Genomic DNA, 57,671 nt, shown 5'->3' with positions numbered 1-57,671 from the left:
TACCTGTCCTCACTCTCTTGGCTGTAATTACTATTTCCTATCATTACCTGGTAGCCATTCTGGCTGGCGATATCCTCAATTCCCTTAACAATTTGGTTTGAGAAACTGTTGGTAATATCACCAATCAAGACACCAATTAATTTTGTTCGTTTGGAGTTTAAGCTACGCGCAACAATGCTCGGTTTGTAATTTGTTTCATGAATAACTTTTTCAATCTTTTCACGTGTCTCTCGGGACATTTTTTCATATTTCCCGTTTAGGTAAAATGACACGGTTGTTTTCGAGGTCTGAGCCATTTCCGCAATGTCTTTTATGGTCAGTTTCTTCTCCAATCTAAAACACCTCCTACTAATACTTAGTATAACATATTTACTGTTCAAAAAGCCTATTTCTAGCACTGCAAGCGAATCATTCTCTCATTTATTTTATCATATACTAGACATTTTCCACGCATTTTTGTTCCGTCAACGAGGCACAATTTTTCACCTATACAAATATCCTCGCTTAACAACAGAATCAGCTTATCTGTTTCGTCATTTTTCACTTCAAAAGCCAGAGCATTTTCTACTTCATGACCATCTGTCTGGTAGACAGAATGACGGGTGATTTCAAAACTTTCATGCGCAATGATGGTATAATCCAGCATCTGATTCTCAAAGAATTGGTGTTTCGTGAGTTTGCTACTTTTTTCAAGCTCATTGTATTTAGGAGAAATAATGGTATCTTCCAAATCAAAATCAACTTCACTCCATAGTTTCAACTGATTGATTTTCCCATCTTGATAGGTCACATCCTTGTCAAGGATAAACTGAGTCAACGACTCATGCTGACCTTGACACCTGATGTCATCTACCAAGAGCCACACATCCTCTGCCAACATGAGGATTTTTCTCCTGTGAAGATAAGGCAAATCAGGTTCTGCTGACCAATAAGCCCCCTCAATATAATGCACTCCCTCCCTTTCTTTATGGTGACAAAACAGGGAGTGAGGATAGTATTCATATTCCCAGGATCCCGTGATTCTTTCCGGAGCTTTCCCATCTACAATGCAGGTTGAATGACTCCAAGCACTCTTTAAGAGATAACGTTCATCTATCTCCCGATAAGAATAACGCCCAGCATCTATGAAAATCGGTTGACCTTGATACTGTAAGCAAAAACTATTCTCGTCACTATGGCTATGGGCACTTCCTAGCGGACCGTTTTTGAAAAATAGATAACGATGTTCATCCTTAATGCAGACATGTCCAGAGTCTTCAAAAATCATGGACTTAGGCTGCCAAGCTCTCTTTTCAAATCCCTGCAGTCGCTTGACCTTTTCTCGCCCCAGGAACAAGAGGCTAAGCAAATCGACTTTAACATCCAGACCGTTAAGAAGGTCTTCCTTGTTCAAAACCACAGCAGACAAGCTCAAAATTTCTGTCGTTTCTGTAGAATCACTATCACCAAAAGCTAAGGTCCGTCCATCTAGACCTGTCATCATCTGAATGTAAGTTGCCATCTTTTCCAGCAGCTCTTGAAAGCTATCTTGCAAGTCTGGAAGCAAGAGACACAAGTCCAGCAAGGCTTTATAAACCTCTACATGATAGAGAATCGACTGTTCAAACTGGCTTCCATCTTCTAAAATCTGTGTCTCGATCTGCTGTTTCAACTCCTTTGAAGCAAAATGGTAAGCTTCTTCTAGGTCCATCTTATCTGAAAAGAAATGATAGATTGCAAGTATCGGAATAGTTTGTAAAATCCCCCAGTTACTAAGGGTGTACTTGGCGCGATAGTGGCTTTTCATAAAGTCAATCTGCTTTTCTAGACTGACCAAAATTTTCTCTAGTTCTTTCTCCTCTAGCAAGTCAAATTTCAAGAGGAGCAAGAGGAGTTTCAACCAAGCAAAGGAACGAATACCCGTATCCAAGGTTCTAGTCATCAAAGATTGAGGAGAAAATTCTCTCACCTGCTCAATCCAATCAAATAGAAAGAACTTGCACTTTTGGATATAGCCCTTATCTCCTTCTACCAGATACCCAATCATAAACTGCAAGAGATATTCTTGTCGATTGAGCATATAAGCCCATTCTGGATCATCTTCAAATACTTGATTCCACACCATCGGCTGGATTTGATGGATTTTTGAACAAGGTTCCATATCCCAAGGACTATCAAACATAAAACGATTGTCCATCAAGCGTTCAAGGGAACTCTTGACTTTCTCATAGTCTTTTGAACAGTGGGACAAGATATAATCACGATATTGGTTTCCATCAATTCTTTCAAAAAATTGTCTTCTTTCTTCTTTCATTATCTATTACCAGAAAAAGAACTACTTAAAAAGCAGTTCTTTTGTCTTTCCCATTACACTTTCCTTTTCTACATAGATGACCACACCTTTTGCAATCTGCAAGGAGACCAAGTCATCTTTGATAGAAATGATTTTTCCATGAATTCCAGACAATAACAACACTTCATCACCAGATTTTAAAGAAGCTAAATACTCTTGTCGTTGCTCCATCTGTTTGTGAAGCAACTTTTGCTGACGAATAGATTGAAAGCTTGACAGTAAAAGGGGGCTAACTGCCAAGACAATCACTATTCCATAAAACAATGTTGTATCCATTAAGCTAGAATCTTAAGCCAGCTTCCGATAATTCCGATGATAACTGTTAAAATAACGAGTTTATATGTTGTCCATTTCTTTTCTTTGATCAAGTAGTAAACTAAAAGTGTAAATAGGGCTGGTAGAAGAGCTGGAGCAACCTTATCAAGCATTCCCTGAATACTTACGATACTTTGTTTAGCGTCTGCTTTAACTTCCCCTGCAGCAAAGGTGATCGGCACCATAATCTTAACAGATGTCGCTGCCAAACCAGCAATTACGGTTACACCGATAATATTGGCAATACGAGAAATCGTTGCCATCTGCTCGCTTAGTTTATCAATCACAGTTGTTCCCAGTTTGTACCCATACAGACCAGTTGACAATTTAATCGCTGTTAAAATCGTATTCATCGCAAGGAAGAACAAGATTGGACCGACAACCAGGCCTTCTTGAGCAAACGAAGCTGCGATGGTCGAGAACAATGGAGCTAAACAGAATTGTGAGAGAGAATCCCCAATACCTGCTAATGGCCCCATCAAGGCCATCTTGATGCTACGTGTCTCTTTTGCCGGACGGCCATTTTCCAACATTACAAGATGCAAGCTGGTAATAAAAGGCAGGAAGTGTGGGTTGGTATTATAGAATTCACAGTTTTCTTCCAAGGCTTGGTAGAAACCTTCCTGATCCTCTCCATAGTGTTTTTTCAAAGCAGGATACATCACATTGGCATATCCCAACCCTTGATAGTTACTATAGTTAAATCCATTTTGACAAAAGAATGCCCGCAAAGACGTTTTAAGATAATCACGTTTTGTTAATTTGTTAGATCCAGTCATCGTGTGCTTCCTCCTCTACCACATGATTCGCTGTTTTTGGCTTGTTATAAAATTCAATCAAAGCAAAGATAGTACCTACAATTGCAATACCAATTGTTGGGATGTTTAGATAAGCCGCACAAACATATCCCAACAAGACAAACGGAATCAACTCTTTCTTAGCCATCACTGACAAGATCATTGCAAAACCGATAGCTGGGAGCATTTTACCAGCAACTGTCAAACCTGTAAGCAATACTGGCGGAATGTAATCTACGAGTTTCAACAAGGTATCCATTGAAAGGGCACCCAAGCAACCCAAGGTAAAGCCGATAAAGGCAAACAACCAAATTGTTGCATTTAGAGTGAACTTGAATTTCTTCAAATTATGGTTTTTCAAGTGCTTCATCGCCGTTTCAGGCGCACCAGCACGTACAGTATAGGCGAAAGTTTGTAAGAATTGAATCGCCACAGCAATCGGAGTAGAGAGGGCAAGAGCCGCTTCTGGACTGACTTTACCAGCACTAGTGATAGCCATCAAGGTACCAAAGATACCAGGTCCGATTGGGTTTGGTGGAACCGTACCTCCAGCACCAACACCGAATCCCATATAAGCCAATTCACCAATAGCTCCCATTGCAAGAGCAGTAGGCAAATCACCTAGAATAATTCCGACACCAAACGACAAAACAATACATCTATTGGTGTAAATCCCTAACAGCATTCCACTAAAACAGAAAGCTGTCCATAATCCAATTAAAATCGCTTGAAATACATTAATCGACATAACGATCTCCTCTTTTAAATATAGTCCATAATGTTGACTTCAACAGCTCCATCGTTTCCTGTTGGAGTTGTTTTCGTATTAAATGTTACTTGATAAGTTTGGTTCAATTCCTTGAGGGCTGCCTTGTCCTCTTCACCTAGGAAGATAGAGCGTGTCACCTGCTCTTTACCAGGGGCATTGTGAATGTTCCCGATATTGATTTCTTTAATTGGAACACCACCTTCTACCAAGGTTAAAGCATCTTTTACATCCTTCACAACGATAAAGATCGTTTGAGCAGGATTAGCCTTGTGAATGATATCAATCACCTTTTGCAAAGGGAAGAAACGCATAGCAACTGAGTCTGGCACAACTGTTTTCATCAGAGTTTGTTGCATCTTATCTGTGCTCACTTCGTCATTAGCAACAATAACTGTATTACACCCCAGGTATTTTACCCAAAGTTGTCCTTGCCCGTGAATTAAACGTTCATCGATACGGGTCATAATAATATTTGGCGTCGTCATATTTCTCCTCCTACCAATATAGGTTCCAGTCTTTGTAGAAACGGATTAGAGCTTCTAGGTAATAGTAGTCACCCCAGATATTGCCTTCATCCACTCCTTTACCTGAATGCCATGAGTACACACCGTGGAGGAGACTTGTTCCACCAGGGATAAATTGATCATTTGCATACTGTTCAATCAGAGAACGAAGCATAGCATGCATAGCATGTTTATAAATATCTTTGTCAGCGTCAACCTCTGGAAGATGTTTTAGCATTTCATGAATCCCACAGACGGCGATAGCTGTTGCTGAAGAATCTCGTGATTGATCACTACCATCATTAAAAATCAAATCCCAATAAGAAACATGATCTTTTGGCAGACGATTCAAGAAATAATTGGTTACACCCTTAAACAAGTCAAAGCAGGACTCGTCTTTCAGGTGACGATAAGTCAAAGGAATACCATAGACTCCCCATGATTGCCCACGCGCCCAGCACGAATCATCGCTATATCCCTGTCTCGTTACACCTTTAAGAGGTTGACCTGTTTCAGGATCAAAATAGAAGGTGTGGAAGGATGAGGCGTCATTACGGATAACATTATTAGCCGAAGCATAGAAATGGTTTTCTGCAATATCGTAGTATTTTTGATCGCCTGTTTCTTGATAAGCAAAGAACAAGAGTTGAATATTGAGCAAGCAGTCGATAATCAAACGGTAATGTTCTTTCTCGCCCAAGTCTCCCCAAGCCTGAATGAAGCCACCTTTTTCTTGATAGCGTTCAATCAACTTATCTGCAGCTTTCAAGGCTGCTTCTCTAGCCTCTCCATCTCCATTTATCTTATATCCAGCCATACAAGACGGTGTGTACAAAAAACCGAGATCATGGTGATCCAACTCCACTCTCTTATTAACACGTTCCAGGAAAGAAAGAACATTTTTATGAGCGATGTTTTTAAATGCATCCTGTTGACTGTATTCATAAGCCAACCACAGTTCTCCTGTCCAGAAACCATTGGTCCATTCCGTGTTATCCATGATTGGATAGACATTATCAAAGGTAGCTGGCGTCGGGAAATCTTCCTTGAAATAGTTAAGGTTGAGTTCTAACTGCCGAATAACCTTATCAATTGCCTGGCCGACTTCTTCTTTCGTCAGAAGTGGTACTTCTAAGAAGCGCTCAGGCGATTTTATTTCTTCAATCGTAACCTTTTTTATCATTCTTTTACCCTTTAAATACCCGATTCGAAATCTTCTTCCTCTGCCTCTGCATCCGTTGAAAACAATTCTTTACCATTTACGACTCCGCCCTGGGCCGCCTCTACTGATTTATTAACAACCTCATCAAAGCTATGAGCCATTCTAGCAAAGACTGCTTCCATTAACATGGCTAAGTTCAAACCCGAGAGAACATTCATTGTTTTGGCTGGATTTTCCCCCATTATGGTAGAAGAAACCTTGAATGGCGATCCTCCCAAGAGATCACTTAGGATTAAAACCTCTTCTTCATTTGAAATTGCAAGTAAGATTTTTTGCTTGAGTTCATCTGCTGACATTCCTTCCACAAAGTCAATCGCCTCCACATTTTCTTGATTGCCTGCAATCAATTGTAAAGAACTATAAATCCCTGTGGCAAAATGTCCATGCCCTACAAGTACAATTTTCATCTTTTCTCCTTCCTTGTTTGAGTTTACCGGTTTACTTTACATTTCCCATTGTAAACCTTTATTTTTATCTTGTCAATAGTTTTTTTAAAAAAATATTAGCGCTTTCATTGTTTATTTAACCATTGCAATAGACAGAAATTTCAAAATCTTCCGTTTTTTAGAAAAACAAAGATTTTTAGAAATAAAAATATTTAATCATTGACAAAACCGGTTTACTAGAATATAATTTGGTTATAGAGAAGTCTTAACAAATTTGAAAGGAAGTATCAAATGACAAATACATCATTCTCAATTGAGCAGTTTTCTTTAAAAGGAAAAATTGCTCTCATCACCGGCGCTTCTTATGGAATTGGATTTGCTATTGCCAAATCCTACGCTGAGGCCGGCGCTACTATTGTCTTTAACGATATCAATCAAGACCTGGTCAATAAAGGGATTGAAGCTTATCGTCAAGTCGGCATCGAAGCCCATGGGTATGTCTGTGATGTGACAGACGAGGACGGTATCCAAGCCATGGTCAAGCAAATCGAACAAGAGGTTGGTGTCATTGACATCCTCGTTAATAACGCTGGTATTATCCGCCGCGTTCCAATGTGCGAAATGAGCGCCGCTGATTTCCGTAAGGTCATCGATATTGACTTAAACGCACCATTTATCGTTTCAAAAGCAGTCATTCCTTCTATGATAAAGAAAGGGCATGGAAAGATTATCAATATTTGTTCGATGATGAGCGAACTGGGACGTGAAACAGTTAGCGCTTATGCTGCCGCTAAAGGAGGCTTGAAAATGTTGACCCGCAACATTGCGTCTGAATACGGTGGAGCCAATATCCAATGTAACGGAATCGGACCGGGTTATATTGCCACTCCTCAAACAGCACCTCTTCGTGAGTTGCAAGAAGATGGTTCTCGCCACCCATTTGACCAGTTCATCATTGCAAAAACACCTGCTGCACGTTGGGGAAATCCTGAAGATTTAATGGGCCCTGCTGTCTTTCTCGCTAGTGATGCCAGCAATTTTGTCAATGGCCACATCCTATATGTAGATGGCGGTATCTTAGCCTACATCGGAAAACAACCTGAGTAAAAATAGAAAGAGGATCTTATGAAAATCGCATTAATCAATGAAAATAGTCAAGCTAGTAAGAATCACATTATTTACGATAGTCTGAAAGAAGCAACAGATAAAAAAGGCTACCAATTATTTAACTATGGCATGCGTGGAGAAGGAGGTGAAAATCCATTAACATACGTACAAAACGGCCTAATGGCTGCCATCCTTTTAAATACAAAAGCAGTCGACTTTGTTGTTACCGGCTGTGGTACAGGTGTAGGGGCTATGCTTGCTTTGAACAGTTTCCCTGGTGTTGTCTGTGGTCTAGCAGTGGACCCAACTGACGCTTACCTTTATTCTCAAATCAATGGTGGTAACGCCTTGTCTATCCCTTATGCCAAAGGATTTGGCTGGGGGGCAGAACTGACCCTCAAATTGATGTTTGAACGCTTATTTGCTGAAGAAATGGGCGGTGGCTACCCAAGAGAACGTGTAATCCCTGAACAACGCAACGCTCGTATCTTAAACGAGGTGAAACAAATCACCTACAATGATTTGATGACCATCCTTAAAACAATCGACCAAGACTTCCTCAAAGACACCATCTCTGGCAAATACTTCCAAGAATACTTCTTTGAAAACTGCCAAGATGATGAAGTCGCTGCTTATTTGAAAGAAGTATTAGCCAAGTAAAGCTATTCTAAACCAGAAAGGAACTAATGGATGACGAAAATATTACTGTTTGGCGAACCATTAATTCGAATCTCACCATTAGATGCCACCAGTATCGGCGATCATGTTGCCAGTTCGACTTATTTTGGCGGATCAGAAATTAACATCGCTTGTAATTTGCAAGCCCTGGGTATCTCAACAAAAGTCTTTACCGCACTCCCTGCCAACGAGATTGGAGATCGTTTTCTCACATTCTTGAAACAGCACCAAATCGATACCAGTTCAATCTGTCGGCTTGGCGATCGAATCGGCCTCTACTATTTAGAGAACGGCTTTGGTTGTCGTCAAAGTGAAGTTTTCTACGACCGCAAACATACGAGTATCAGCCAGATTCGACCAAACATGCTAGATATGGATTCTCTCTTTCAGGGGATTAGCCATTTTCATTTTAGTGGAATCACTGTAGCTATCGGTCAAGAGGTCCGTACGCTCCTTCTCCTACTCTTGGAAGAAGCCAAGCGCCTAGGGATTATCGTTTCAATGGATCTCAATCTGAGAACAAAGATGATTTCAGTCCTAGAAGCCAAGTATGAATTTTCTAAGTTTGCACGTTTCGCTGACTATTGCTTTGGTATTGATCCTCTCATGATTGATGACCAAAATCTAGAGATGTTCCCAAGAGACAGAGCCAGCCTAAAAGAGGTGGAAAATCGCATGCGACAATTAAAAGAAGCCTATGGTTTCAAGGCCATTTTCCATACCCTCCGCTCTAGTGATGAGCAAGACAAAAATGTCTATCAAGCCTATGCTCTGGGAGAACGATTTGAAGAGTCTGTCCAACTAAAAACTGCAGTCTATCAACGAGTTGGTAGCGGGGATGCCTTTATCTCTGGTGCCCTTTACCAACTACTCCATCATTCCTCCCTAAAAACTAGCATTGACTTTGCAGTTGCGAGCGCAACTCTCAAATGTACTCTTCCAGGAGACCATCTCTCCACTCCCGCAGCTAGTATTGAAAAATTACTGGAAAATGCACAAGATATCATTCGTTAGGAGAATTACATGACCAAATCAGATACGATTATTGAACTAAAAAAACAAAAAATTGTCGCTGTCATTCGAGGAAATACAAAGGAAGAAGGACTACAAGCCTCGATTGCTTGTATCAAGGGCGGTATCAAAGCTATTGAAATTGCCTATACCAATCAGTATGCAGGGCAAATCATCAAGGAACTTGTAGACTTGTATCAGGACGATCAGAGTGTTTGTATCGGTGCAGGTACTGTGCTTGATGCCGTAACTGCTAGAGATGCCATTCTAGCCGGAGCAAATTACGTTGTTTCTCCATCTTTCCATGCTGAAACTGCAAAAATGTGCAATCTTTACAGCACACCGTACATTCCAGGCTGTATTACCCTCACAGAGATAACGACTGCACTTGAAGCCGGTAGTGAAATCATCAAACTCTTCCCAGGTAGTGCTCTCAGTCCATCATATATCTCTGCAGTCAAGGCACCGATCCCACAAGTTTCCGTAATGGTAACCGGAGGAGTCGGCCTAAATAACATTCCTCAATGGTTCGCTGCTGGTGCAGACGCCGTTGGAATTGGTGGCGAACTCAATAAACTCGCTTCCCAAGGCGACTTTGACCGCATCAGCGAGATTGCCCAACAGTATGTTACACTCAGATAAAATGAAGTGAAAAAGGATAAGTTAACACTTATCCTTTTTAAAAAGAAAAATCCGAAGACATTTTACCTTCTTCGGATTTTTCTATTTTCTACGGTTCCACGTGATTCATCTAGATGATGAGCAAATCAGTTGTTCTTTCCTCTGCGGAATAGATAAATCACCCCAAGTAGCAAGAGCCCTAGACTTGCTAAGATTGACTGATCTTCTCCTGTCTGAGGGAGATTTTTTTGATCCGAATGGTTCTTTTTCTCTTCAGATTTTTCCTTTTCTTTTGAATCCTGAGTTTGTGGTTGAGCTGCTTGTTCTAGCTTTTTAAAGACTTCCTGATCTGGCGCTGATTCCTGGGTTTCAGGATTATAGTAGGCAACCTTATAGTTATCCCCTTCTTTTCGAATGGTATAGACTCCACGTTTCAAGACTTGGAATTGGTTGGAAATAGTAGAGACAGAATCATCATATTTCACAATGCCCCAAACTCCTTGTTTGGCATCATAAACAGACTGAAGGGTTTCGTTATTTTCGATGAGGCTACTTTCTAACTCTTTTACCATTTGATTGAAGGTGGCACGATCCACGTTAGGGATGAGCATATAGCCATAAGAATCCCCATTTTGCTTATGAGCCTGACTAATCGTAAGAAATTCATTTTCAACTTCCTTGTCTGACTGTCCTTCATTGATATCCTTCCAAGATCCCTTTTGAACAGCCTTACTCATACTAATTGAACTCTTCTTAAAGAAAAAGTAACCAATATTCTTTTTCGAATCGGACGATTCTAAAAAGACACTTTGGGTTTCAGGATAATCCTTTTCTTGTTCCGTGAGGGAGGCTTCTTTATCATTGACATAGACTTTATATGGATTACTTGATTCCAGTTTTCTCTGGTCAATTGTAGTTGCAGCAGTATCTGTTGAAGTGTTTTGGATATTGCTTCCTAAAAAGGCGATCTTATCCTTCAGCATAAACCAGCTCTTATGAGCAGTCAGTGTTTGATTCCAGTTAGTGAAATCCATGGTTGCTGTCGCATTGGCCTCATCTAGTTTGCTCGTTCCAACGAAAGCAGACGGTAGAACTTTACCTGTATCACTATCCGATCTCTTAGCATCTGTCTCTGTCGTACCAGGCATCTTATATGGATTAACTGTCGGCCAGTAGCCATCGCTATAGTGACTCAAATCGCCATTGTAAAGATAGAACATCCCATCACTCGTATACCAACCACGTTTGTTTTCCTTGTTCATGTGTTCGTAATTCAAGGTACGACTGGAAAAGAGTGACAAGCCAAATCCAAACCCTTTCTCTGCATTGTACATGGCTGTTTTATCCATCTTATTAAAGGCAGATAGGTAACTGGTTCTTGGAACACTTGCGACTCCAGCATCGCTTAACAAAGATTGCATCAAACTGATATCCTTATAAGTCTTCAAATTCTTAAAGACATCATAATAACTATCCGATTGAACAATGGTCTTCACAAGACTCTGCAACCGTTGTTTGGTTTCTCCTTCAGACATATCCGCTATCCGGTGAATCCCTCTTAGTACTTCTACTGCGGCCACATGCCCCTCGCTATTTGCACGACTGATAGAGCGTCCACGGCTCATATCCATCAGCTCTCCGTTCACTAGCAAAGGAGCAAACGATTTATCAATCCAGTGGTACATAGTTTGCATCTTATCTTTATCGATTGGACTCTTGGTCTTTTGAATGACTGGCAACAGTTGAGACAGGCCATCAATCAAGACATTCCCATAAGCACCCGTATAGGCAACATTGGTGTGGTCGATATAGGATCCATCTTGATAAAAACCTTCACCTTGATCTACCAACTTGAACACTTGCTCAATTGAACGAATGGTCGACGAAATTTCCTGATCATCCTTGCGCAGTAAACCAGCTATAACTTTTACCCTTCCCATATCCACTAAGTTTCCACCCAGAGCCTTAAATGGGTTATCAGTCGTCTTTCGGAAATGTTCGGGATCTGGCACAAATTTTTCAATCACATCTGTATATTTTTTAATTTCCTCATCAGAGAAGTATTCTTTCATCAGAGACAAGGTATTGTTGATGGCACGAGGTGTACCGATTTCATAATCCCACCAATTCCCAACAATGCTCTTTTCACTATTGTAGACATGTTTATGCATCCATTCCATGGAATCCCTGACTGTTCGAATAACGGTTTCATCTTGATAATAACGAGAAGAAGGATTGGTCACTTGCTTGGCCATCTCCTCCAATTTCCGATAAGTGGCAGTTAGATTCGCAGACGTTTTATAATTTGAAAATTTTTCCCACAAATAGGTGCGGTCCGCCTGACTTGAAATACTGGATAGGCTATCAGCCACCTTTCCTTCCAGTTCCTGGTTTAATTTGGCCATCTGTTCATTTTTAGAATCATAGTATTGATTCCCAGCGATGATGCCATTCCAGTCATCCAAACGGTCTGTGTATGCATCCTTAACAGAGGCTAGAATCTTCAAAGGAATCTTTTTCACCTCCTTGCCATCTTTACTGACAATGACATTGGTTATCCCTTCCTTAAGAGGTTCTAAAATTCCATTTTTGACTGAAGCAAAGTCAGGATTTTCTACCTTATAAGTATAGTCCGCAAGAGCAAAGACATGTTTTTTCCCAATTGGTAAATCAATCTTTTCCTCAAGCTGTTTATCTGTTTGAGAATCCTCAGAAGGCTGGTCTGCTACCTCTACCAGCTCAATATCCTTAAAAGAAACAGTCCCAGTTCCCGTTTCATAGAATAACTCCAGCTTGATTTTATCAACATCTAAAGTCGGGCTATAGTCTGCTTCAATGGTCTGCCAGTCCTTTGTTCCTGACGTTGTTGCAGAATTCCACAATTGCTTGTCCTTACCACTTTCCTCAATGATACGAACCTTGGCAATCCCGACTTTATTATCTGTTTTAATCTTGAAACGCAGTTTATACTTTTTCTTAGCTTCAATAGGAACCATACGGTGAACCACTGCCCTTAATTTCTCATGGCTTGAGATAGTGATAACCCCATCCTTAGCCTCAATAACTCGAGTTGAGGCATCTGCAGAACTATTCTTCTGGTCTACCCAAGCTGACCACCTCTGAGCTTTTCTTCCTGTCCACGGACTGCTTCCGTCCTCCGTCTGACCAAAATCACCATTTTCAACTAAATTTTTTGTATCCCTTTGCTGATACTGAACTTCCTTCTGGCTTTGCTGAATGGTATTCGTAGTCGTTTCTTCCGCTCCAACTGTCATATAATGGTTTAATAAAAATCCTGATAAAACAAGTGAAGACAAACTCACAATAAGCTTCTTTGTTTGCATGTATACACTCCAATAAATATATTGTAAAATCAATAGGAACTAAATCTCAAATTAGAGATTTATAGCAACTAAGTAAACCGGTTTAATTAAATCATACCATTTTTAAAGTTATTTGTAAACGGTTTCTATCATATTGAGGGCTTATTCTTCAATAATATCTTCCATCCGACTCGACGGAAGAAGTAAAAACTGTTACAATGTAGAAAAAGAAAAGAGGCCCTCATGACTTCACTTTATGATTTTTCCGTTTTAAACCAAAACAACCAAGTAACTCCCTTGGATAGCTATCGTGGCAAAGTTCTCTTGATTGTCAACACTGCTACTGGATGTGGTTTAACGCCCCAGTACCAAGGGCTCCAAGAACTCTATGAACGCTATCAAGATCAGGGCTTTGAAATCTTGGATTTCCCTTGCAATCAGTTTATGGGACAAGCACCCGGCAGCGCAGAGGAAATCAATAGCTTCTGTAATCTACACTATCAGACCACTTTCCCTCGCTTTGCCAAGATCAAGGTCAACGGCAAGGAAGCAGATCCTCTTTATGTTTGGCTAAAAGACCAGAAATCTGGTCCTCTAGGAAAACGAATCGAATGGAATTTTGCTAAGTTTCTCATTGGTCGAGATGGGCAAGTCCTTGAGCGCTTCTCTTCCAAAACAGACCCCCAAACCATCCAAGAGTCTCTCCAAAAGATACTCTAATTTCTTTTTAAAACGTGTCCTTTCATTTAGTTTGAGACTTGAAAGGATGCTTTTTTTCTTTAAAAAGTAACTTATTTTCTTTAATTTATATTTATTTTTTGCTTTTTCGCTATTGCAATTCTTTTATTAATTTAGTATATTTGTTATATTAAGAGTTTTCAGTCATTTTAAGGGAGAAATGACCTTTTAAATTTTTTACCTCAAAATGAAAGCGCTTTATAAACAGGAGGTAAGGTGGCTTACAAATTACCAGAGAGTTTTTTCATTAAATAAAGTTACAACCAAGTCAGACTTGGGCTCGGGCAGTAGCTGACTGCCTTTCTAAAAACTAGGAGTACATTATGAATCGATACCTTTTTGAAAAAGGGCAAACATTTAGCATTCGGAAGTTGACTGTAGGTGTGGCCTCTGTCATCGTCGGACTGGCGTTTTTTGCTTCTGGAACCGTACGTGCAGACGAAACGTCTCCTACCGCAACATCCAATTTAGATCAGCAAATTGAACAAGTCGCAGATATAGAAGAAAGCAAGGCTGAACCAGTCAAAAAAGAAGGCCGTTTAGAAGCTGAAAAACAAGAAACACCTGCTACCGATACCAACAGTGCTGACTTGCTCCCTGAAGAAATTCAAGACCGTGCCTATCCAGACACACCTGTCAAAGAACTCGACACGACAACTATCGTTGACAAGAAAGCTAGTCCAAAGGTAGAAACTGAGAGCATTCTAAAGGATAAGGAAGAAGCTCCAAAAGAAGCTGAGAATGGAAACCGGGCTATTATTAACGGTGGTCAAGACCTCAAACACATCAACTACGAGGGACAACCTGCGACTGCTGCTACTATGGTTTACAGCACTTACAATGCAGGAGAGCAACGCTACCTCGTTTCAGGATCTGGTATCTTTGTAGCCCCTAACCTGATTCTTACCGTTGCACATAACTTCCTAGAAGCCAATAAAGAAACTGGCGAAGGTCACATTCGTGGTGGAAAATCTGCCCAGTTCTACTATAACGTTGGTTCAAACAGCGAAAAGAAAAACTCACTTCCATCTTCTGGAACTACGGTTCTATTTAGAGAAAAGGACATCCATTTCTGGAATAAGAAAGAGTTTGGAAAAGGCTATAAGAACGACCTTGCTCTTGTAGAAGCTCCTATTCCTCTTCCGATTGCTAGTCCAAACAAAGCAGCAACCTTTGCACCTTTAGCGGATCACAAGACGCATCAGCCGGGAGAAGCCATCAGTACGATTGGCTACCCAACTGACTCGAGCTCAAAAGAACTGAAACAACCTATCCTAGCCGGTCAGCTTTACAAGGCAGATGGGACCATCCGAACTGTTGAATCCTATGATGATAAGGGAACGACCGGTATCACCTACCAAACCACTTCTGTATCTGGTTTGTCTGGTGGTGGAATTGTGGATAGCCAAGGAAAAGTTCTGGGGGTTCACCAACACGGAACCGTTGACAATGGTGTTCCTGAAAAGGATCGCTTTGGTGGCGGACTCGTCCTTTCACCTGAACAACTGAAATGGGTGAAGGACTTGATTGCCAAATATGGTGTGAAAGGCTGGTACCAGGGAGACAACGGAAATCGTTACTACTTTACTGATGAGGGGCGTATGCTTCGGAATGAGAAAGCTGTTATCGGAAGCAACGAATATTCCTTCAATCAAGATGGGATTGCTACCTTGACCAAGGGAGTTGAATACGGTCGTGTTGTTATTCAACACGAAGATGAAGAAGGAAATCCTGTCAAAGATAATGATACCTTCATCGAACAGACAGCTGTTGATTCGCCATTTGACTATAATTTCAAAAAAGAAATCGAGAAAACGGACTTCTATCAGAAGAATAAAGACAAATACGAAATTGTATCCATTGATGGCGTAGCAGTCAATAAACAACTAAAAGATGCTTGGGCTGAAGAGCACAATGTTGTCAGCAAAGCGCCTGCCGGTACACGTGTCATCAAGGTGGTCTATAAAGTCAACAAAGGCTCCTTCAAAGTTTACTACCGTCAAAAAGGAACCACTACTGAACTAGCGGAAGCGACAGTTGATAACAATGACGGCCAAGAGTATGACGTTTCCTTTGTCAACACCTTCCATGCAAAAGACATTGCTGGCTACCGTCCAGTAAAAGCTAGCTTGGAAGCAACTATCCAGCAAAAAGGGGTGAATGAGGTCGTCTTTGAATACGAGCCAGTCGCTAATACAGCTAATCCAACGACTCCAACACCACCAGTAGCTCATCCAGAAGATAAGGAAACCGAGATTGGCAATCATGGGCCTCTTCCAAGCAAGGCTCAACTCGATTACCACAAGGAAGAATTGGCGGCCTTCATCCACTACGGAATGAACACTTATACCAATTCTGAATGGGGAAATGGGAAAGAAGACCCTCGATACTTCAATCCAACTAACTTGGATACTGACCAGTGGATTCGTACTCTGAAGGAAACGGGCTTCAAACGAACCATTATGGTTGTTAAACACCATGACGGATTCGTTGCTTACCCATCTAAGTACACCAACCATACCGTAGCTGCTAGCCCATGGAAAGATGGTAAGGGTGACCTTCTCGAAGAAGTTTCCAAGTCTGCTAGCAAGTATGACATGAATATGGGTGTTTACTTGTCACCATGGGATGCCAACCATCCTAAATACCATGTCGCAACCGAAAAAGAATACAACCAATACTATCTCAACCAACTGAAAGAAATCCTTGGAAATCCAAAATACGGAAATAAAGGAAAATTCATCGAAGTTTGGATGGACGGTGCGCGTGGTAGCGGTGCCCAAAAAGTAACCTATACTTTTGATGAGTGGTTCAAATACATCAAAGAAGCTGAAGGAGATATCGCTATCTTCTCTGCTCAACCGACAAGCGTTCGCTGGATCGGAAATGAACGGGGAATCGCAGGTGACCCTGTATGGCATAAAGTGAAAAGAGCCAACATCACAGACGATGTGAAAAACGAATACCTCAACCATGGTGACCCAGATGGTGATATGTACTCTGTGGGGGAAGCTGACGTTTCGATCCGTTCTGGTTGGTTCTACCATGACAATCAACAGCCGAAATCACTCAAAGAGTTGATGGACATCTACTTCAAGTCTGTTGGTCGTGGAACCCCACTCCTTCTCAACATTCCACCAAACAAAGAAGGAAAATTCGCAGATGCAGATGTAGCTCGCTTGAAGGAATTCAAGGCAACTCTAGACCAAATGTATGCGACTGACTTTGCCAAAGGTGCCACTGTAACAGCAAGTTCTACTCGTCAGAACCACCTCTATAAAGAAAGTCACCTGACTGACGGTAAAGATGATACTAGCTGGGCGCTCTCAAATGATGCCACAACTGGTAGTTTCACAGTCGATTTAGGGCAAAAGAGACGCTTTGACGTTGTCGAACTCAAAGAAGATATCGCCAAAGGTCAACGTATCTCTGGTTTCAAGATTGAAGTTGAAATCAACGGTCGCTGGGTGACTTACGGTGAAGGTTCAACTGTTGGTTACCGTCGCTTGATTCAAGGTAAGCCTGTTGAAGCACAAAAAATCCGTGTAACCATCACTGGTGCTCAAGCAACTCCAATCTTGACCAACTTCTCAGTCTACAAGACACCAAGCAGCATTGAAAAGACAGATGGCTACCCTCTTGGACTTGAATACCACTCAAACACAACAGCGGATACAGCCGGTACAACTTGGTACAATGAATCTGAAGGTGTTCGTGGCACTTCTATGTGGACCAATCAAAAAGATGCCAAAGTAAGCTATACATTCACAGGAACCAAGGCCTATGTCGTCTCTACAGTCGATCCAGGTCATGGAGAAATGTCCGTTTATGTTGATGGCCAAAAAGTTGCGGATGTGCAAACTAAGAACGCTAGCCGTAAACGTAGCCAAAAAGTCTTTGAGACAGGTGATTTAGCACCAGGCCAACACACTATTACTCTTGTAAACAAAACAGGCGAACCAATTGCTACAGAAGGAATCTACACCCTAAACAATGATAGCAAGGGAATGTTCGAACTCGAGTCTACCAACTACGAAGTCGAAAAAGGAAAACCAGTCACTGTTAAGATTAAACGTGTTGGTGGAAGCAAGGGAACTGCTACTGTTCGCTTCATCACGGAACCTGGAACTGGGGTTCACGGTAAGGTTTACCAAGATACAACTCAAGATGTGACTTTTGAAGATGGAGAAACAGAAAAGACTGTTACCATACCAACGATTGACTTTACAGAACAAGCCGACTCTGTATTTGACTTCAAAGCCAAGCTCACTTCTGTTTCTGATGGTGCCTTGCTCGGTTTTGCTACTGATGCAACGATTCAGGTGATGAAAGCCGAATTGCTAATTAAGGATCAAACAAGCTATGATGACCAAGCTAGTCAGTTGGATTACAGTCCTGGCTGGCACCATGAAACCAATTCCGCAGACAAGTACCAAAAGACGGAGTCTTGGGCTTCCTTTGGTCGCTTAACTGATGAGCAAAAGAAAAAGACAACCGTAACAGCATACTTCTACGGTACTGGTCTTGATATCAAGGGATATGTCGATCCAAATCATGGTATCTATAAAGTCTTTCTAGATGGCAAAGAAGTTCCTTATCAAGATGGCATGGGAAATGCGTCGACTATTGATGGTAAGAAATACTTTAGCGGTCACGCTACCCAACGCCAAGGCAATCAAACGCTGGTTAGCCTAAAAGGTCTGGACGAAAACTTGCACGCAGTCACCCTTCAACTCGATCCTGATCGAAACGATTTGTCTCGAAATATCGGTATTCAGGTAGACCAATTCATCACTCGTGGCGAAGGTAGTGAACTCTACAGCAAGGCAGATATCATCCAGTCTATCTCTAAATGGAAAGATGATCTGTCAAACTTTGATCCAGCAGGTTTGAAAAATACGGCTACTGCACGTCAAGCTTTCCAAGCAAATCTAGAAAAATTGAGAAACCAACTTAGTACCGAAGCTGTGGATGTTCAAGAAGTCATGTTGACAGTCAGTGCCTTACAAGATATCCTATCCAAGGATGAAAACTATCAAAGAGGGCAAGAGGAACCTAGTCCAGATCAACCTGAACAGCCTGAAGAACCTTCTAAACCTGACCAGCCAGCTGAACCAAAACAACCGGAAATTGAATACGATAAAGCTATGGCTAGCTTGACTGAAGCTATCGAGAAAAAAGTCGGTGAGCTTGGTTCTAACAACGAAGCTAAGAAGAAATTAGTTGAAATTGCAGATCAAGCCATTGCTGCGATCCAAGAAGCTAAGACTCAGGAAGCAGTCAATCAAGCGCTAGAAACTGCTCTCGAACAAATCAGCAAGCTCGAAGCAGCTCAGCCTGAAAAACCTGCTCAACCTGAAACTCCAGTTCAACCTGAGAAACCTGCTCAACCTGAAAAACCGATTACTTCTTCATCTCCTGAGGAAGGAGTTAAGAACCTTGTCTTTACACTTCCAAGTTTGGAAATTGTCAATAAACCAGTGCCGTTCAAGACTATCCGTCGTGAAAATGCCCAATTAGACAAAGGAAAAGAGCAAGTTCTATCAGAAGGTAAGGACGGTATCCTAGTCGAGTATGTTGAAGTAGACGGTGACAATCGCAAGGTTGTCAAAACGGAAACAACTCCAGCTCAAGAGCGAGTGATTGAGGTGGGCACTAAAGAGAGTTCAGTAGGAACAGAGGCGCCACCTGTTGTGACTCTTCCTGAGCACCCTCTACCAGCTCAACCAGAAAAACCAATTACTTCTTTAAGTCCTGAAGAAGGAGTCAAGGATCTTGTCTTTACACTTCCAAGTTTGGAAATTGTCAATAAACCAGTGCCGTTCAAGACTATCCGTCGCGAAAATGCCCAATTAGACAAAGGAAAAGAGCATGTTCTATCAGAAGGAAAAGACGGTCTTTTAGTTGAGTATGTTGAAGTGGACGGTGACAATCGCAAGGTTCTCCAAACAGAAGCAACTCCAGCTCAAGATCGAGTGATTGAGGTAGGTAGCAAACAAAGCTCAGTTGGTACAGAAGCGCCACCAGTTGTGACTCTTCCTGAGTATGTTCTACCAAGAGAGACTGAAAAACCGACTCCAGCCGTAACAGATAATTCATCAGCAAAAGATGAAAAAGCTCCTGTTACAGCTACGGTCAAAGAAGAAAAGGAAAAAGAACTCCCTGCAACTGGGGAACAAGAAGCAACTGCCTTCCTCTTCTTGGCAGCCATTACTTCAATCTTGTCTCTCCTCATCTTCCAAAAGAATTTCAAAGACTAATAACCCTCTTTGATTGATTCTTTCTAATTATTCAGTTCCCCCGTTGAGAAGACCATCTGGTCTTCTCTTTTTCTATCTCTAGAAAATAAAAAACATCCATAAATTTATATGGATGTTTTAGTATAAAATTCTAAACTAAGGTTATCATTGAGGATAGGTATTTTCAAAGTCAACTACGATTTCAAGCAAACGGTCATCTAAAAAAGTCAAAGCCTCTTGTCTAATGTCTTCAGGAATGCCATAGTAAGCTTCAGCGATCCCTCCACAGATAGCAGCGATAGTATCGCTATCTCCTCCGATGGAAATCGCATTTCGGATAGCATCCTCGAAATTTTCAGACTCAAAGAAGGCCTCTAAGGCTTGGGGAACAGAGCCCTGACAAGTCACGTCAAAAGTGTAATCCTCTCTGATGTCGTCCAGAGTAAAGTCCATAGGATAGTAATTCTTATCAATATGGTCCCTGATTTCATCCATACTAGCACCATTTCGTGCCAAGAAAATTGCTACAGCCGTCGCTTCAGCTCCCTTTATGCCCTCAGGATGATTATGAGTCACTGCTGTAACCGCTTGTGACAAAGACTTGGCTTGCTCTATACTTTCTGCCGCAAAACCGACAGCACTAATGCGCATAGCGGCGCCATTACCATAACTACCATAGGATTGAGGATCCTCAGAAAAAATCCAATGGAAAAAGTGACCTCCATAACCACAATCGGGATAATGACGGCCGACTTTCTGCATATACTTGACAGAATTTTTTGACAGTTGACTCCAGTCTTCCTTACTGGCCAATAAGGCTTTAGCAACCGCCAAAGTCATAATACTATCATCGGTCGGGCAAGAATTCTGGGTGAACAAATCAAACTCTTTGCTTTTATGATTATCCGCCTCGAATCGAGAACCAACAATATCTCCAATAACCGCTCCTAGCATGATTTACCTCCTGCAATATTCTCTACTCTTATGAAAATAGAATCAATTAAATTCTTTTGAAATTTATTTTATTATAGCATATTTAGACATTTTTCAGAGACTTGGACAGGCTCTATGCTTGCAGTCCCATATATGCATAGGTTCGATTTCTGGGGCACTCTTTTTCTGTCACTACCCTAAAATAAAAGCGATGCTCTCGCCCATCCTTGGCATTTTCCTTGTTTAAGACGAAGTAGTTCTTCTGATTCATTGCCATGGTTCGTAGGATATCATCGATCAAAAAAGTCAAGGGAACATTCATGGCAGAGTATTTTTGGAAATCCTCTTCAAAGCGGATGTAACTATCTGAAAAATAATCCATCTGTAGTTTGTTTTCATACAGCTCTTTTCTAGTCATAAACTTCCTCCTCCCACAGTCGAATTTCGAGGATATCTACAATCTCTACCAGCCTATATCCCTCATTTGTCCTAATAGATAGAGTTTGAGGTGATAATTCGCTCACCTTACCGATGATCGTCATTTTTTGCTTTCTTTCCTTGACAACAAAACATCCCTTTAATTGAGCAACATAAAGCTGAGAAAGCAAGCGTAGCTTCTCAACTAAATTCAAATTCGTCGAAAAATCAACACGATTTTTTTCTTCACCAAGCGAGCTAGTATGCTCTGAGAGGAAAAAGCCCATCCACTTCTGCATCCCTGGATCTTGATAGTCTCGCGCAGATTGAAAAGGTAAATAAGAACGATCAATCATTGTAATCCATCTAATCCTCCAGCAGAATGCCCACCAATCAGCTTGCTTCTGGCAAGACTCCTAGAGGCTTCTTCCAGTGCATTGGCCTTTAAGAGAGAGGTAAAACCAAATTGTTCCCGAATGGCATCAATAGCCGTCTGGAGCCTTTCTTCTTTTTCTAACTTGTCAACATCATCAAAGAGGGAGATCAAGCCAAAGGACTCATCCACAAATCCTGAATAGTTGACTCCGACACTTCTGACCGCTCCAGAAGTGTATTTGCTATGAAATAGCTTCAAAACATAATCCGTTAAGACAGCTGTATTATTGGTCGGTTCGACCTTCATTTGTGTATGAATAGACGGCCTGACCTCCTGTTTAGAGAAACCAACATAGAGAGAGACAAGGGTTGTTTTCTTTCCCGCCCTTCTCAGTCTAATAGCCACCTGCTCCGCCATTTCTCGGAGAATAATTTCGATATCCCGTAGCTTCACGTAGTCTCTCGGCAAGATTTGAGAATTTCCTAATCCCTGAGACTTGGCTTTATAGGGCATGTGAACATTGCTCTCATCAATCCCATTAGCATGAAACCACAAACGCAGGCCAGCCTGACCGAGAGCTTTCTGTAGCTGGTCTGGGTTGCTTGTAGCTAATTCTCTGATGGAAAAAATCCCCAGAGCATGCAAGCGTTTCTCCATCCGCCTGCCAATCCCCCAAAAGTCCGTCATCTTGGGAATGGCCCAAACCTTCTCTTCCACGTCTTGGTAAGACCAGTTAGCCCTCATGGTCGGGGTGTGCTTGGCCTCATTATCCAGTGCCAACTTGGCCAGTAAGGGATTGGCATTGGACATACCCACCGTAGAGTAGATCCCTGTCTGCCTCCAAATATCCCTCTGGATACGAGCAGAAAGCATATCTAGCTTGTCTTTGCGAGAGAGATTCTTGTCTGGGATGAAATAGTTGAGCGAACTAGTCAGGTCAATAAAGCCCTCATCGATAGAGTAAGGATAAATATCCTCTGGACTCCCATAGTTTTGAAAGATTCGCTGGATTTCCATATTGACTGCGATATACTCGTCCATCCGAGGAGGGACAATCAAGGTGACTTGAGCCCAATCTTCAATATAGCGCACATAGTCTGAATCTGTAGGCAACCCCTGCTTTCTGGCGTTATAGTAGGAAAATTTGCGGGTCTTGATATCAAAGGGCAGATCATAGGCCCGACCAACATTGGACTTGCCAAAAATCTTCTTAAACATGGGAGAGGAGGCTAGGATAAGGCCAGTTGAATTATCCGCGCGACTCATGACACAAAGTGAGGTCTTCAGCGGATGCAAGCCTCTTTTCACACACTCGACACTGGCATAAAAGGATTTCATATCGACAAAGGCAATATCACTTTTGGGCTCTCTGGAATAATCAAAGTAGCCCATGAGCTAGCCCTCCATCGGCACAAAATTCCCAACGATAATCCCCACAATCCGAGGATCTTCCTCATAGGAGATGAAAATATCCTTGTATTTGGGATTGATAGAGACCAGACGCAAGCCATCTTCCTCACGATAGACCCGTTTGATATAGGTCTGGTTGTTGCAAACCACTGCATAAACCGCCCCATCATAATCAAATCCGGTCTCTCGAATCAAAGCCACGGAACCATTTTGATATTTAGGTTCCATGGAGTCCCCAGCCACCCAGGAAGCAAAATCGTGGGCTAGTTCCTCATTAAAGTAAACCGTATCAAAATTCCGATCATCATAGACCGAAGCCCCGATCCCTGCTGACATGCGTTCATAGACACGATATTCGTAGAGTCGTTTTGGCATATCCATAACCTTCTGGGCTTGTTCCTCTTGAGCTAGGTTGCGAGCATAAAGCACAACCTTGTCCTTCCCTTGCTTGGAAAGGCTATTGTAGAGACGGACGATCTCAATCTGAGTAAAATAGCCTTTTGCCACTTTTAAAATCTTCTCTAGTTGAGCAACCTTCTCCTTGGATGGTTCCTTAATCCCGCGTTCCCAAGCGGAGTAAGCCTGAAAACTAATCCCTAATTCCTCTGCAATTTCCTTCTGTGTCAATTTTAACTCTTTTCTCCGAGCCTTGAGTTTTTCTGGTTGGTACATGATTCACCTCCTAGTGTGATGCTTTAATGGACATTATCTCCCTTAGAAAGATCAATTGATGATTGAGCTTACATTTCCGAAATTCAACCAATTCGGTTTAGTTTTATTATATAAAAAAAGTGGACGATTGTCCACTGGGAAAATCAAGTTTAAACAGCAACACTTATCTATTTTGAACAAAAAAAGACATCCAAGAGTAAATTCTTAAATGTCTGGAAAGATTGATGCCTCCATTAACCTTGTTAATAGACCGGAATTGATGATATTATGGTCTCCTTATCTCAAATACTGCTGTATGAACCCACTCATTATGAATTTGTAAGTCATTTTCTATAACCCTACTAAAGGTGAAGCCATTTTTTAAAAGCTCCCTCTGAGAGGCTAGATTACCTGTTGCCGTTCCTGCAATGATTCTATTGAAACCATAAGTCGTAAAGGCCTTGTCTAAAACGAGCTTAACCGCTTCGCTGGCATAACCTAAATTGCTAACATTTTTCCCAATCCTATACCCAAGTTCTGCTGTATTTCGATCACTCTCTAAGACACTTAAATTGATTCTCCCAACCATAACACCTTGCGAATTTCTAATAAGATGCATGTATGTATCATGACTATCTTTCTCTGTTAACAATTCCCTTGTAATTTCTTTAAAACCTTCTAAATCAAAATAGTTAGCTGGTCTAGGAGGTAAATTTCGTTCAAAATACTCTCGATTTTCTTTTTCAAAAGAATAGACGTCTAGACTATTTTCTTCAGACAACAGCTCTAAACTGATCATTACAAATCCTCTCCCATCATTATCCACACTCAAATTTTCTCATGTTTACACAAAGTGAAATTTACAGAATTTAAAGAGATTCTTTTATTTTCTGTATAGTTTCTACATTATAACACAAAATACTATGGATAAGCATAATGTTCAAGCGCCACACCAGCAAAACAAGCTGGAGTTTCGCTTGAAGAAATTTCTGAAGCGCTAACCCATAGTGATACGATTACAACTAAGACCTATGTTAACACTTCTAATGTGATTCCAATGGCTGTTGGAAAATTTGCTTTAAAGTCTCTAAAACAACAAGGTAAAAATAAGGTGAACTTTGAGGTAAACTTTTCAAAAAAAACACGAAAAAAGCACCCATAAGGTAAACTTTTGAGTGCTTTGAAACGTTGATAGTATCGTATTGATTAACGTTTTGAGGCAACTGACTCTGTCAGGTTGCAGCCACATTTGTAATCGACTAAAGTCGCAACAACTGTGTCAATTGCACCAATTTAGTATGAAAGTACAAAAAGAACACCCCAAAAGATGCTCTTTGTAAGTATAGTAATTCTTTCGAATTAACGTTTACTAAATTGTGATGCTTTACGAGCTTTCTTAAGACCTGGTTTGGAAAGTATGAGTTTCATTTGGACTAAAAATAGCGTAATATCAAGGCTTTTCAGAACTAAAACCACTTATTTATTTCATAAAATTTGAATCAATATTTTTTAAATAGGGGAATTTCTTAACGCAGAACTTTCAATCCTATCCTCTTCCTTCTTATCCTAACAAAGTTTGTAATATTGGAATAACAACGATAAATAGAACCGTACTTAGAGTCACCACATTCGTAGAAAATTCCACATCCCCTTTTCCTTGATTGGCAAGGATTGGAAGAACTGCTAGAGCTGGTGTAGCAGACTGAATCATAAAGGTCTTAAATTCTGCTGTTGCCATATTTGGGGCAAAGAACTTCAATACAAGAAGCATGATCAGAGGAGCTAGGATAAAGCGTCCAACCAAAGTGACAATTGTATCTTTATCAAAAGCAATCGTATTCAAGCCTGCCTTTGCAAGAACAATACCGATATAAATCAGAGATAAGGGAGTGACGATATTCCCAACATAGGTTAAGGTATTCGTTGCGAAATCTGGAATAGAGATTCGAAGAATCAAAAATAGTAGGGCGACAAGAAAACCTACAAGCGGAGCTGGTAGCAATTTCTTCCAGTCAAATTTACTTGTCTCCTTGCTTTGACCCGATTTACTGTCACTCGTCATCAAATACACGCCCAATGTCCAGGTGGAAATCGTGTTGGTGATATAGTAAATTAAGAAATAAGGAAGAGCCTGATTCCCAAAAAGAGCAACGTTTAAAGGTAAACCAATAAAAATAGTGTTGGCATTCACAAAGGTATTAATCATGGTTCCTCGCCGTCCTGGACGAACCTTGAAAACCATAACTGCAATATAAGCTACGATATAGCCCAAGATAAAGGCCACAAATGTATAAAGGAGACCTCCAGAAAGACTGATTAGTTTATCTAGTGTTAGGTATTTCATCACCGACACAAAGATTGACGCTGGCAAGGCTACATTCATGATCAAACGAGATAGGTTAGGTCCAAAGGCATCTCCAAACCATCCCTTCACCTGAAGAATATACCCCAAAACAATGATAGCGATAATCGGAATGATACTCGTAATCGAGGTTAAAAAGAGTGACATAGGTATCCTTTCTATATTACTTAAGTCCACAGCCCATACAAATCTGTCGCTAGTGAAGGATAGACAGCAGCAATGAATTATTTATACTCTGGATACCATTTCAAATCACGAACTGCTTTAGCCATATCAGTTTCTTTAGCACGTGCAAGACCTTGTTCTTGCGCTTTTTTAGCGACTGCTTCTGCTACTTTAATGGAAACATCTGCTACATACTTGAATGGTGGCAAGACAGGAGCTCCTGGTTGACCTGGATTGACAATACCACTCAATGAATGAGCCGCTGCTCCAATCATTTCATCTGTCAAAAGACTTGCTTCAGAAGCTAACATACCTAGACCAAGACCTGGGTAAATCAAGGCATTATTGGCTTGACCAATCACATAGTCTACACCTTTATAAGAGACCGTATCAGCAGGAATTCCTGTTGCGACAAAAGCTTTGCCATCTGACCATTCGATCAAATCTTTGGCGCTTGCTTCGGCCAGCTTGGTTGGATTTGATAATGGGAAGATCATTGGACGTTCAGTATTTTCGCACATAGCTTCTACTATTTCTTTAGTGAAGGTATTTGGCTGAGTTGAAGTTCCTACTAAAATAGTTGGTTTAACAGTTTTAACGACTTCTAATAAATCTGTTAATTTATCAGCATTAGGAAAATCTGGCCGTTTCTTAGCAAACGGTCTTTGTTCAGGAGTTAGGTCATCCATGTCATCAAAGAGAAGACCTTGTTTATCAACCATAAAGAAACGTTTATAAGCTTCTTCTTCAGAAAGACCTTCACTCACCATTTCACGAAGAACACGAGAAGCAATCCCTGCACCCGCAGTACCACCACCATAGCAGAGATAAACTTGATCTGTTAATTTTTCACCACTAATATCTAGTGAACCAAAGATACCACCCAAGGTAACGATTCCTGTGCCTTGAATATCATCATTAAAAGTTGGAATTTGTTTCCGATATTTTTCAAGAATATTAGCAGCATTTAAGCGACCGAAGTCTTCCCAGTGAAGGTAGAGTTTAGGAAAGAGACGTTCTGCTGTTTGAACAAATTGGTCAATGAAGTCGTAGTAACGTTCTCCGCGGACCCGTTCGTGACGATTTCCCAAGTAATTAGGATTGTTCCGAAGTTCTTCACGGTTAGTCCCTGCATCAATGACTAAAGGAAGGACCATAGAAGGATCGATTCCAGCAGCGCCAGTATAGACCATCAATTTCCCAACAGAAATATCGACACCATTTGTTCCCCAGTCACCGATTCCAAGGATTCCTTCTGCATCTGTTACAACAATGAGACGAATCTCGCGATTCCCAGCAGCATTTTTCAAAGTGGCTTCAATATTTTCAGGATGATTGATATCAAGATATCCCGCATATTGTGGATCTACAAAGAGGTCACTATAGCCTTCAATGGTATCTGCAATAGTTGGATCATATACAATTGGATTGAATTCCTCCAAATGTTGAGAAAAGAGGTAATAGAAAAGAGTCCGGTTCGTGTTAAAAATTTCCATTAGGAAAAGACGCTTTTCCAAATCATTGGCTTTTGTTTGCATTTGTGCATAAGTTTGCGCCGCTTGTTCTTCAATCGTTTGAACATACGGTGGCAGTAAACCAATAAGACCTAGTTCCTTCCGCTCCTCTAAGGTAAAGGCAGTACCTTTATTGAGGAAAGGGTTGTTTAAAATATCATGTGCAGTCATAGTGCAACCTCCTTTTTACTTCTATTATACCACTTAAAACGAATTATTTAGAAAACTTTGTTTTTTAAAAAATACAATCGTGTACGCATATGTTATAATGAGTCTACGAAGACAATTTTCTAATAAGCTCTTTATACTTAAAACACCACTGTTAATGGCACTTTAAGTTGTTATATTTTATAAGGTTCTGAACTCATAAAACTCTCGATGATCACTCTTTACTAAAAGCTTCGAGTAAAAGAAACTAATCATACAAATTGGCAATCCGAATTAAAATAAATATCATATAAGTTTGTTATATAATACTTTGTATTTTTTAGGGTGTTTTTTTGTCATACAAAACTTGTATTCTATTTATATGACAACTAAAAACTATTTACAACAATATATTTCCCAAAAAGTGAAATATTTTCGAACACAGAAAAAAATGAGCCAGGAAGAACTTTCGGAACAAGCGGGGCTCGGGCTTAAGTATATCAATCAACTTGAAAACCAAAATGTGAATCTGACCATTCACAGTCTAGAAAAAGTGATTGATGCCTTACAGATGACCCCAGAGGAGTTTTTCAATTTTAGTAGCCTTGAATCCACCTCTGATAAGACTGAAAATCTTTCACTAAAGAGATTGAACATGAAGATTAAACAACTTCCTGTTGAAAAACGAGAAAAGATGTTGGTCATTTTTGAAAGTATCTTAGATAATCTATGATATCCCTGACTCACTTATATTTTAACTGGTGACTACTCATATAGTCAAATTGTAGGGTACGGATAAAAATTATTTATCTGGTGATTTCCACATATTTCCCATTCTCCAACTAATGAAAGTGAGCCCATATGAATTTAAAAGATCTACAATATTTTTATGATCTCTGCCAAGTCCAATCCTATACGGAAGTAGCAAAACAACACAAAGTCAGCCAACCATCTATTTCTTATGCCATCAAGCGCTTAGAGGAATCCTTTAACTGCAAATTGATTCACCACGATCCCTCTCATCGTTCCTTCAAACTAACTCCTCAAGGACAAATCCTTCTGAAGCATACTGAACTGATTTTACCCGAGGTTATTTCTACTCGCAAAGAAATTAATCGCTCCTTGTCACAATACTCTACTGTAGGATTCCCTCCTATTATCATTCAGTATCTCTTTGCCGCCTTAAACGAAAAAGATAAATTCGATTTTTTAAAAAAGGTGCGCCCTATCCGCGGTGGCTCCGTAGAGTTATTAAACCTTCTCATCAAGGGAGACCTTGATGCAAGCCTACTCGGTTTGATTGAACCACTCAATCATCCTTCAATAGAGACACATGAACTCTTTCATAAAGAACTGTATGTCGTTTTATCTAAGAACCATCCTCTTGCTACTGCTCTTTCCTTCACTTTTGAAGATTTAGTAGATCAATCCTTTATCCTTTTAGACGAACATTTTGTTCACTTGAAAGCTTTTGAACTTCTTAATCAGAAGTATCAAAACAGGGCAGAAATATTCTTCAAGAGTGACGACATTGTCATTCTTAAAGAACTTTTAAAGAAAGGGATTGGCGTTAGTTTACTAGCTGATATCGCACTCTCTGATGAAGATGATGATTTAATAAAAATCCCTCTAATACCGGAGGACCAGATCACATTTACAGTTTATTACGCTCACCTTAAATCAGCTACACTGTCATCAGAAGTAGAGGATTTATTTAATTTTATTAAACTATACAAACCAAAAGAACTTGGCTCTTTGTCAACTGTAGTAGATTGAAGAAAAGCTAAGCTCGAGAAAGGACGAAATTCGTCCTTTCTTTTTTGATGTTTAGAGCGATAAAATCGCTTATCACTCAATTTACGGCTATCCTGTTGAATGAGCTTCCGGTAATGTTTGATGGCTTTATATTTATGAGATTTTCGCTCAAACTGATTCATGATTTGGACACGCACACGACTTAAGTGTTGGAGTAAAACAGTCCACTGGACTGTTTTAGCCTGAGTTCAGAAATATAATAACGAAGGGTGAAAACGATCGAGAACGATTTTAGCACATGGAAAAAGCTGTTTAGCTAATTCATAGTAGGGACTAAACATATCCATAGTAATGATTTTCACCTGACAACGAACAGCTCGATTGTAGCGAAGAAAGTGATTTCGGATGACAGCTTGTGTTCTTCCTTCAAGAACAGTGATGATATCGAGCTTTTCAAAATCTTGCGCAATGAAACTCATCTTCATCTCCCGATTGAAACAGTCACTTCCCTAACTGTTTCAACATCCCATGATATAATCTCAGGAAGATGCGAAAAATCATGCTTAAAGTGGAAGTCATTGAGCTTTCAAATGACAGTTGAAGTTGAAATGGCCATCTGCTGAGCAATATTGGTCATAGAAGTCTTTTCAATTAGCTTCTGAGCGATCTTTTGGTTGATGATACGAGGGATTTGGTGATTCTTCTTGACGATAGAAGTCTCAGCGACCATCATTTTCGAACAATGATAGCACCTAAAACGACGCTTTCTAAGAAGAATTCTAGTAGGCATACCAGTCGTTTCAAGGTAAAGAATCTTAGAAAGTTTTTGAAAGTCATATTTCTTCATTTGCTTTCCGCAATCAGGACAAGATGGAGCATCATAATCCAATTTAGCGATGATTTCCTTGTGTGTATCCATATTGATGATATCTACAATCTTGATGTTTGGATCTTTGATATCAAGCAGTTTTGTGATAAAATGTAATTGTTCCATATGATTCTTTCTAATGAGTTGTTTAGTCTCTTTTCATTATAGGTCTTATGAGACTTTTTTTCTACAATAAAATAGGCTCTATAATATCCATAGGGGATTTACCCACTACAAATATTATAGAGCCTAAAAAGTAAGCCATCGGCTTACTCTTAATCAAATAGTCGGTGCCTTATTTCCTCTAGAGCCATAATGATAAATGGACAGACGAGCAAATAGAGCCAATCATCAAAACCAATCGGAGCTGTATTAAAGAGAGTGTGGAAAAGAGGTACATAGGACAGGATAATAAAGAGAATGATTTCTAAGATAATCCCCAGACTAATAATCTTATTTGCAAATGGTTTGATTTTGAAAATAGTTCCTCTACCTTTGCGACTATTCATAGCCATACCAATCTGCGTGAAGATGATAGCTCCCAAAGTCATGGTTGTTGCCTCTCGATAAAGAGGTCCTGAACTAGCTAGATGATTCAGATGTCCTTGATTAACCCAATAATTAAGGAAGAAGGCACCCATAGCCAAAACAGACTCAATCATACCATACCATGCAAAGGCTTTTAATAATAATTGCCGATTTAACAAACGATCTGATAGGCGTCTTGGTGGCCTGTCCATAATGCCTTCTTCTGGTGGCTCAACCCCCAATCCCAAAGCGGGCATCATATCTGTTCCAAGGTCAATCGCTAGGATTTGCATAACTGTTAAGGGAAGAGGAATGCGCCCCAAAGAGAACAAGAAGAAAGTAGAGGGTACAGCTTCAGGAGTATTGGAATTAAAAATATAGGTAAGGAATCTTTGAATATTTCGATAAACGGCACGTCCTTCTTCAACAGCATGGACAATAGAAGCAAAGTGGTCATCCGTTAAAATCATATCAGCAGATTCCTTGGCTACGTCGGTTCCAGATACCCCCATAGCTACACCGATATCAGCCTTTTTAAGAGCAGGGGCATCATTAACACCATCACCAGTAACAGCGACAACTTCACCAAGTTCCTGAAGTGCATTGACTACACGATATTTTTGTTCAGGAGCCACACGAGCAAAAACAATCTCGCCTTTAAGAGCTACTTTGAGCTCTTCGTCGGTCATATCTGCCAGTTCAAGCCCTGATATCACTCGTGCATTGTTACCTTTTACAATTCCAATTTTCTTGGCAATACTAAGAGCTGTCAAACCATAGTCACCTGTGAGCATGATAATGCGAATACTGGCACGGTGACATTGCTCAATTGCTTCACGTACACCTTGACGTGGAGGGTCACTCATGGCAACAAGTCCCACAAAGACCATATCTTCTTCGAGGGTCCGCATATCCCACTTGTCTTCTCTAATATCTTCGCTTTCCAAAGGACGATAAGCAACAGCTAAAACACGTAAGCCGTCACGAGCAAATTGATCGTTAGCAGCAAGAATTGCTTGACGTTCTGTAGCAGTCATAGATTTGATTGCTCCTTGACCATCATAATAGTCTGAGCAAAGTTCCATCACTTCTTTAGGCGCACCCTTAGTGATGGAAATATGGTGACTGCCATCCAGACTTTTTTCGAGACTATGTACCGTTGTCATTCGTTTACGATCCGAATCAAAGGGAATTTCTTTGATACGAGGAGCCCAGTTGTGGTTGTCATTTAAATCAATACCTGCTTTTTCTGCAAGAACATTAAGACAAGCTTCAGTCGGGTCTCCCAAGACCGTATAATCGGGATTGTCAGCACTTGGCGCAACCACTTGAGCATTACTAGCCAAGTGAGAAAAGCGAACCAAACGATTCAGGAGATCATTTCCCTTCAGAGAAACAGGGTCACCATCCTTCTCAATATACCCTTTTGGTGCATAACCTAGCCCAGTCACCTCATAATTACCCGACAAGGTCCATAAATGATTAACTGTCATGGCATTTTGAGTTAGGGTCCCTGTTTTATCTGAGCAAATAACAGAGGTTGCTCCAAGAGTCTCAACAGAAGATAATTTCTTCACTAAAGCATGTTCTTTAGCCATGCGTTGTACAGCCATAGCTAGAGAGAGGGTAACTGTAGGAAGTAACCCCTCAGGGATAAAGGCAACAATCATTCCCAAGGCAAAGATGAAAGCTTGAGAAAGAGGCTGATGGACAAATAGTGTTGCTGCAATCATAAAGAAGAGACCTACAGATACTGCGATAACCGAAATCTGTTTGGTCAAATGGTCCAGTTCCTTTTGCAGCGGGCTCTTTTCCTGAGCTAGGTTTTGCGTCAAGTCTGCAATTTGTCCAAACTCAGTTTCCATACCGATAGCAGATACTATAAAATGTCCTGACCCAGAGGAAACTGTGGTCCCTGCAAACACCATATTGTCATATTCCAATTCAGTCTTATCAGGAGTCAAATCTGCTTGGTCTGATTTATAAATGGGATTAGACTCACCAGTGAGGGCAGACTGATTTACCTGCAAGTCTGTCACAGCAACCAAACGTCCATCTGCAGAAATACGGTCACCTTCTTCAATGAAAACCAAATCACCTGGCACCAAGTCCTGTGCAAGGATTTTATCTTCCTTTCCATCACGAAGAACTCGGGTATAGGATGGAAGAAGCTTATTCAGTGCTGCCGTGGCTTGACTAGCCTTATATTCTTGAATAAAACTAAAGAGACCATTAATGATATTGACCAGCCAAATCGCAATTCCCAACTCCAAGCTATGGGAAATCACAGCAATAAAGCCACCAACCCACAATAAGAGGGCCATGAGACTGGTAAAATGTTTGACAAAGGTCAACCAAATAGGTTCTTTCTTACTTTCTTTCAACTGGTTAGGACCATAAGTTGCTTGCCTCTTTTTTACTTCTTGTGAGTTTAACCCTTGAGGACTTGTTTGCAACACTTGATAAACCTGATCAGGGGCACGGGTTCCTAATGTAGTCCCCTTCTGTCTAGAATCACTCATAATCCTTTCCTCGATTCTAAATCATTAAAGCGATTTCATATTTACACCCTCATTATACTCCTTTTTCAGAAAATGTTGAAAGAAAAGGCTCTATAATTCCTATGGTGGCTTTACCCACTACAGAAATTATAGAGCCGAGAACTTTAGCTTGTATACCCAATAGCTAAAGTTCTTTTGGTAGTGTAAAATAAGCCGTGTAAACACAAACAGGAAGAAATCCGTTATAGTAGAGTTACGAAACATTACTGGAACGAGGTTTATTCCTATGACACAGTTTACTACAAAACTACTTAACTTCTTAGCCCAAAAGCAAGATATTGATGAATTTTTTCGTTCATTCCTTGAAACAGTTATGAACGATCTGCTTCAAGCAGAGTTATCAGCCTTTTTAGGGTATGAGCCTTACGATAAAGCTAATTATTTTAAAGCCAACAGTCGTAACGGAACGTATTAACGGAAATTCAAGGTTCAAATATTTGGGATGAACAGAAAAAGCATCCCGTATTTTTGATACGAAATGCTTTCAATAAGTGTAAATAAGTTTTAACGTTTACTAAATTGAGATGCTTTACGAGCTTTCTTAAGACCTGGTTGGGGCACCACTTATTTCATCTAATTTCAAAGTGCTTTAGAATCAACGTTTTCATAAGTTTTTAACAAATAAAATTTCAACTAGTTTCAATCATTTTAATTAAAATAAGGTAAACTTTCATAAAAAATAAGCAAAAATCGAACCAGAATATCAAAAGTTTACCTTATTTAATTTTCACAAAAATGAAATGATGAAACTCCTTTCTATAATATTCTCATTCCTAAAAATACTAGAAATAGTATAATCTTTTCTAGTATTTGTGGAATACAAAACGCAGGACTACCAATCCTGCGTTTTTAATAGTTTGTTCCGAACAAATGCAAGAGTACTAATTCATCAAATGAAATAAACTCTATTTGCTGGTAGATTCCTATATGATTGTTAACTTCTTCTGCTTTAGCTAATCCGACTGGTATATAATTCCCCATATCGATAAAACAGAGAATTTTAGATAAAACAAACTGTTTAATATTTAAATCAGTGAGGAGTAAAAAATCAGTTTTCACTTTCAACAATAGTTCATCTATTAATTTGGACCAGTTTTTAAAATAATCTACTATTGAAATTTCTCCCTCATTTAGGCTCTTAAGATACATTTTATTCTGTGTATTACTAGTCACATTTTTCCTTAATTCTGAAACTGAAATGAGCGGTTCAATACCTGTAGTTTTCTCTTGACTAGGACTATAGCTAGTTCTCAAATTACTAAAAGGCAATGAAAAATGTTGACCGTAGTCCCTCAATAATTTTAACATTTTTATTTCATCTAATTTTTCAAAATTTAAAACTTCTTTCTTTAAATCAAAGCGTTCTTCCTGCTTACAATACGATTTTATATTATCAATAAATATCCTTCCAAACATAATATTTTGCATAAATAAATACTTGCAATCTCGATATATATCATTTAATTTTTGAGTGTCATAATCATCAATATTCTCAATGTATTTTTTTATCAATTCTTCTGACTTCTTATAATTTCGATAACAATCAAAAACATTAGTATATTTTTTTAAAGAGATATTGTATTCCTTAAAATCTTTAAATTCAGTCTCATCAATTTCCAATAAAAAATTTCTATCATAATTTGAAACAAAATAACTATACAACTTAACCCTCAATTATTTTCAGTCTCTTGGTCCCATAAAACGGTCACCATTTAAATGTATCATATGCTCTGGCGATTCAGATAACCAAACCTCTGTTTCTTCCAGAAGGCTTTAAAACTCGAAACATCTCGGCAACCAGTTCCTTATAGAAAGCAAGATAATATTCTATAGACACCCTGTCCTCATACTCTTTTCCTACATTTGAAACTATTAAATCTATACTTTCAAATTCAAGTTATTTTAAAAATTCTAAACTATCTCCAGTGATAATCTCACTCTTAGTAGCATATTCTTCAATATTTTTCAAATCTTTATACCTCTTAGTTATTATTGCTCTCTCTATTATACCAAAAAAATTACAATCTAAATCATAAGTACCAATCAGTTAAGAATTGTACTTTTTAACTCTGCTGATATGTCAAATGAAATTCCCGTGGCAGTAAATATAGAATCCAATAATATAGACTTCAACCATTCACTTTGAAATATCTTGTTTAATTCTTTATCAAGTTCAAGATTTAATTCTTCAATTTTTCTTTTTAATTCAAAATAGTTATATTCCGATTTTCCTTTAAAAAATGGCTTACTATTGTACCCCGTTATTTTTTTTACATTATGAGTAGCACTAAAAAGATGAACTCTCAAAGAGGCATAATATCCTAACCAATACATGTACAAATCTTTGTAATTATTAGGATTGCTAGCCATAGCTTCCGAAAGGTATCTCTTCTGTGGTTCTATAAAATTTGTTTCATGAAAGTAATCTTCAAAAAAAATATCTTCGTTAACTAGTTTTAATGCTCCTTTCTTGTATAGAAAGTACATTGTAATCGCTCTTTCAATTTTCAACATTTTTTCCTCTGAAAAAATAACGCTAAATCTAGCCTTTTCTTCTTTTCGATTATTTGAATAGGTAATTTGTTTTTCTAAATACTTTTTTAATAAGTCAACTGCATAATCAATCATTGAACAGTCATCATTGTTATGTAATTCTCCATACAAAAGTTCAAGTTCCGCAATTTTATTTTCTTCTCTTAGATCAAAAAAAATTTTCATACTTGAATGGCTACTCTTATTTTCTAAATAAAGTTTATAGAGTACCCACTTATTGAAAGCTGGGATATCTGTATCTGAAACTTTATTTGCTGCTATCAACGACTTTTTCAAATTTAATAAAAATTTATATTCAACAAAAGCTTCCGTATACTTTCGAAGATATAAAATTTCTCTTTTAATATCTTTGAAACTTCTCTTATCAGAATCATTTTGAAATGAATTCTCAGAATCTAAAAAAAATTTTAAAAAACTTGTCATAATCACTTTCCTATAGAATATCGTAATTTATCTTCTAGTATGGGATATATAAAGCAAGACATAAATAAAATAGTGTTATTTCGGAAAACTGATTATACACCCCTGTGTTTTAATTATATCATAAAACAAAGATACTGCAGTTCGATGTTTTTTAACTAAAGATGCTATGTCTTCACTCAATCAATATCATAGCAGGCTCATTTGTCTATATTGATCGTTTATCATCAGCCAGGAGGAAAAAATATGGCAAAAATAACAAATTACGAAGAAGTGCTACAAGAAGCAGAGTATAATCATACTCAAGTAGTTACCAATGTACGTCAAGGTTACTATAAAAGTAAAGATGGCATTGACCATCTTTGGGTCATTCTCGAGTGTATAGATGAATTCATCTATGCTAACGCAGAAAAATTAGGTATAGATATATACGAGATACGCACTATCTCAGTCAAAGTTAGAAATCCTGATTCCCGAAACTGGCTCTCACTTACAGAAAAAACAATTGATGTTAGCTCTGCCACTGTCGTACCTGTCATCAAAAATGACCAGCTTAAAGGTCTAGCTTTAAGCATTGAAAACTCGGAAATTAAAGCGAGGTAAAAAATATGCACATATTATCGTTTTATGAGCAAGACAAGATTTTTAATGAAATCTACTCTAAAGAGATAGATAATCTTCTACTCAATGGAGAAGAATCGCTCAGAGGAACAGAAGCTACAACTGAACAATTTAGCATAGAAGATTACTTTTTAGCAGTCAAATGGCACATAACTTCTTCTCAGAAGATTGACGATGCTAGAATAGAAATTATAAAACAATCACTTTCAGGTTTGTATGCATTATATTTTAAAAAAATATATCCAGATTTAGTAAATGTTTACAGTTTAAGGATTATAGACATTTATAGCACTAGTCCAAATACTATTGAATTAGTGATCGTTATCGATAGTTCAGAAGCCCGATTACGAAACATAATCTAGTAGTTGACAAGTAGTATAATCTCAGATAGATTATACTACTTATTTTTAAGGAGTTTAATTATGAAACTTATATTAAAAATGATTATTCTAGTCTCTCTTTGGTATTTAACTATTTTTATATTGTTGTTGTTAAAGAGAATAGCTGATTTTTATAGCGGAAAAGTAGTAAAAACAAACAAATTAAAGGTAGCTACTTTACAAGTTCTACTATATCAGCTTGAAATGATTCTGCTATTTGCTAAATTTATATTTAATAAAGTCCAAATCTACTTCGAAGAAAAAAATACTCAAAAGAGAAAAATGATAGTTCTCCAAAATGTAGTACACCATCTGAACCAGAATTTAAAAACCGAACTTGGTATCAAAATTGTCTCTCCCGCTACCAGTAACGGAATTGATATTTGGATTTATTTAGCAAATAATTTGAAAGATGCAGATAAAACTTTGTTAGAGGACTATTTTTCAGGAGTTTTATCAAAGTATACAGCTGAATTTGCTTTAGATATCCTCATCATAAAACAAAATGCAGGGGCTGGCTGGATAGCTACATTTGATATTAAGCCTGTTGCGGAAGCGACCTACAATCGAATGGCTCGAGCTTCTGAAGTAACCAACGAAGATAAGTATGATGAGGATATAGATATATGGTAGACAGTAAACCCTTACTTAAACGTGGAGGTGGAAAGATAGGATGGTCTATCCCAAGCCCCACCATAAATTTTTTAGTTCTAGGTAATGTTGGGAGTGGTAAATCTGTGGTAGCCAAAATGCTGGTTGCCAATATATTTATGGAAAATCTCAAGAAACCGAAGCAACTTTCACCAATGTTAATTGTTTCTGAAATAAAGCAAGAGGATTGGCTAGAATTTGAAGATAGTTCCAATGTTTTTCTAGGATGGAAAGCTCACAAAGCTATTGAAGTTGCCTACAATGAGATGATACGTCGCCAAGAGGACAGAACTATAGAACGAAACCCCTTAATTCTTTTGATTGAAGAAGTTACTGTTCTCATGAGTTCTCTTGAAGGGAAACAAAAATCAAAAATTCAGAAGATGCTTAAGTCAATCATCCTCAGTGGCCGAAGTCGCTCAATATACTGTTGCTTTGTTTCCCAAGATCTGTTAGCACAAGACGGTATTGATACAAATCTTAGAAATCAATTTGGAGCTGTTCTAGGTTTAGGAAATATGGCATCTAGATCAGCAATCTCAAGTAGTATTTTTGACTTAAAACCTGGACAAAAGCTAGAAGCTCTTCCAAACCGTTATGGTTGGTATCAAGAAATGAACGGCAGTCAACCTATAAAAGTCCAAGTTCGGAACGTTCGTGATTTTTCTAGAATGAACAAAGTACTTAAGAAGATGCTCGAGCAGTATCAGCCACCAAATGAAAGTGCCTCAGAGGGTTAGGGTTGGCAAGCCGAAGTGCTTGTTCATTTTACCAACCCTAACCCTCTGAGGTGCAAACCTGCGGTAGGCAAAATATTGCCATATATTTAACTTTAACTATTCTACGTGCGGTTAGACTGGGCTTGTCAACTGTGTCTAACCCAGAATAGTTAAGAGAATAATTAGAATATGGAGTTTAATTATGAAAAATAAAAAACAAGCAAAACTGACTTGTGTAATGATTGCTCAACAGTTTGATTCTCAATTTTGGATTGGTTGGGATAAAGATTTGATTCTTAGCAAATCTATAAAAGACATTTTAACTGAAATGGTTAATCGTGCTAACACTGTCGCAACTGTTTCAGAAGCATATGGGATAAAGCATGATAAAGATACTTTAGAACTATATGATTCTGAAACTGACTCTTTCTATCAAGAACTAAAATCAGAACACGGACATTTTTTACTTAAATTTTCGGAGGGAGCAACATTAATCGATTTAGCTCTGGCAATCGGAGTTGAACCGCAATACATCGAAAAAGCTAAGTCGGGACGATATGGCTATGATAATTTATTAGCTTATCTCATTCATTCAAAGGATCCTGATAAATTTCAATATTCAGCAAGTGATGTTATTACGATTCTTGGCAAAGATTACTTAGAAATTTATAAAGAAAAATTTTCTTCTTGGTCTAAAGGGAGAACAAAGAAAGAAGTTAGAAATGCTTCGGAACAAATTGATTCATTAATTGCAAATATATTAAATGGAAAAATTACTAAGAGTGAGATTCTCTTATCTTCTAATCATTTACAATTATATGCGCTCTATAAAACAAAGATAAATGAAGCTTTCATGACTTTAGGGGAAGTAAAAGCTACCAGAACTAAGAAAGCACTTGAAAATGGAGACTTTAAAAAATCAATTTTTTTCATTACTGGAAAATCGGGGTTAGGAAAATCAGTTTTATCTAGAGAATTGGTTGGGGATTTGATTCAATTAGCAGAAAATAATGAACAAACTTGGTCAAGTGTCGCAACGGCTGGAACGAATATATTTGATGAAGTTAATGGAGAAGAAATTCTTTTACTTGATGATGTACGTGGAGATAGTTTAACTGCTTCTGATTGGCTAAAATTACTTGACCCATATAATATAAGTCCGATTTCTGCCCGCTATCATAATAAAATGGGAGCTACAAGAGTGATTGTTATAACTAGTACCAAACACCCATTGGAGTTCTTCTTTAAAACTAAAGGGAATGAAATTGAGGATTTGTCTCAATTTATCAGAAGATTTGATAGTTTAATCACTATTGATAATACTGCTGAAACTACTCCCATAAGATACTTTCAGTCATTACCTAAGAGGGTTGTCAATAGACGGGTTAAGATTCCATATACTGGATTTGAAACTTATTTAAGCTATGATTTTGAAAACAACTCTGAAATGAATAAGAAAGATTTATTAGATTTCCTAGTTGCTCAAGTTAGTCTCAATAATAAGTGGGATCTAGATAAAATAAAAAACTCATTAGAAGACGGCACTTTGGCTAGCAGTTCTGATGAAGTAGATACAGAAGATTCTAAATCTCCTGATAATTCAATTGTAGCACAATAGGGAGGATTTTATGCAAGTTATTTTACCAGATGAACAAGTTCAAAAAATTCAGCTCCTACTTGCTGAACTTATAAAGAAAGAAATTGACAAAAAATTGAACCATAGTAACCTTGAAAGTCCGTTTTTAAATAAACAACAGGCTCGCCACTATCTAGGCATCTCAAACAATACCCTAGATAGTTGGATTAAACTAGGACTGCCTGCCATAAAAATAGGCAAGACTATACGATTTAATAAAGAAGCCATTAATTCATGGCTCTACTCACAAAACTAGAAATATCTATATTTTTGTTTTATAATAGTCATGATATTTTCTGGTTCGATATAAAGGAGAATATCATGACTATCAGTAAGACAAAGAACGGAACTTACCGCTTAAAAGTCTATATACCATTAGAAGCAAGAATGCCTCTTGGTATTGTTAATAGCAATTACTACGATAAGAGATTCAAAACAAGAAAGGAGGCAAGGCAAGCTGAGATAGACTTGCTTACTAAGTTAAATCAAATAGAAGATAATGAATTTACAGGACTAGCCAAAGGAGATATTCTTTTCTCAGACTTCTATAACAATATCTGGTGGGACTCTTATAAAGCAGGACAAACTACATCTACTTCTAAACCACCTAGCAGATCAACAGTCGCTAATACCAAAACATGTTTTGAAAAACATATACTACCACTTCTTGGAAACTATACGATACAGTTTCTAAATCAAAATAAGCAAGTTATCCTAAATCTAATGACATCTAAGGCTAATGAATATGCGAACTTCAAATCTTTACGTAGCTATGTGATTTCCATTTTTGATTGGGCAGAAGAACTTGAGTATATAGAAGCTAATAAAGTTGCAAAAATATTAAGAAGAATAAAAGCCACTAAAAAGATTCAACTTGCAGAGGCAAAGAGAGAGGAAGATTTATATCTAACTCACGAACAACTCCAAGAATGGTTCTCAGCATTTCAAGAAGATTTAGAGAATGATAAAATAACCCTTAAAGATTATGTCCTATTTTATCTTACTTTTTTCTTAGGTGATAGAAAATCTGAAACATATGCTCTTCAATGGAAACATATCGACTTTTCAAAATCACAGATTCAGCTAATTCAAGCTTTAGATAGATATGGACAAGTAAAATCTACTAAGGGAAATAAGAAAACTATTTTCTCTATTTCTAATGACTTACTTCAACTTCTTACCTCTTGGAAAGAACAACAAAAATATGAACTAGCAAAGTTTGGCATCATCAGTAACCCAGAACAATTTGTTTTTACATATATCGACACAAGAGGAAACATCAACAAGCCTTTACATGCTGACTATCTAAACAATAAAATGAAAAGCATCAGAAAGCGACATAAAGAGCTGGCACACGCTACACCTCATAAACTGCGACATACAGGAGCGACACTTGCCAAACAAGCAGGAATGAGCTTAGAAGCTATTTCTGAGGCTCTAACACACAGTGACACAGGAACAACACAGATTTATGTAAATACTTCTAATGTAGTTCCTATGACAGTAGGTGAATTTGCTTTAAAGTCTCTAAATCAATAAGGTGAAAATAAGGTAAACTTTGAGGTAAACTTTTCAAAAAAACACGAAAAAAGCACCCATAAGGTAAACTTTTGAGTGCTTTGAAACGTTGATATAATCGAATTGATTAACGTTTACTAAATTGTGAAGCTTTACGAGCTTTCTTAAGACCTGGTTTCTTACGTTCAACTTTACGTGAGTCACGTGTAAGAAGTCCTGCGCGTTTCAATGAATCGCGGAAGTCTGGGTCTACTTGAAGAAGGGCACGAGCGATACCGTGACGGATAGCTCCTGCTTGACCAGCGTATCCACCACCTACAACGTTAACGAAAACATCGTATGAACCTACAGTTGAAGTAACTGCGAATGGTTGGTTGATAACAAGACGAAGGTCAGCGTGTGGGATGTACTCTTCAACATCTTTTTTATTAACAGTGATTTTACCAGTTCCTGGAACAAGGCGAACGCGTGCAACAGCGTTTTTACGACGTCCAGTACCTGCATATTGTGCTTGTGACATACTTTATTGTTCCTTTCCTTAGATAAGTCCTGAAATATCAAGAACTTCTGGTTGTTGTGCAGCGTGAGTGTGCTCAGCTCCAACGAATACTTTCAATTTCATACCTTGAGCGCGGCCAAGAGTATTGTGTGGAAGCATACCTTTAACTGATTTTTCGATCAAACGTACTGCATTTTTAGAACGAAGTTCACCAGCAGAGATTTGTTTCAATCCACCTGGGTGGTTTGAGTGAGTGTAATAGATCTTATCAGTTGCTTTTTTACCAGTCAATTTAACTTTTTCAGCATTGATAACGATTACGAAGTCACCTGTATCAGTGTGTGGTGTGAATGTTGGTTTGTTTTTTCCGCGAAGTACGCTAGCAACAACTGCTGAAAGGCGTCCAAGAGGTACATCAGTTGCGTCAACAACGTACCATTTGCGTTCTACTTGGCCTGGTTTAGCCATGAATGTAGTTTTGTTCATGATTTCTCCTATATGAATATCGTTTTTGTTTACAGGGCGGATGTTCCGGTCCGCGGGGTATTTGAAAGGTTCCGGGGCCTTACAAATGGGGTAAACAATACCGTCTACTATCATACCAAATTTTACTACTAAAAGTCAATAGATATGAAAAATATTTTTGCCGATTTCAGTGTTTAACATCTAGAAAAACCTCGCTTTTGCGAGGCTCTCCTATTTATAAGCTAAGGCACGTTTAAAGGTTTTCCAGATTCCCAAATCATCCGTTTGAAGGACTAGACTAGCATACATGCGTCCGATAAAGGCTGTTGCAGTTACTGCAAAAACAACCGTTATGGCAAGTGAAATCCAAGCTTCTAGACCACTTGCATACCCATTAATAGCTCTAAATGGCATAAAGAAGGTCGAGATGAAAGGAATATAGGAACCAATTTTCAGAACTAAATTGTCTCCTGCAGCACCTAGAGCGGTCACTCCAACGAATCCTGCGATAATCAAGATCATCAGTGGCGACAAGGCCTTTCCTGAATCCTCAGGGCGAGAAACCATAGAACCTAGGAAGGCTGCCAAAACAACATACATAAAGAGACTAACCAATACAAACAATAAGGTATTGAGCGAGAAGGCATCTCCTAGATGATTTAAAATACCAGATTGAGCCAAGATTGGTAGGTCTTTAAAGAGAAGAATGGCAGCCAGCCCACCCACGACGTAAATGCCAATATGGGTCAAAATCACAAGAAGCAGAGCCAGCATGCGAGCATAGAAATAATGACTAGCTCGGATACTAGAGAAGACCACTTCCATGATTTTGGTTCCTTTCTCGCTAGCCACTTCCTGAGCAGTGACACTAGCATAGGTAATCAAAATCATATAAAGGAAGAAACCAAGCCCTGCGGCCGCAATGGTTTGAACAATTTTTTTGTTTTCCTTAGATTCATCAATCTTCTCAGTAAAGTCAACGGTTTGACTCAGGCGCTTTTCCTGCTCTTGAGACAAATTAGCTGCCGAGCGATTAAGTTGGTATTGAAGCTCATTGAGTTTATTGGTTACTGCTAGCTTGATGCCACTTTCAAGAGAAGTTTCACCATGATAGACGGCCTTGAGGACGCTGTCCTCTTGGTCAATGGTTAGGTAACCCTTGATTTTCTCATCTTTGATAGCAGCTTGGGCACTGGCTTCATCTTTGTAATCAAAGTTGATACCATTGGTACCCTTGAGTCCCTCAGCTACAGATGGCACTGTTGTTACTACTGCTACCTTGCTATTTTTAGCCATCGAAGAATTTTGGAGATAGCCGATTCCTACAGATAAGGCTAAAAAGAGGAACGGCGAAATCACCATAAAGAAGAAACTCCAGGACTTGACATGTCGAAGATAGGTTTCCTTCATTACAACCCACATATTTCTCATACTTCCACCCCTGATTCTAGTTTAAAGATTTCATCGATTGTTGGAGCTTGTTGGTCAAAGGTCGCGATGTATTGACCTTGAGTGAGGATGGGGAAGAGTTCCCTTCCAGCGCTCTCATCATCTAGGATTAATTTCCAACTGCCTTGCTTGGTCAAGCTCACCTGTTTGACATGAGGAAGTTTTTCCAGTTCTTCCTTGCTTCGTTCACTTGAAACAAAGAGACGTGTTTTCCCATATTGATTCCGAACATCCTGAACTGGTCCATGCAAGACCACACGCCCATCTCGAATCATGAGAATATCATCGCAAAGTTCCTCAACGTTGGTCATGACATGGTCAGAAAAGATAATGGTCGCACCGCGCTCTTTTTCTTTTAAGATGACCTGTTTGAGCAACTCGGTATTGACTGGATCTAAACCACTAAAAGGCTCATCCAGGATAATCAAGTCTGGCTCATGGATTAGGGTGATAATCAGCTGAATTTTCTGTTGATTCCCTTTGGAAAGACTCTTGATTTTGTCGGTCAATTTGCCCTTCACTTCGAGTTTTTCCATCCATTGAGGGAGTTTCTCCTTGACCTCCTTGGCATCCATGCCCTTTAGAGTCGCCAAGTAGCGAACTTGTTCAAGGACTGTCAGCTTGGGCATGAGGCTGCGTTCCTCAGGCAGATAGCCAATCCGAGCATAGGTTTCCTGACGAATCTCCTGCCCATCCAGACTGATTTCTCCTTGATACTCTAAAAATTTCAACATACTGTGAAAAATCGTTGTTTTCCCAGCACCATTTTTCCCGACCAAGCCCAGAATCCTTCCTGGACTTGCCTGAAAATCGACACCAAACAAGACTTGCTTGGAACCGAAACTTTTCTCTAGATTTCTTACTTCTAACATTTTCCACCTCCGAGATATGTTGCACTTATTATACTCCTTTTTGATAGCCTTTACAACGTTTTGTGTCTATTTTTATCGAGATTATTTATAGTAAAAATCTACCAAATCTAAGTTTTTTAAGCGGTTCAGTGATAACTTAAGTATAGCTCATTAAAGGCTTTCTGAGATGATTCCTCTCTCAACTGTTGCTTTTCTCTTCTGAACTGTCCTTTTGAAACTAAAAATCCACCCCGAAGGATGGATTGATGAGTTAACGTACTTCTGCATTCACTTTTTCTTCGAGTGATGCTTGGATCTTTTCCATGTAGCGTGCGACTTCCTCGTCCGTCAAGCTGTCTTCTGGATTTTGGAAGGTCAAGCTATAGGCCATTGACTTCATACCAAGTCCTAATTTTTCACCTGAGAAGACGTCAAAGAGTTTGATATCTGTCAAACGTTTCACGCCGGCAGCTTGGATAGCATCTACAACTTCTTGGTGAGTGACTTCTGCCTTGAGAAGTAGAGCAATATCACGACTAACAGCTGGGAATTTGGTAATTTCCACAAATGGAGCAGCAGGTTGAAGCGCAGCTTCGATGGCTGAAAGGTTGAGCTCAGCTACATACGTTTCTGGAATATCATAGGCCTTCGCAGTGACTGGATGCACTTGGCCAAGGAAACCAAGAACTTGGTCACCGAGCGAAATCACGGCTGTACGTCCTGGATGGAGGCTTGCCATCTCAGCTGTTGCTGTATAAGTCACTTCAAGCCCCAAGCGAGCAAAAAGCGCTTCAAGGATTCCCTTAGCATAGAAGAAATCAACTGGAACTGCTGCCGTTTGGAAGTCTTTTTCAGCAACCAAGCCTGTCAAGGCAAAGGCAAAGCTGTTGATTTCGTTTGGTAGGTCTTCTTTTGGATTGCCTGTTTGTTCAAAGACTTTTCCAATCTCGTAAAGAGCCAAGTTTTTGTTCTTACGAGCCACATTGTAGGCAACCGTATCAAGGATACCTGAGACCATATTTTGGCGGAGAACGGAGCGATCCACTGTCATTGGCCACATAAGTTCTGTAAGGTTACTTGGTTGAGCTGTGAACTCAACTGCTTTTTCAGGAGTTGTTAGAGCGTAGGTAATGATTTCTGTCAAACCTGCTCCTTCAGCGATGGTACGAACTTGGCGACGCAATTTTTGTGTTGCAGTCAATTCGCCAGCTGTACCGTCATCTTTTGGAAGACTAGTTGGCAAGCGATCATAACCATAGATACGGGCAATTTCTTCAAAGAGGTCTGCTTCGATGGTGATATCCCAACGACGACGGGGTACGCTGACTGTAAAGCGATCTGCATTGCCAGAAAGGCCAAAGTCAAGACGACGGAAGACATCTTCCACATCAGCATAGGAAAGCTCCGTACCAAGGACGCGGTTAACGTCTTCAAGAGTCGAAGAAACTTCCACATCTGAAGTATCAAGCTGGCCTGCTGAAACGATGCCCTTACGCACCGTCGCACCTGCAAGATCAGCAATCATGCTAGCTGCCGCATCAAGGGCTTCGTTAACAGTTGCCACATTGATGCCTTTTTCAAAGCGAGAAGACGATTCCGAACGAAGGTTGAGGCGTCCGCTAGTCTTGCGGATGGATTTGCCATTGAAAACAGCAGCTTCAAGGACAACGCGACTAGATTTTTCAGAGATTTCTGTTGTTTGCCCGCCCATGACACCTGCAAGGGCTACTGGCTTGTCTGCGACAGTGATGATTAAGTCATTTGTTTCCAAGTCGCGTTCTTCACCGTCCAAGGTCACCAATTTTTCACCAGCACGCGCTTCACGCACACGAATCTCGCTTCCTTCAAAGGTATCCAAGTCAAAGGCATGCATAGGTTGACCAAAGTAAAGCAGGATGTAGTTTGTCACGTCGACTACGTTATTGATTGGACGGATGCCTTCGTTCATAAGAAGGTTTTGCAACCATTGTGGACTTGGTGCGATGGTCACATTGTCCAAGATACGGGCCGCATAATATGGCGCCTTATCTGTTTCAATCCCTACAGAAAGAGCATCTGCTGCACTTTCATTTGTTTCTGTTAAACTGAATTTCTTAAAGCTAACTGCCTTGTCATAGATAGCTGCCACTTCGTGCGCTACTCCACGCATAGAAAGAGCGTCTGCACGGTTTGGCGTGATGGAAAGCTCGATGATTTCATCATCCAAGTCTAGATATGAGAAGACTTCCTCACCTGGTACTGCATCTTCTGGCAAGATTTGAATACCATCTGCAAATTCCTTTGGTACAACTGAGTCAGAAATCCCCAATTCACCAAGTGAACAGATCATTCCGAGAGACTCTAAACCACGGATTTTCCCTTTTTTGATTTTGTAATTGTCAGCGATACGAGCTCCTGGAAGAGCCACCATGACCTTGATACCAGTACGCACATTTGGGGCACCACAAACGATTTGACGGGCTTCTTCTTCGCCAACGTTAACCTGACAGACATGCAAGTGAGTTTCTGGCACATCTTCGCAAGACAAGACTTCACCGACGACAATTTTTGAGAGACCGGCAGCCGGTGATTCGACACCTTCGACCTCGATCCCTGTAGTTGACATTTTTTCAGCCAACTCTTGTGATGGCACATCAATGTCCACCAATTCTTTTAACCATTTATAAGATACAAGCATAATTCTGATTGTAAGATCTCACCAAGTAAGACCTTTTCAATTCCTTTCTTTTTCTTCGAGTCAGTCCTCACCGTTCTCATCGAGAGAAAATGACTAGGACTGTATAGGACTGTGTTTCAGGTTTCAATCTTATTTAAACTGTTCTGAGAAGCGGACATCTCCTTGGTAGAATCCACGAATATCGTTGATTCCGTAACGGAGCATAGCTACACGCTCTTGTCCAAGACCAAAGGCAAAACCAGAGTAAACAGTTGCATCAATACCACTCATCTCAAGGACACGTGGGTGAACCATACCGGCACCCATGATTTCGATCCAACCTGTTTTCTTACATACGTTACAGCCGTCTCCGCCACACTTGAAGCAGGAAACATCCACCTCAACAGATGGCTCTGTGAATGGGAAGTAAGATGGACGCAGACGGATCTGACGCTCTTCACCAAACATCTTTTGGACAATCAACTGAAGGGTTCCTTGAAGATCTGCCATGGAGATGTTTTTCCCAACAACCAATCCTTCGATTTGGTGGAACTGGTGACTGTGGGTCGCATCATCCGTATCACGACGGAACACACGCCCTGGTGAGATCATCTTCAAAGGACCTTTTGAAAAATCATGAGCGTCCATGGCACGCGCTTGAACTGGAGACGTGTGGGTACGGAGCAAGATTTCTTCTGTGATGTAGAAAGTATCCTGCATATCGCGAGCTGGATGATCTTTCGGAAGGTTCATACGTTCAAAGTTGTAGTAGTCTTGCTCCACTTCAAAACCATCCACGACTTGGTAACCCATACCGATGAAAATATCTTCGATTTCTTCACTGGTTTGTGTGAGAACGTGACGGTGACCAGTCGCTACCGGACGACCTGGAAGTGTCACATCGATACTCTCGCTAGCCAGTTGAGCTGCGACTTTCTTTTCTTCCAAGAGTTTCGCTGTTTCCTCAAAGGCTGCTGTCAAGACATCACGAGCTTCATTGACGTGTTTCCCGATGATTGGACGCATCTCAGCAGAAACATCTTTCATTCCTTTAAGAATCTCCGTAAGCGAACCTTTTTTACCAAGGACAGAGACACGCAATTCTTGCATCTCTTTTTCATTTTCAGCAGTAATCTGCTTCAAGCTAGCCAGCGTTTCTTCGCGAAGCGCTTTTAATTGTTCTTCAATAGTTGACATAATTCCTCCATCAGTCTCTCGTAGATAAAAAGAAAACCACATGCCAAAAACTCCACTCGGAGCGTTGACACGCGGTACCATCCGTTTTCATCTGACAAGTCAGACCTTCATTTCTAAATCCATGTGCAAGTGAATTCGCCCAGCTTTCATATAGAGAGCTTACAGTCACGGCTCTCCTCCCTGATATACTTCCCTTGAGTTACTAGTCTTGCGGATTCCTATTCAATTACTACTTAGTTTATCAGATTTTTAGTTAAAAAACAAGTTAGATTAGACTAATTTCAGTATAAAACTCGTTCCTTTTTCTGTTGTTCCATTTTCCACAAATCCAAGCGACTTGAAACACCTCCTAGAAGCATGATTGTAGGTGTAGATTTCCTTGACTCTCAATTCTTTCCATCCTTTTACTCGAGCCAATTCAATCAAAGTACTTAGAACCTTTTTTCCAAGTCCTCGATGTTGGTAAGCGGGATTCCCAATCACAATGGGAAGATTATCCTGAGATAGAGTAACATCCCCAATTGGAAACCATTCTCCCTTCTCCTTGACTTCAATCCAAAAAAGCTCACCATGCTGATCCAAATAGGAATACATAGCTTCCAAGGTCGCTGGACTGTAAGGACTCTTCACACCATCTACGAGGTAAACCAAGTTCACATCCTGATACCAAGCAAAAGCTTCCTCACAATGATTGACCTTATAATAAGGAACAAGACGCAGTGCATTATCTATTTGTAAAATCTGTTTCATCTGCTTTCCCTTTCAATAAAAGAGTTGCTGCTTGATTAAAACCATCACACCAGTTATACCATTTTGCTTCATACTCATCTTGAGCTAGGATACGGTCTTTTAAATCCAAAACAGAGTAAATCTTTCTTTCCTCGCAAGCTTGCGCATAGAGATGATATAGTTCATCGCCACTATCTCTATCCCACTCAGCAGAAATCATATTCCTACCCGCCAATAAAGCCTGATAAGCCCTGTGATGGCCATCTGTAATAAACAAGCAATCTCCGAACGCAAGAATACTGATTGGAGCAACATTGATTATTTCTGCCGACTGATAAAGTGTCTGGATGCCTTCTAGTTTCTTTTCTGATAAGTATAGTTGAGTCGGATGGAGATCTGTTATATTGACTCTCATTTCTTTCTCCTCAAGGGAATTTGATACTCACTTCTGCTTGCCTTTAAATCGCCATTGGAAGCGGAGCTTGTCATAGAAGGGAAATTCGATAAACAAGATTCCCAAACCCACACAGAGACTGGCAAGAACATCTGATGGGTAGTGAACTCCCAGATAGACTCTTGATGCCAGCACACTGACTAGGTAGAGGCCAAGGACGATTTGCACGATTTTTCTCCAGACTGGATTTTTCATCCGTTGACTGAGAATGACAATCAGAGTGCCTACCATCAAGGTTACAGCCAGAGAATGGCCACTTGGAAAAGAAAAACCCTTCTCCTCTACCAAGTGTAAGATAGCTGGCCGTGGGCGCTGGTAGATGTTTTTGAAGGTCACGATTAAAAGACCGGCTAAGGCTAGATTGCCCGCTATGAAGTAGCTTTCTATCTTCCACTGCTTACGATAAAAGATAAAGGCTGCGATGGTAACCCAGGTGATAATCACTGGGATATCAATCAAATGCGTAAGGGCACGGAACAGAACTGTCAAATAATCTGGCAAGTCCCCACGAATGACAGTCTGAATCGGTTGGTCAAAACCGACCAGCGTTTCAGGGTAAAACTTAACCATATAGCCAAGAAGGACGAAAAGTAAAAGGGCAAAACTGCCCTTCATTAAAAATGTTTGTTTATCTCTCATAATGTTTTAAGGTCGGTTTCAAAAGGACGTATAACAACCAGAATGAAACGGCAAAGATTACACCCTCAATCAAGTTAAAAGGTAATACCATGGTCATGAGGTAGTTGGAAAGTCCCAAAATTTTTCCAATATCAAAGTTAGCAAACTTAGCGTACAAAGGAACAGCATAGACATAGTTGAGAACCAACATAGCCGCAGTCAAGCCGACAGTTCCCGCTAGAGATGCCAGTAGGAAACGAAGGGTGCTGCGTTCCTTTTTCCAAATCAAGCCAAAAGCGATAACAAAAACTCCCAAGGCCACGATATTCATTGGCAAACCAATGTAAGTATTCACTCCCTGGCTATTCAGAAGTAACTTCAAGAGTGATCGCAGCAAGAGAATCCCTAGTGCAGCTGGCAAATCTATCACCACCAAGCCCACAAGGACTGGCAAAATACTAAACTCGATCTTGAGGAAGCTTGCCGCTGGCAAGAGCGGAAAGTCAAAGTACATCAGCACAAATGAAATGGCCGATAAAATCGCAATGGTCGAAAGTCGACGTGTGTTTGTCATAACAGGTTCCTCCAATTTTCTATAAAATCAGAAGAAGTTGGAAAGGATCCCTCTATCTATTCTCACTTTTTATATCCCAAAAGTTTCCCCTCACTCTTTTGAGCAAGCGGTTGCAATTTATCTATAAACTCATCAGAACAGACAAAGCTATTCTTTCGTCTTCTCCCATCCAGACTATACTGTCGGTTGTGGAATCACACCACATCAGCTTGCGCTCGCGGACTTCTTTAACTAAGATATCTTGGAGTAATCTAGGCGTCGCAGTCGAAGATAATACTTAAAGTATATCGAGACAAGACAAGGACGAGAAAGCCAAAATAGCTAGTTAAAGTCACCGCCGGTCGGGAATTTCACCCAGCCCTGAAGACCCTTTAATCATAACAAAAAACGCTTGCAAGTGCAAGCATTTTGTTTATTTCAATTTATCCGCTTCATAGGTGTGAACGAGCTCTAAACCAGCAAAATGTTGCTGACGAAGAGCCTCATAGACAATCATGCAGACCGTATTGGAAACATTGAGACTGCGGACATGTTCATCATTCATCGGGATACGGAGAGCTTTCTCAGGATGTTCTCTCATAAAGTCCTCAGGCAAGCCCTTGTCTTCACGTCCGAAGAGAAAATAATGGGCTTCGTCAGTCGATAAATCTGCCTCAGAGTACACCTTTTCCGCGAATTTCGAAATCAGATAGAGTTTACCCTTCATCTGAGACATAAAATCTTCCAAACTGTCATAAAAATGAATCTCTAACTTATCCCAGTAATCCAAACCAGCCCGCTTCATCTTGCGATCATCAATAGGAAATCCCATCGGTTTGATGATGTGGAGGGGAGAATTGGTCGCAGCGCAAGTACGCGCAATGTTACCTGTATTTTGTGGAATCTGAGGTTCAAATAATACAATGTGATTTGTCATGACGGGTTTCCTTTTATCATTGCAAAAAAATAGCCACACTGCCCGGAGTCAAGCTCAGCAAACAGCGTGGTTAAGGCATCGTTAACTTACCTCACAACAGGTTTGAAGTAAATCAGCGAAACTACTTCCTTAGTATAACACTTTCAGAATCATTGTCAATAGAAATGACTTGATTTTTTTACTTTTTTTGATAATATTTCCATACTTAGTCATTCTTTTTCTGAGAAAGGATATTAAATGAGCGAAATCATTTCATATAATAGACATTTCTATGAAAGGTGACCGATTTTATCTTTGAAAACTTAAAAAAAGCTTTTCTTATCCTCTGAAATGGCTTGGCAAGTGCATTTTTTGCGAAAAAAGGGTATGATAGTTACATCATGAAAAAGTAGGGTTTTTATATGAAAATTGTCCTTGTTGGTGGAGGGAAAGTCGGTTTCGCCCTCTGTCGTTCACTGGTTGCAGAAAAACACGACGTTGTCCTCATCGAACAAGATGAGGCTGTTCTCAATCATATTGTCAGTCGCTTTGATATCATGGGACTCCTTGGAAATGGAGCAGACTTTGCTATCTTAGAGCAAGCCGGCGTTCAAGAGTGTGATATCTTTATCGCTCTAACGGAACACGATGAGGTGAATATGATTTCAGCAGTACTTGCTAAAAAAATGGGCGCTAAAGAAACTATCGTTCGAGTGCGAAATCCTGAATACTCCAATACCTATTTCAAAGAGAAAAATATTCTTGGATTCTCACTTATCGTTAACCCAGAACTCCTAGCCGCCCGTGCTATCTCAAATATCATTGATTTTCCGAATGCACTCTCAGTTGAGCGGTTCTCAGGGGGAAGGGTCAACCTGATGGAGTTTGTTGTCAAAGATTCCAGTGGTCTCTGTCAAATGCCAATCTCAGATTTTCGTAAAAAATTTGGCAATATCATTGTCTGCGCTATGGAACGAGACCATCAACTTATGATTCCGAGCGGTGATATCACCATTCAGGATAGAGATAGAATTTTTGTTACTGGGAATCGTGTGGATATGATGCTTTTCCATAACTATTTCAAATCACGTACAGTGAAAAGCTTGCTCATCGTTGGTGCTGGAAAAATTGCTTATTACCTACTTGACATTTTAAAAGATAGCCGTATTGACACTAAAGTTATCGAGATTAATCCTGAGAGAGCTCGTCTCTTCAGTGAAAAATTTCCAAATCTCTATATCGTACAGGGAGATGGAACTGCCAAAGATATCTTGCTTGAGGAAAGTGCTCCCAACTATGATGCAGTTGCAACTTTGACTGGAGTTGATGAGGAAAACATCATTACCTCTATGTTCTTAGACCGTGTTGGTGTCCATAAGAATATCACCAAGGTGAATCGAACTAGCCTTTTAGAGATTATCCATGCACCTGATTTTTCAAGTATCATCACACCCAAAAGCATTGCAGTGGATACCATTATGCACTTTATCCGTGGTCGAGTAAACGCTCAATACTCAGACCTTCAAGCCATGCACCATCTAGCAAACGGTCAAATTGAAACTCTTCAATTCCAAATCAAGGAAGCTAATAAAATGACTGCCAAACCTCTTTCACATCTGAAATTGAAGAAAGGGGTTCTCATCGCAGCCATTATCCGAAAAGGAAAAACAATCTTCCCTACTGGAGAGGATAGACTTGAGGTAGGAGATCAGTTACTCGTGACGACCTTATTACCAAATATCACCAAGATTTATGATCTGATTGAGAGGTAAAAGATGAATAAAAGTATGATTCGTTACCTCCTCTCAAAACTTCTCTTGATTGAGGCGGTTCTCCTCCTAGTACCCGTTAGCGTAGCAACCTATTATCAAGAATCCAGCCAAGTATTTACAGCTCTCTTTACAACAATTGGAATTTTAATACTTCTTGGTAGCTTGGGAATTTTACGGAAACCCAAAAATCAGCGAATTTATACTAAGGAGGGAGTCTTAATCGTCGCCCTCTGTTGGATTCTATGGTCTTTCTTTGGAGCGCTTCCCTTTGTCTTTTCAGGACAGATCCCAAGTGTCATCGATGCCTTCTTTGAAATCAGTTCTGGTTTTACAACTACAGGAGCAACCATTCTGACAGATGTCTCCGTTCTCAGCCATTCCCTCCTCTTCTGGCGAAGTTTTACTCACTTGATTGGAGGGATGGGGGTACTCGTCTTCGCGCTTGCCATTATGGACAATGCCAAGAATGGTCACTTAGAGGTGATGAAGGCTGAGGTCCCTGGGCCTGTCTTCGGCAAGGTTGTATCCAAACTGAAAAATACCGCCCAGATCCTCTATCTGCTTTATTTAGGGCTCTTCTCACTTTTTGTAGTCATCTACTATCTAGCTGGCATGCCTCTATTTGATAGCTTTGTCATCGCTATGGGAACGGCAGGAACCGGAGGCTTCACCGTCTATAACGACGGAATTGCCCACTACGGCAGCTCACTCATCACCTATCTCGTCAGTATCGGAGTTCTGGTTTTTGGGGTCAACTTTAATCTCTACTACTACCTCATGCTCCGTCGGGTTAAGGCTTTCTTTGGAGATGAAGAACTTCGCACGTATGTAATCATTGTCCTAGTTTCTACCGGCTTGATTACTCTCAATACGCTCCACCTCTACCAAGGTGTCTCTAAGAGCTTTGAAATGGCCCTCTTTCAGGTTTCCAATATCATTACAACAACTGGTTTTGGTTATGGAGATATTACCAACTGGCCCCTCTCCTCCCAATTTATACTCCTCTTCCTCATGGGAATCGGTGGCTCTGCTGGATCAACCGCAGGTGGACTCAAAGTTATCAGAGGACTCATCCTTTCAAAAATTGCAAAAAATCAGATCTTGTCCATCTTATCTCCTCATCGCGTATTGACTCTACATGTCAATAAAACTGTGATTGATAAGGATACCCAGCACAAGGTCCTAAAATATTTTGTCATTTATGTGATGATTTTACTGTCACTTATCTTCATTGTCAGTCTAGATAACAATGATTTTCTAGTTGTTACCAGTGCTGTCTTCAGCTGTTTCAATAACATCGGACCTATTCTAGGTACAACTTCTAGTTTTGCTATCTTTAGCCCCATCTCTAAAATCCTTCTCTCATTTGCAATGATTGCAGGTCGTCTAGAGATTTATCCCATTTTGCTTCTCTTTATGAAACGTACCTGGTCCAAACGCTAATCACAATAAAGCTCCCCTTTTACAAGCTAGTGAAAGGGGAATTTTTCTATTAAAAATGAGAAGACCTTTCGGTCCTCTCTTAATCTGTTTATTTTTTAAGAGCTTCCTTGTAACGAGCAAGTTCTGCTTGATTGGCCCAAACATAGTGACCTGGACGAATTTCCACCATAGACGGCTTGTCTGTCTCATAGTCATGTTGGCTAGGATCATAGACTTTCAAGACCTTCTTACGTTCCAAGATTGGATCTGGAATCGGTACAGCAGATAGAAGTGCTTGAGTGTACGGATGAACAGGATTGTTAAACAACTCCTCTGTTTCCGCTACTTCAACGATAACACCCTTATAGATAACTGCGATACGATCTGAGATAAAGCGAACAACTGACAAGTCATGCGCGATAAAGAGATAGGTCAAGCCCAATTCTTTTTGAAACTTCTTGAGCAAGTTCAAGACTTGCGCACGAACAGACACGTCCAAGGCTGAAATCGGCTCATCCGCAATAACGAAATCAGGTTCCATCACAAGAGCACGAGCAATCCCAATACGTTGACGTTGACCACCAGAAAACTCGTGTGGGTAACGGGTCAAGTGCTCTTTTAAAAGACCGACTTCATGAATCATCTTTTGAACTTTTTCTTTTCGCTCTTCTTCGTCTTTGAACAAGTGGTAGTTGTAAAGACCTTCAGAGATGATATAGTCAACTGTCGCACGTTCATTTAAACTGGCTGCAGGGTCTTGGAAAATCATCTGGATACGGCGGATCAACTCTGAAGATTCCTTGTGAGATTTTTTCCCATTGATCTTATGACCGTCAAAGATGATTTCACCTTTACTAGTATTATTCAAACCAATAATGGCACGACCAATCGTCGTTTTCCCACTACCAGATTCACCAACAAGAGAAAAAGTTTCTCCCTTGTTGATAAAGAAGTTAGCGTTTTTAACGGCAACAAACTTCTTGCTTCCTTCACCGAAGGAAATTTCTAAATCTTTAATTTCTACTAATTTTTCAGACATTTCCTTCCTCCTAGTCTTCTAGATGAGCAAAGCCCATTTTATCACGAATTTTATCATGTAAATCTGCGATGATTTCTGGTTTTTCAACCTTAGGAGCATTCTCATGAAGCAACCAAGTCTTAGCCCAGTGAGTATCAGTGACTGAAAACTGAGGCGCTTTCTGTTCAAAGTCAATTTGCATCGCATAATCTGAACGAAGGGCAAAGGCATCACCTTTCAACTCAGTATAAAGAGATGGTGGTGTTCCTGGGATAGAGTACAATTCCCCTTTATCATCAGCGAGCTGTGGCAAGCTAGACAAGAGACTCCAAGTGTATGGATGACGTGGGTCGTAGAAGACTTCCTCAACCGTTCCATACTCTACAATTTCCCCAGCATACATAACTGCCACCTTATCCGCAATACTTGCTACCACACCAAGGTCATGGGTGATAAAGATAATGGTGAAGTGGTACTCATCTTGCAAAGTTTTAAGCAAATCAATGATTTGCGCTTGAATGGTTACATCAAGGGCCGTCGTTGGCTCGTCACAGATCAAAATATCTGGGCGACATGCAAGGGCAATCGCGATAACGATACGTTGACGCATCCCTCCAGAATATTGGAAAGGATACTCATCAAAACGTTTTTCAGCGTCTGGAATTCCGACCTTGTTCATATAGTCGATTGCCATTTCTTTGGCTTCCTTAGCTGTTTTCCCTTGGTGTTTAACGATAACTTCTGTGATTTGGCTACCGATTGTATTAATTGGATCCAAACTTGTCATTGGGTCTTGGAAGATGGTCGCAATTTTAGCACCGCGGATTTTCTCCCATTCTTTGTTCG

50 protein-coding genes, 3 pseudogenes and 1 riboswitch (2 of these 54 cut by a window edge) are annotated in these 57,671 nt (G+C 39.8%); of the genes and pseudogenes, 19 read left to right on the top strand and 34 right to left on the bottom strand.

The genetic code is table 11. The features are described 5' to 3' along the window. The 8 genes in view from HMPREF9189_RS02855 to HMPREF9189_RS02820 are tightly spaced (at most 59 nt apart) and all read right to left on the bottom strand, a layout consistent with a single transcriptional unit that may run on beyond the window. Positions 1-332, bottom strand: partial view of a LacI family DNA-binding transcriptional regulator gene (locus HMPREF9189_RS02855; RefSeq protein WP_000412460.1) — the 5' portion only. Its footprint begins 670 nt before the window's first position; 332 of the gene's 1,002 nt are visible here — the first part of the coding sequence; its start codon is at positions 330-332; its stop codon lies off the left edge, out of view. A gap of 59 nt (positions 333-391) precedes the next feature. After that, a complete protein-coding gene (locus HMPREF9189_RS02850; protein WP_000657070.1) occupies positions 392-2,293 on the bottom strand; it encodes an alginate lyase family protein in 1,902 nt (633 codons plus the stop codon). A gap of 21 nt (positions 2,294-2,314) precedes the next feature. After that, positions 2,315-2,608: a preprotein translocase subunit YajC gene (gene yajC, locus HMPREF9189_RS02845; protein WP_000381743.1), complete on the bottom strand. Its 294-nt coding sequence runs from the start codon at positions 2,606-2,608 to the stop codon at positions 2,315-2,317. Continuing rightward, a complete protein-coding gene (locus HMPREF9189_RS02840; protein ID WP_000148013.1) occupies positions 2,608-3,426 on the bottom strand; it encodes a PTS system mannose/fructose/sorbose family transporter subunit IID in 819 nt (272 codons plus the stop codon). The genes yajC and HMPREF9189_RS02840 overlap by 1 nt, the downstream gene beginning before the upstream one ends. Beyond that, positions 3,413-4,192 (bottom strand): PTS mannose/fructose/sorbose/N-acetylgalactosamine transporter subunit IIC, encoded by a 780-nt coding sequence (locus tag HMPREF9189_RS02835; protein WP_000026611.1) that lies wholly within the window; start codon positions 4,190-4,192, stop codon positions 3,413-3,415. The genes HMPREF9189_RS02840 and HMPREF9189_RS02835 overlap by 14 nt, the downstream gene beginning before the upstream one ends. A 14-nt stretch (positions 4,193-4,206) precedes the next feature. Then, positions 4,207-4,698, bottom strand: a complete 492-nt coding sequence (locus HMPREF9189_RS02830; protein WP_000211084.1) for a PTS system mannose/fructose/N-acetylgalactosamine-transporter subunit IIB — start codon at positions 4,696-4,698, stop codon at positions 4,207-4,209. A gap of 10 nt (positions 4,699-4,708) precedes the next feature. Beyond that, on the bottom strand, positions 4,709-5,899 hold the full coding sequence (locus HMPREF9189_RS02825; RefSeq protein WP_000592930.1) for a glycoside hydrolase family 88 protein: 1,191 nt from the start codon (positions 5,897-5,899) through the stop codon (positions 4,709-4,711). An 11-nt stretch (positions 5,900-5,910) separates the two neighbouring features. After that, positions 5,911-6,345 (bottom strand): PTS sugar transporter subunit IIA, encoded by a 435-nt coding sequence (locus HMPREF9189_RS02820; RefSeq protein WP_000706824.1) that lies wholly within the window; start codon positions 6,343-6,345, stop codon positions 5,911-5,913. A 270-nt stretch (positions 6,346-6,615) separates the two neighbouring features. Between HMPREF9189_RS02820 and HMPREF9189_RS02815 the strand changes: the two genes are divergently transcribed. From HMPREF9189_RS02815 to HMPREF9189_RS02800, 4 genes are read left to right on the top strand one after another with little or no spacing between them, the layout of a single operon-like run. Continuing rightward, positions 6,616-7,431, top strand: a complete 816-nt coding sequence (locus HMPREF9189_RS02815) for a gluconate 5-dehydrogenase (RefSeq protein WP_000185882.1) — start codon at positions 6,616-6,618, stop codon at positions 7,429-7,431. 18 nt (positions 7,432-7,449) lie between these two features. Then, the gene (locus tag HMPREF9189_RS02810) at positions 7,450-8,091 is read left to right on the top strand and encodes an RpiB/LacA/LacB family sugar-phosphate isomerase (protein WP_000684788.1); all 642 of its coding nucleotides are present in this window, start codon (positions 7,450-7,452) and stop codon (positions 8,089-8,091) included. A 30-nt stretch (positions 8,092-8,121) separates the two neighbouring features. Continuing rightward, positions 8,122-9,123: a sugar kinase gene (locus tag HMPREF9189_RS02805; protein ID WP_000161494.1), complete on the top strand. Its 1,002-nt coding sequence runs from the start codon at positions 8,122-8,124 to the stop codon at positions 9,121-9,123. A gap of 9 nt (positions 9,124-9,132) precedes the next feature. After that, positions 9,133-9,762, top strand: a complete 630-nt coding sequence (locus HMPREF9189_RS02800; protein ID WP_000167290.1) for a bifunctional 4-hydroxy-2-oxoglutarate aldolase/2-dehydro-3-deoxy-phosphogluconate aldolase — start codon at positions 9,133-9,135, stop codon at positions 9,760-9,762. Positions 9,763-9,887: 125 nt separating this feature from the next. On the opposite strand, the gene HMPREF9189_RS02795 is transcribed toward HMPREF9189_RS02800, so the two are convergent. After that, positions 9,888-13,085, bottom strand: coding sequence for an LPXTG-anchored hyaluronate lyase (locus HMPREF9189_RS02795; RefSeq protein ID WP_001193588.1), 3,198 nt, complete (start codon positions 13,083-13,085; stop codon positions 9,888-9,890). Between the two features lie 222 nt (positions 13,086-13,307). On the opposite strand from HMPREF9189_RS02795, the gene HMPREF9189_RS02790 reads away from it, so the two are divergent. After that, a complete protein-coding gene (locus HMPREF9189_RS02790) occupies positions 13,308-13,784 on the top strand; it encodes a glutathione peroxidase (protein WP_000203076.1) in 477 nt (158 codons plus the stop codon). Positions 13,785-14,125: 341 nt separating this feature from the next. Then, a complete protein-coding gene (locus HMPREF9189_RS02785; RefSeq protein ID WP_001083126.1) occupies positions 14,126-20,062 on the top strand; it encodes an alpha-L-fucosidase in 5,937 nt (1,978 codons plus the stop codon). Between the two features lie 144 nt (positions 20,063-20,206). Here HMPREF9189_RS02785 and HMPREF9189_RS02780 read toward each other — a convergent pair whose 3' ends face one another. From HMPREF9189_RS02780 to HMPREF9189_RS02755, 6 genes are all read right to left on the bottom strand, one after another. Continuing rightward, on the bottom strand, positions 20,207-20,995 hold the full coding sequence (locus HMPREF9189_RS02780) for an ADP-ribosylglycohydrolase family protein (RefSeq protein ID WP_000900121.1): 789 nt from the start codon (positions 20,993-20,995) through the stop codon (positions 20,207-20,209). A 112-nt stretch (positions 20,996-21,107) separates the two neighbouring features. Beyond that, entirely contained in the window at positions 21,108-21,392 is a 285-nt protein-coding gene (locus HMPREF9189_RS02775) for a DUF5960 family protein (protein WP_000197000.1), read from the bottom strand. Next, positions 21,385-21,747, bottom strand: coding sequence for a hypothetical protein (locus HMPREF9189_RS02770; RefSeq protein ID WP_000567208.1), 363 nt, complete (start codon positions 21,745-21,747; stop codon positions 21,385-21,387). Before HMPREF9189_RS02770 ends, HMPREF9189_RS02775 begins: the two co-directional genes overlap by 8 nt. Continuing rightward, entirely contained in the window at positions 21,744-23,159 is a 1,416-nt protein-coding gene (locus HMPREF9189_RS02765) for a Y-family DNA polymerase (protein ID WP_000540280.1), read from the bottom strand. The genes HMPREF9189_RS02770 and HMPREF9189_RS02765 overlap by 4 nt, the downstream gene beginning before the upstream one ends. Positions 23,160-23,162: 3 nt before the next feature. Next, complete coding sequence (locus HMPREF9189_RS02760) at positions 23,163-23,849, bottom strand: XRE family transcriptional regulator (RefSeq protein WP_000284662.1); 687 nt, start codon at positions 23,847-23,849, stop codon at positions 23,163-23,165. Between the two features lie 265 nt (positions 23,850-24,114). Continuing rightward, positions 24,115-24,627, bottom strand: a complete 513-nt coding sequence (locus HMPREF9189_RS02755; protein WP_000624243.1) for a GNAT family N-acetyltransferase — start codon at positions 24,625-24,627, stop codon at positions 24,115-24,117. 147 nt (positions 24,628-24,774) lie between these two features. Between HMPREF9189_RS02755 and HMPREF9189_RS11920 the strand changes: the two are divergent. Beyond that, positions 24,775-24,924, top strand: a pseudogene (locus HMPREF9189_RS11920) (site-specific integrase); the annotation flags it as partial. Between the two features lie 465 nt (positions 24,925-25,389). Here the strand turns inward: HMPREF9189_RS11920 and HMPREF9189_RS02750 are convergent. Together HMPREF9189_RS02750 and HMPREF9189_RS02745 are read right to left on the bottom strand one after the other, a co-directional pair. Beyond that, positions 25,390-26,337: an AEC family transporter gene (locus HMPREF9189_RS02750; RefSeq protein ID WP_000051818.1), complete on the bottom strand. Its 948-nt coding sequence runs from the start codon at positions 26,335-26,337 to the stop codon at positions 25,390-25,392. A 77-nt stretch (positions 26,338-26,414) separates the two neighbouring features. Further along, positions 26,415-28,040 carry a malolactic enzyme gene (locus HMPREF9189_RS02745; RefSeq protein WP_000123928.1) on the bottom strand — a complete coding sequence of 542 codons (1,626 nt, stop codon included), beginning with the start codon at positions 28,038-28,040 and terminating at the stop codon, positions 26,415-26,417. A gap of 358 nt (positions 28,041-28,398) precedes the next feature. On the opposite strand from HMPREF9189_RS02745, the gene HMPREF9189_RS02740 reads away from it, so the two are divergent. Continuing rightward, complete coding sequence (locus tag HMPREF9189_RS02740; protein WP_000208710.1) at positions 28,399-28,749, top strand: helix-turn-helix domain-containing protein; 351 nt, start codon at positions 28,399-28,401, stop codon at positions 28,747-28,749. 128 nt (positions 28,750-28,877) lie between these two features. Next, positions 28,878-29,792 carry a LysR family transcriptional regulator gene (locus HMPREF9189_RS02735; RefSeq protein WP_001049303.1) on the top strand — a complete coding sequence of 305 codons (915 nt, stop codon included), beginning with the start codon at positions 28,878-28,880 and terminating at the stop codon, positions 29,790-29,792. Positions 29,793-29,848: 56 nt separating this feature from the next. Here HMPREF9189_RS02735 and HMPREF9189_RS12205 read toward each other — a convergent pair. Both HMPREF9189_RS12205 and HMPREF9189_RS02720 read right to left on the bottom strand, forming a co-directional pair. After that, positions 29,849-30,765: pseudogene (locus tag HMPREF9189_RS12205) on the bottom strand (ISL3 family transposase); the annotation flags it as partial. A gap of 149 nt (positions 30,766-30,914) precedes the next feature. Further along, on the bottom strand, positions 30,915-33,689 hold the full coding sequence (locus HMPREF9189_RS02720; RefSeq protein WP_001285356.1) for a cation-transporting P-type ATPase: 2,775 nt from the start codon (positions 33,687-33,689) through the stop codon (positions 30,915-30,917). A gap of 265 nt (positions 33,690-33,954) precedes the next feature. Here HMPREF9189_RS02720 and HMPREF9189_RS02715 point away from each other — a divergent pair. Then, positions 33,955-34,140: pseudogene (locus tag HMPREF9189_RS02715) on the top strand (transposase); the annotation flags it as partial. A 437-nt stretch (positions 34,141-34,577) separates the two neighbouring features. Here the strand turns inward: HMPREF9189_RS02715 and HMPREF9189_RS02710 are convergent. Together HMPREF9189_RS02710 and HMPREF9189_RS02705 are read right to left on the bottom strand one after the other, a co-directional pair. After that, positions 34,578-35,348 carry a hypothetical protein gene (locus tag HMPREF9189_RS02710; RefSeq protein ID WP_000401817.1) on the bottom strand — a complete coding sequence of 257 codons (771 nt, stop codon included), beginning with the start codon at positions 35,346-35,348 and terminating at the stop codon, positions 34,578-34,580. 423 nt (positions 35,349-35,771) lie between these two features. After that, positions 35,772-36,704, bottom strand: coding sequence for a hypothetical protein (locus HMPREF9189_RS02705; protein WP_000200342.1), 933 nt, complete (start codon positions 36,702-36,704; stop codon positions 35,772-35,774). A 243-nt stretch (positions 36,705-36,947) separates the two neighbouring features. On the opposite strand from HMPREF9189_RS02705, the gene HMPREF9189_RS02700 reads away from it, so the two are divergent. The 7 genes from HMPREF9189_RS02700 to xerC all read left to right on the top strand — a co-directional run bounded on the left by HMPREF9189_RS02700 (position 36,948) and on the right by xerC (position 42,247). Further along, the gene (locus HMPREF9189_RS02700) at positions 36,948-37,304 is read left to right on the top strand and encodes a hypothetical protein (RefSeq protein WP_001074148.1); all 357 of its coding nucleotides are present in this window, start codon (positions 36,948-36,950) and stop codon (positions 37,302-37,304) included. A 5-nt stretch (positions 37,305-37,309) separates the two neighbouring features. Then, a complete protein-coding gene (locus HMPREF9189_RS02695; RefSeq protein ID WP_000547811.1) occupies positions 37,310-37,684 on the top strand; it encodes a hypothetical protein in 375 nt (124 codons plus the stop codon). 60 nt (positions 37,685-37,744) lie between these two features. Further along, positions 37,745-38,335 carry a hypothetical protein gene (locus tag HMPREF9189_RS02690; protein ID WP_000767071.1) on the top strand — a complete coding sequence of 197 codons (591 nt, stop codon included), beginning with the start codon at positions 37,745-37,747 and terminating at the stop codon, positions 38,333-38,335. After that, the gene (locus tag HMPREF9189_RS02685; protein ID WP_000228478.1) at positions 38,329-39,093 is read left to right on the top strand and encodes a hypothetical protein; all 765 of its coding nucleotides are present in this window, start codon (positions 38,329-38,331) and stop codon (positions 39,091-39,093) included. Before HMPREF9189_RS02690 ends, HMPREF9189_RS02685 begins: the two co-directional genes overlap by 7 nt. 181 nt (positions 39,094-39,274) lie before the next feature. Next, positions 39,275-40,690 (top strand): Rep family protein, encoded by a 1,416-nt coding sequence (locus tag HMPREF9189_RS02680; RefSeq protein ID WP_000791389.1) that lies wholly within the window; start codon positions 39,275-39,277, stop codon positions 40,688-40,690. A 10-nt stretch (positions 40,691-40,700) separates the two neighbouring features. Then, entirely contained in the window at positions 40,701-40,964 is a 264-nt protein-coding gene (locus HMPREF9189_RS02675; protein WP_001196073.1) for a helix-turn-helix domain-containing protein, read from the top strand. 65 nt (positions 40,965-41,029) lie between these two features. After that, entirely contained in the window at positions 41,030-42,247 is a 1,218-nt protein-coding gene (gene xerC, locus HMPREF9189_RS02670) for a tyrosine recombinase XerC (RefSeq protein WP_000155893.1), read from the top strand. 106 nt (positions 42,248-42,353) lie between these two features. On the opposite strand, the gene rpsI is transcribed toward xerC, so the two are convergent. From rpsI to HMPREF9189_RS02615, 11 genes are all read right to left on the bottom strand, one after another. Next, complete coding sequence (gene rpsI, locus HMPREF9189_RS02665) at positions 42,354-42,746, bottom strand: 30S ribosomal protein S9 (protein ID WP_000075969.1); 393 nt, start codon at positions 42,744-42,746, stop codon at positions 42,354-42,356. Between the two features lie 18 nt (positions 42,747-42,764). Beyond that, on the bottom strand, positions 42,765-43,211 hold the full coding sequence (gene rplM / locus HMPREF9189_RS02660; protein WP_001044624.1) for a 50S ribosomal protein L13: 447 nt from the start codon (positions 43,209-43,211) through the stop codon (positions 42,765-42,767). 210 nt (positions 43,212-43,421) lie between these two features. Next, positions 43,422-44,621 (bottom strand): ABC transporter permease, encoded by a 1,200-nt coding sequence (locus tag HMPREF9189_RS02655; protein ID WP_001245399.1) that lies wholly within the window; start codon positions 44,619-44,621, stop codon positions 43,422-43,424. After that, on the bottom strand, positions 44,618-45,511 hold the full coding sequence (locus tag HMPREF9189_RS02650; protein WP_000895273.1) for an ABC transporter ATP-binding protein: 894 nt from the start codon (positions 45,509-45,511) through the stop codon (positions 44,618-44,620). The genes HMPREF9189_RS02655 and HMPREF9189_RS02650 overlap by 4 nt, the downstream gene beginning before the upstream one ends. 250 nt (positions 45,512-45,761) lie before the next feature. Then, the gene (pheT, locus tag HMPREF9189_RS02645; protein ID WP_000961541.1) at positions 45,762-48,167 is read right to left on the bottom strand and encodes a phenylalanine--tRNA ligase subunit beta; all 2,406 of its coding nucleotides are present in this window, start codon (positions 48,165-48,167) and stop codon (positions 45,762-45,764) included. 129 nt (positions 48,168-48,296) lie between these two features. Next, positions 48,297-49,343 carry a phenylalanine--tRNA ligase subunit alpha gene (pheS, locus tag HMPREF9189_RS02640; protein WP_000103744.1) on the bottom strand — a complete coding sequence of 349 codons (1,047 nt, stop codon included), beginning with the start codon at positions 49,341-49,343 and terminating at the stop codon, positions 48,297-48,299. Between the two features lie 270 nt (positions 49,344-49,613). Further along, on the bottom strand, positions 49,614-50,063 hold the full coding sequence (locus HMPREF9189_RS02635; RefSeq protein ID WP_025168488.1) for a GNAT family N-acetyltransferase: 450 nt from the start codon (positions 50,061-50,063) through the stop codon (positions 49,614-49,616). A 4-nt stretch (positions 50,064-50,067) separates the two neighbouring features. Continuing rightward, positions 50,068-50,487 carry a hypothetical protein gene (locus HMPREF9189_RS02630; RefSeq protein ID WP_001265614.1) on the bottom strand — a complete coding sequence of 140 codons (420 nt, stop codon included), beginning with the start codon at positions 50,485-50,487 and terminating at the stop codon, positions 50,068-50,070. Positions 50,488-50,514: 27 nt separating this feature from the next. Then, positions 50,515-51,165 carry a phosphatase PAP2 family protein gene (locus tag HMPREF9189_RS02625; protein WP_009755220.1) on the bottom strand — a complete coding sequence of 217 codons (651 nt, stop codon included), beginning with the start codon at positions 51,163-51,165 and terminating at the stop codon, positions 50,515-50,517. Continuing rightward, complete coding sequence (locus HMPREF9189_RS02620; protein ID WP_000185819.1) at positions 51,155-51,718, bottom strand: ECF transporter S component; 564 nt, start codon at positions 51,716-51,718, stop codon at positions 51,155-51,157. Before HMPREF9189_RS02620 ends, HMPREF9189_RS02625 begins: the two co-directional genes overlap by 11 nt. 153 nt (positions 51,719-51,871) lie before the next feature. Then, a riboswitch (FMN riboswitch) is annotated at positions 51,872-52,090 on the bottom strand. A gap of 40 nt (positions 52,091-52,130) precedes the next feature. After that, positions 52,131-52,634 (bottom strand): tRNA (cytidine(34)-2'-O)-methyltransferase, encoded by a 504-nt coding sequence (locus HMPREF9189_RS02615; protein WP_000181362.1) that lies wholly within the window; start codon positions 52,632-52,634, stop codon positions 52,131-52,133. A gap of 401 nt (positions 52,635-53,035) precedes the next feature. On the opposite strand from HMPREF9189_RS02615, the gene trkA reads away from it, so the two are divergent. Together trkA and HMPREF9189_RS02605 are read left to right on the top strand one after the other, a co-directional pair. Further along, positions 53,036-54,385, top strand: a complete 1,350-nt coding sequence (gene trkA / locus HMPREF9189_RS02610; RefSeq protein WP_000706805.1) for a Trk system potassium transporter TrkA — start codon at positions 53,036-53,038, stop codon at positions 54,383-54,385. A 3-nt stretch (positions 54,386-54,388) separates the two neighbouring features. Further along, positions 54,389-55,828 carry a TrkH family potassium uptake protein gene (locus HMPREF9189_RS02605; RefSeq protein WP_001043437.1) on the top strand — a complete coding sequence of 480 codons (1,440 nt, stop codon included), beginning with the start codon at positions 54,389-54,391 and terminating at the stop codon, positions 55,826-55,828. A gap of 88 nt (positions 55,829-55,916) precedes the next feature. Here the strand turns inward: HMPREF9189_RS02605 and HMPREF9189_RS02600 are convergent, their stop codons facing one another. Together HMPREF9189_RS02600 and HMPREF9189_RS02595 are read right to left on the bottom strand one after the other, a co-directional pair. Beyond that, complete coding sequence (locus tag HMPREF9189_RS02600; protein ID WP_001291313.1) at positions 55,917-56,846, bottom strand: ATP-binding cassette domain-containing protein; 930 nt, start codon at positions 56,844-56,846, stop codon at positions 55,917-55,919. Between the two features lie 10 nt (positions 56,847-56,856). Beyond that, positions 56,857-57,671, bottom strand: partial view of an ABC transporter ATP-binding protein gene (locus tag HMPREF9189_RS02595; protein WP_000159798.1) — the 3' portion only. Its footprint extends 253 nt past the window's final position; the window shows 815 of its 1,068 coding nt (coding positions 254-1,068); its start codon lies off the right edge, out of view; it ends in the stop codon at positions 56,857-56,859.

Origin of the sequence: Streptococcus sp. oral taxon 071 str. 73H25AP, from assembly GCF_000146755.1 — a bacterium.
GTDB classification, from domain to species: domain Bacteria; phylum Bacillota; class Bacilli; order Lactobacillales; family Streptococcaceae; genus Streptococcus; species Streptococcus oralis_T.
This window is presented reverse-complemented; position numbering and strand designations above follow the sequence as displayed.

What these genes read in the sequence shown, in the direction of transcription:
- HMPREF9189_RS02850 (WP_000657070.1), bottom strand. Translation starts at nt 2,293, where the DNA reads ATGAAAGAAGAAAGAAGACAATTTTTTGAAAGAATTGATGGAAACCAA.
- yajC (WP_000381743.1), bottom strand. Translation starts at nt 2,608, where the DNA reads ATGGATACAACATTGTTTTATGGAATAGTGATTGTCTTGGCAGTTAGC.
- HMPREF9189_RS02840 (WP_000148013.1), bottom strand. Translation starts at nt 3,426, where the DNA reads ATGACTGGATCTAACAAATTAACAAAACGTGATTATCTTAAAACGTCT.
- HMPREF9189_RS02835 (WP_000026611.1), bottom strand. Translation starts at nt 4,192, where the DNA reads ATGTCGATTAATGTATTTCAAGCGATTTTAATTGGATTATGGACAGCT.
- HMPREF9189_RS02830 (WP_000211084.1), bottom strand. Translation starts at nt 4,698, where the DNA reads ATGACGACGCCAAATATTATTATGACCCGTATCGATGAACGTTTAATT.
- HMPREF9189_RS02825 (WP_000592930.1), bottom strand. Translation starts at nt 5,899, where the DNA reads ATGATAAAAAAGGTTACGATTGAAGAAATAAAATCGCCTGAGCGCTTC.
- HMPREF9189_RS02820 (WP_000706824.1), bottom strand. Translation starts at nt 6,345, where the DNA reads ATGAAAATTGTACTTGTAGGGCATGGACATTTTGCCACAGGGATTTAT.
- HMPREF9189_RS02815 (WP_000185882.1), top strand. Translation starts at nt 6,616, where the DNA reads ATGACAAATACATCATTCTCAATTGAGCAGTTTTCTTTAAAAGGAAAA.
- HMPREF9189_RS02810 (WP_000684788.1), top strand. Translation starts at nt 7,450, where the DNA reads ATGAAAATCGCATTAATCAATGAAAATAGTCAAGCTAGTAAGAATCAC.
- HMPREF9189_RS02805 (WP_000161494.1), top strand. Translation starts at nt 8,122, where the DNA reads ATGACGAAAATATTACTGTTTGGCGAACCATTAATTCGAATCTCACCA.
- HMPREF9189_RS02800 (WP_000167290.1), top strand. Translation starts at nt 9,133, where the DNA reads ATGACCAAATCAGATACGATTATTGAACTAAAAAAACAAAAAATTGTC.
- HMPREF9189_RS02795 (WP_001193588.1), bottom strand. Translation starts at nt 13,085, where the DNA reads ATGCAAACAAAGAAGCTTATTGTGAGTTTGTCTTCACTTGTTTTATCA.
- HMPREF9189_RS02790 (WP_000203076.1), top strand. Translation starts at nt 13,308, where the DNA reads ATGACTTCACTTTATGATTTTTCCGTTTTAAACCAAAACAACCAAGTA.
- HMPREF9189_RS02785 (WP_001083126.1), top strand. Translation starts at nt 14,126, where the DNA reads ATGAATCGATACCTTTTTGAAAAAGGGCAAACATTTAGCATTCGGAAG.
- HMPREF9189_RS02780 (WP_000900121.1), bottom strand. Translation starts at nt 20,995, where the DNA reads ATGCTAGGAGCGGTTATTGGAGATATTGTTGGTTCTCGATTCGAGGCG.
- HMPREF9189_RS02775 (WP_000197000.1), bottom strand. Translation starts at nt 21,392, where the DNA reads ATGACTAGAAAAGAGCTGTATGAAAACAAACTACAGATGGATTATTTT.
- HMPREF9189_RS02770 (WP_000567208.1), bottom strand. Translation starts at nt 21,747, where the DNA reads ATGATTGATCGTTCTTATTTACCTTTTCAATCTGCGCGAGACTATCAA.
- HMPREF9189_RS02765 (WP_000540280.1), bottom strand. Translation starts at nt 23,159, where the DNA reads ATGGGCTACTTTGATTATTCCAGAGAGCCCAAAAGTGATATTGCCTTT.
- HMPREF9189_RS02760 (WP_000284662.1), bottom strand. Translation starts at nt 23,849, where the DNA reads ATGTACCAACCAGAAAAACTCAAGGCTCGGAGAAAAGAGTTAAAATTG.
- HMPREF9189_RS02755 (WP_000624243.1), bottom strand. Translation starts at nt 24,627, where the DNA reads ATGATCAGTTTAGAGCTGTTGTCTGAAGAAAATAGTCTAGACGTCTAT.
- HMPREF9189_RS02750 (WP_000051818.1), bottom strand. Translation starts at nt 26,337, where the DNA reads ATGTCACTCTTTTTAACCTCGATTACGAGTATCATTCCGATTATCGCT.
- HMPREF9189_RS02745 (WP_000123928.1), bottom strand. Translation starts at nt 28,040, where the DNA reads ATGACTGCACATGATATTTTAAACAACCCTTTCCTCAATAAAGGTACT.
- HMPREF9189_RS02740 (WP_000208710.1), top strand. Translation starts at nt 28,399, where the DNA reads ATGACAACTAAAAACTATTTACAACAATATATTTCCCAAAAAGTGAAA.
- HMPREF9189_RS02735 (WP_001049303.1), top strand. Translation starts at nt 28,878, where the DNA reads ATGAATTTAAAAGATCTACAATATTTTTATGATCTCTGCCAAGTCCAA.
- HMPREF9189_RS02720 (WP_001285356.1), bottom strand. Translation starts at nt 33,689, where the DNA reads ATGAGTGATTCTAGACAGAAGGGGACTACATTAGGAACCCGTGCCCCT.
- HMPREF9189_RS02705 (WP_000200342.1), bottom strand. Translation starts at nt 36,704, where the DNA reads ATGACAAGTTTTTTAAAATTTTTTTTAGATTCTGAGAATTCATTTCAA.
- HMPREF9189_RS02700 (WP_001074148.1), top strand. Translation starts at nt 36,948, where the DNA reads ATGGCAAAAATAACAAATTACGAAGAAGTGCTACAAGAAGCAGAGTAT.
- HMPREF9189_RS02695 (WP_000547811.1), top strand. Translation starts at nt 37,310, where the DNA reads ATGCACATATTATCGTTTTATGAGCAAGACAAGATTTTTAATGAAATC.
- HMPREF9189_RS02690 (WP_000767071.1), top strand. Translation starts at nt 37,745, where the DNA reads ATGAAACTTATATTAAAAATGATTATTCTAGTCTCTCTTTGGTATTTA.
- HMPREF9189_RS02685 (WP_000228478.1), top strand. Translation starts at nt 38,329, where the DNA reads ATGGTAGACAGTAAACCCTTACTTAAACGTGGAGGTGGAAAGATAGGA.
- HMPREF9189_RS02680 (WP_000791389.1), top strand. Translation starts at nt 39,275, where the DNA reads ATGAAAAATAAAAAACAAGCAAAACTGACTTGTGTAATGATTGCTCAA.
- HMPREF9189_RS02675 (WP_001196073.1), top strand. Translation starts at nt 40,701, where the DNA reads ATGCAAGTTATTTTACCAGATGAACAAGTTCAAAAAATTCAGCTCCTA.
- xerC (WP_000155893.1), top strand. Translation starts at nt 41,030, where the DNA reads ATGACTATCAGTAAGACAAAGAACGGAACTTACCGCTTAAAAGTCTAT.
- rpsI (WP_000075969.1), bottom strand. Translation starts at nt 42,746, where the DNA reads ATGTCACAAGCACAATATGCAGGTACTGGACGTCGTAAAAACGCTGTT.
- rplM (WP_001044624.1), bottom strand. Translation starts at nt 43,211, where the DNA reads ATGAACAAAACTACATTCATGGCTAAACCAGGCCAAGTAGAACGCAAA.
- HMPREF9189_RS02655 (WP_001245399.1), bottom strand. Translation starts at nt 44,621, where the DNA reads ATGAGAAATATGTGGGTTGTAATGAAGGAAACCTATCTTCGACATGTC.
- HMPREF9189_RS02650 (WP_000895273.1), bottom strand. Translation starts at nt 45,511, where the DNA reads ATGTTAGAAGTAAGAAATCTAGAGAAAAGTTTCGGTTCCAAGCAAGTC.
- pheT (WP_000961541.1), bottom strand. Translation starts at nt 48,167, where the DNA reads ATGCTTGTATCTTATAAATGGTTAAAAGAATTGGTGGACATTGATGTG.
- pheS (WP_000103744.1), bottom strand. Translation starts at nt 49,343, where the DNA reads ATGTCAACTATTGAAGAACAATTAAAAGCGCTTCGCGAAGAAACGCTG.
- HMPREF9189_RS02630 (WP_001265614.1), bottom strand. Translation starts at nt 50,487, where the DNA reads ATGAGAGTCAATATAACAGATCTCCATCCGACTCAACTATACTTATCA.
- HMPREF9189_RS02625 (WP_009755220.1), bottom strand. Translation starts at nt 51,165, where the DNA reads ATGAGAGATAAACAAACATTTTTAATGAAGGGCAGTTTTGCCCTTTTA.
- HMPREF9189_RS02620 (WP_000185819.1), bottom strand. Translation starts at nt 51,718, where the DNA reads ATGACAAACACACGTCGACTTTCGACCATTGCGATTTTATCGGCCATT.
- HMPREF9189_RS02615 (WP_000181362.1), bottom strand. Translation starts at nt 52,634, where the DNA reads ATGACAAATCACATTGTATTATTTGAACCTCAGATTCCACAAAATACA.
- trkA (WP_000706805.1), top strand. Translation starts at nt 53,036, where the DNA reads ATGAAAATTGTCCTTGTTGGTGGAGGGAAAGTCGGTTTCGCCCTCTGT.
- HMPREF9189_RS02605 (WP_001043437.1), top strand. Translation starts at nt 54,389, where the DNA reads ATGAATAAAAGTATGATTCGTTACCTCCTCTCAAAACTTCTCTTGATT.
- HMPREF9189_RS02600 (WP_001291313.1), bottom strand. Translation starts at nt 56,846, where the DNA reads ATGTCTGAAAAATTAGTAGAAATTAAAGATTTAGAAATTTCCTTCGGT.